This is a genomic window from Erwinia sp. 009765445 (assembly GCF_058137865.1).
Genome location: NZ_JBYUWC010000006.1, coordinates 112,620 through 169,398, shown reverse-complemented (window position 1 = coordinate 169,398; position 56,779 = coordinate 112,620). Strand labels below are relative to the sequence as shown.

At 54.4% G+C, this 56,779-nt stretch carries 55 protein-coding genes (2 of these 55 only partly in view); 17 read left to right on the top strand and 38 right to left on the bottom strand.

Going from position 1 to position 56,779, the window contains the following annotated elements; translation table 11 throughout:
• The 9 genes in view from sctS to sctW are tightly spaced (at most 12 nt apart) and all read right to left on the bottom strand, a layout consistent with a single transcriptional unit that may run on beyond the window.
• Positions 1-88 carry the beginning of a type III secretion system export apparatus subunit SctS gene (sctS, locus tag AC3Y5R_RS08250; RefSeq protein WP_489920933.1) on the bottom strand. 173 nt of this gene lie to the left of the window's left edge, so only the first 88 of its 261 coding nucleotides appear in the window; the start codon lies at positions 86-88; its stop codon lies beyond the left edge, outside the window.
• A 10-nt stretch (positions 89-98) separates the two neighbouring features.
• Complete coding sequence (sctR, locus tag AC3Y5R_RS08245) at positions 99-752, bottom strand: type III secretion system export apparatus subunit SctR (protein WP_158783750.1); 654 nt, start codon at positions 750-752, stop codon at positions 99-101.
• A 4-nt stretch (positions 753-756) separates the two neighbouring features.
• Positions 757-1,806: a FliM/FliN family flagellar motor switch protein gene (locus tag AC3Y5R_RS08240; RefSeq protein ID WP_489920932.1), complete on the bottom strand. Its 1,050-nt coding sequence runs from the start codon at positions 1,804-1,806 to the stop codon at positions 757-759.
• Entirely contained in the window at positions 1,803-2,468 is a 666-nt protein-coding gene (locus tag AC3Y5R_RS08235; protein WP_489920931.1) for a type III secretion system HrpP C-terminal domain-containing protein, read from the bottom strand. Before AC3Y5R_RS08235 ends, AC3Y5R_RS08240 begins: the two co-directional genes overlap by 4 nt.
• Positions 2,465-2,929: a hypothetical protein gene (locus AC3Y5R_RS08230; protein WP_489920930.1), complete on the bottom strand. Its 465-nt coding sequence runs from the start codon at positions 2,927-2,929 to the stop codon at positions 2,465-2,467. Before AC3Y5R_RS08230 ends, AC3Y5R_RS08235 begins: the two co-directional genes overlap by 4 nt.
• Positions 2,916-4,277 (bottom strand): type III secretion system ATPase SctN, encoded by a 1,362-nt coding sequence (gene sctN / locus AC3Y5R_RS08225; protein ID WP_489921015.1) that lies wholly within the window; start codon positions 4,275-4,277, stop codon positions 2,916-2,918. The genes AC3Y5R_RS08230 and sctN overlap by 14 nt, the downstream gene beginning before the upstream one ends.
• Positions 4,271-5,170: an FHA domain-containing protein gene (locus AC3Y5R_RS08220; protein WP_489920929.1), complete on the bottom strand. Its 900-nt coding sequence runs from the start codon at positions 5,168-5,170 to the stop codon at positions 4,271-4,273. The genes sctN and AC3Y5R_RS08220 overlap by 7 nt, the downstream gene beginning before the upstream one ends.
• 10 nt (positions 5,171-5,180) lie before the next feature.
• On the bottom strand, positions 5,181-7,289 hold the full coding sequence (gene sctV / locus AC3Y5R_RS08215; RefSeq protein ID WP_489920928.1) for a type III secretion system export apparatus subunit SctV: 2,109 nt from the start codon (positions 7,287-7,289) through the stop codon (positions 5,181-5,183).
• Positions 7,290-7,301: 12 nt separating this feature from the next.
• A complete protein-coding gene (sctW, locus tag AC3Y5R_RS08210) occupies positions 7,302-8,453 on the bottom strand; it encodes a type III secretion system gatekeeper subunit SctW (RefSeq protein WP_489920927.1) in 1,152 nt (383 codons plus the stop codon).
• 300 nt (positions 8,454-8,753) lie between these two features.
• On the opposite strand from sctW, the gene AC3Y5R_RS08205 reads away from it, so the two are divergent.
• The 3 genes from AC3Y5R_RS08205 (at position 8,754) to AC3Y5R_RS08195 (ending at position 11,650) form a co-directional block, all read left to right on the top strand.
• Complete coding sequence (locus AC3Y5R_RS08205; protein WP_489920926.1) at positions 8,754-9,296, top strand: RNA polymerase sigma factor; 543 nt, start codon at positions 8,754-8,756, stop codon at positions 9,294-9,296.
• A gap of 199 nt (positions 9,297-9,495) precedes the next feature.
• Positions 9,496-10,956, top strand: a complete 1,461-nt coding sequence (locus AC3Y5R_RS08200; protein ID WP_489920925.1) for a PAS domain-containing sensor histidine kinase — start codon at positions 9,496-9,498, stop codon at positions 10,954-10,956.
• A gap of 52 nt (positions 10,957-11,008) precedes the next feature.
• On the top strand, positions 11,009-11,650 hold the full coding sequence (locus tag AC3Y5R_RS08195) for a response regulator (protein ID WP_489920924.1): 642 nt from the start codon (positions 11,009-11,011) through the stop codon (positions 11,648-11,650).
• 9 nt (positions 11,651-11,659) lie between these two features.
• Here AC3Y5R_RS08195 and AC3Y5R_RS08190 read toward each other — a convergent pair whose 3' ends face one another.
• Positions 11,660-12,778, bottom strand: coding sequence for a hypothetical protein (locus tag AC3Y5R_RS08190; protein WP_489920923.1), 1,119 nt, complete (start codon positions 12,776-12,778; stop codon positions 11,660-11,662).
• Positions 12,779-13,066: 288 nt separating this feature from the next.
• Between AC3Y5R_RS08190 and AC3Y5R_RS08185 the strand changes: the two genes are divergently transcribed.
• The 4 genes from AC3Y5R_RS08185 to AC3Y5R_RS08170 all read left to right on the top strand — a co-directional run bounded on the left by AC3Y5R_RS08185 (position 13,067) and on the right by AC3Y5R_RS08170 (position 16,120).
• Complete coding sequence (locus AC3Y5R_RS08185; RefSeq protein ID WP_489920922.1) at positions 13,067-14,146, top strand: malate/lactate/ureidoglycolate dehydrogenase; 1,080 nt, start codon at positions 13,067-13,069, stop codon at positions 14,144-14,146.
• A 356-nt stretch (positions 14,147-14,502) separates the two neighbouring features.
• Entirely contained in the window at positions 14,503-15,495 is a 993-nt protein-coding gene (locus AC3Y5R_RS08180; protein ID WP_489920921.1) for a hypothetical protein, read from the top strand.
• Between the two features lie 30 nt (positions 15,496-15,525).
• Positions 15,526-15,825, top strand: coding sequence for a pyocin (locus AC3Y5R_RS08175; protein ID WP_489920920.1), 300 nt, complete (start codon positions 15,526-15,528; stop codon positions 15,823-15,825).
• Between the two features lie 10 nt (positions 15,826-15,835).
• Complete coding sequence (locus AC3Y5R_RS08170) at positions 15,836-16,120, top strand: hypothetical protein (protein WP_489920919.1); 285 nt, start codon at positions 15,836-15,838, stop codon at positions 16,118-16,120.
• A gap of 57 nt (positions 16,121-16,177) precedes the next feature.
• On the opposite strand, the gene AC3Y5R_RS08165 is transcribed toward AC3Y5R_RS08170, so the two are convergent.
• The 7 genes from AC3Y5R_RS08165 to AC3Y5R_RS08135 form a co-directional block, all read right to left on the bottom strand.
• Positions 16,178-16,738 carry an SIS domain-containing protein gene (locus AC3Y5R_RS08165; protein ID WP_489920918.1) on the bottom strand — a complete coding sequence of 187 codons (561 nt, stop codon included), beginning with the start codon at positions 16,736-16,738 and terminating at the stop codon, positions 16,178-16,180.
• The gene (gene rpe / locus AC3Y5R_RS08160) at positions 16,725-17,414 is read right to left on the bottom strand and encodes a ribulose-phosphate 3-epimerase (RefSeq protein ID WP_489920917.1); all 690 of its coding nucleotides are present in this window, start codon (positions 17,412-17,414) and stop codon (positions 16,725-16,727) included. Before rpe ends, AC3Y5R_RS08165 begins: the two co-directional genes overlap by 14 nt.
• Positions 17,380-18,834, bottom strand: coding sequence for a PTS transporter subunit IIC (locus AC3Y5R_RS08155; protein WP_489920916.1), 1,455 nt, complete (start codon positions 18,832-18,834; stop codon positions 17,380-17,382). The genes rpe and AC3Y5R_RS08155 overlap by 35 nt, the downstream gene beginning before the upstream one ends.
• 54 nt (positions 18,835-18,888) lie before the next feature.
• Positions 18,889-19,812: a ribokinase gene (locus AC3Y5R_RS08150; protein WP_489920915.1), complete on the bottom strand. Its 924-nt coding sequence runs from the start codon at positions 19,810-19,812 to the stop codon at positions 18,889-18,891.
• A gap of 2 nt (positions 19,813-19,814) precedes the next feature.
• On the bottom strand, positions 19,815-20,822 hold the full coding sequence (locus AC3Y5R_RS08145; RefSeq protein ID WP_489920914.1) for a LacI family DNA-binding transcriptional regulator: 1,008 nt from the start codon (positions 20,820-20,822) through the stop codon (positions 19,815-19,817).
• Between the two features lie 355 nt (positions 20,823-21,177).
• Entirely contained in the window at positions 21,178-22,494 is a 1,317-nt protein-coding gene (gntT, locus tag AC3Y5R_RS08140; RefSeq protein ID WP_489920913.1) for a gluconate transporter, read from the bottom strand.
• Between the two features lie 167 nt (positions 22,495-22,661).
• Positions 22,662-23,585, bottom strand: a complete 924-nt coding sequence (locus tag AC3Y5R_RS08135; RefSeq protein ID WP_489920912.1) for a DUF7164 domain-containing protein — start codon at positions 23,583-23,585, stop codon at positions 22,662-22,664.
• Between the two features lie 898 nt (positions 23,586-24,483).
• Between AC3Y5R_RS08135 and AC3Y5R_RS08130 the strand changes: the two genes are divergently transcribed.
• From AC3Y5R_RS08130 to AC3Y5R_RS08110, 5 genes are all read left to right on the top strand, one after another.
• Positions 24,484-25,908 (top strand): cytochrome ubiquinol oxidase subunit I, encoded by a 1,425-nt coding sequence (locus AC3Y5R_RS08130; protein WP_489920911.1) that lies wholly within the window; start codon positions 24,484-24,486, stop codon positions 25,906-25,908.
• Between the two features lies 1 nt (position 25,909).
• Entirely contained in the window at positions 25,910-26,917 is a 1,008-nt protein-coding gene (gene cydB, locus AC3Y5R_RS08125; RefSeq protein WP_489920910.1) for a cytochrome d ubiquinol oxidase subunit II, read from the top strand.
• A gap of 79 nt (positions 26,918-26,996) precedes the next feature.
• Entirely contained in the window at positions 26,997-27,158 is a 162-nt protein-coding gene (locus AC3Y5R_RS08120; protein ID WP_489920909.1) for a DUF2474 domain-containing protein, read from the top strand.
• Positions 27,159-27,319: 161 nt separating this feature from the next.
• Positions 27,320-27,574: a CsbD family protein gene (locus AC3Y5R_RS08115; RefSeq protein WP_158783769.1), complete on the top strand. Its 255-nt coding sequence runs from the start codon at positions 27,320-27,322 to the stop codon at positions 27,572-27,574.
• A 405-nt stretch (positions 27,575-27,979) separates the two neighbouring features.
• Positions 27,980-29,320 carry a carbohydrate porin gene (locus tag AC3Y5R_RS08110; RefSeq protein ID WP_489920908.1) on the top strand — a complete coding sequence of 447 codons (1,341 nt, stop codon included), beginning with the start codon at positions 27,980-27,982 and terminating at the stop codon, positions 29,318-29,320.
• Between the two features lie 50 nt (positions 29,321-29,370).
• Here the strand turns inward: AC3Y5R_RS08110 and fetB are convergent, their stop codons facing one another.
• The 13 genes from fetB to AC3Y5R_RS08045 all read right to left on the bottom strand — a co-directional run bounded on the left by fetB (position 29,371) and on the right by AC3Y5R_RS08045 (position 40,554).
• The gene (fetB, locus tag AC3Y5R_RS08105) at positions 29,371-30,138 is read right to left on the bottom strand and encodes an iron efflux ABC transporter permease subunit FetB (protein ID WP_489920907.1); all 768 of its coding nucleotides are present in this window, start codon (positions 30,136-30,138) and stop codon (positions 29,371-29,373) included.
• The gene (gene fetA, locus AC3Y5R_RS08100; protein ID WP_489920906.1) at positions 30,135-30,791 is read right to left on the bottom strand and encodes an iron efflux ABC transporter ATP-binding subunit FetA; all 657 of its coding nucleotides are present in this window, start codon (positions 30,789-30,791) and stop codon (positions 30,135-30,137) included. Before fetA ends, fetB begins: the two co-directional genes overlap by 4 nt.
• A 92-nt stretch (positions 30,792-30,883) precedes the next feature.
• Complete coding sequence (locus tag AC3Y5R_RS08095; RefSeq protein ID WP_489921014.1) at positions 30,884-31,990, bottom strand: ABC transporter substrate-binding protein; 1,107 nt, start codon at positions 31,988-31,990, stop codon at positions 30,884-30,886.
• A gap of 60 nt (positions 31,991-32,050) precedes the next feature.
• A complete protein-coding gene (locus tag AC3Y5R_RS08090) occupies positions 32,051-32,317 on the bottom strand; it encodes a sensor histidine kinase (protein ID WP_489920905.1) in 267 nt (88 codons plus the stop codon).
• Positions 32,318-32,476, bottom strand: coding sequence for a hypothetical protein (locus tag AC3Y5R_RS08085; protein WP_489920904.1), 159 nt, complete (start codon positions 32,474-32,476; stop codon positions 32,318-32,320).
• An 8-nt stretch (positions 32,477-32,484) separates the two neighbouring features.
• A complete protein-coding gene (gene arnF, locus AC3Y5R_RS08080; RefSeq protein ID WP_489920903.1) occupies positions 32,485-32,871 on the bottom strand; it encodes a 4-amino-4-deoxy-L-arabinose-phosphoundecaprenol flippase subunit ArnF in 387 nt (128 codons plus the stop codon).
• A complete protein-coding gene (gene arnE / locus AC3Y5R_RS08075) occupies positions 32,871-33,203 on the bottom strand; it encodes a 4-amino-4-deoxy-L-arabinose-phosphoundecaprenol flippase subunit ArnE (RefSeq protein ID WP_489920902.1) in 333 nt (110 codons plus the stop codon). Before arnE ends, arnF begins: the two co-directional genes overlap by 1 nt.
• Positions 33,200-34,861 carry a lipid IV(A) 4-amino-4-deoxy-L-arabinosyltransferase gene (gene arnT / locus AC3Y5R_RS08070; RefSeq protein ID WP_489920901.1) on the bottom strand — a complete coding sequence of 554 codons (1,662 nt, stop codon included), beginning with the start codon at positions 34,859-34,861 and terminating at the stop codon, positions 33,200-33,202. The genes arnE and arnT overlap by 4 nt, the downstream gene beginning before the upstream one ends.
• 6 nt (positions 34,862-34,867) lie before the next feature.
• Entirely contained in the window at positions 34,868-35,761 is an 894-nt protein-coding gene (arnD, locus tag AC3Y5R_RS08065) for a 4-deoxy-4-formamido-L-arabinose-phosphoundecaprenol deformylase (protein WP_489920900.1), read from the bottom strand.
• On the bottom strand, positions 35,758-37,740 hold the full coding sequence (arnA, locus tag AC3Y5R_RS08060) for a bifunctional UDP-4-amino-4-deoxy-L-arabinose formyltransferase/UDP-glucuronic acid oxidase ArnA (protein WP_489920899.1): 1,983 nt from the start codon (positions 37,738-37,740) through the stop codon (positions 35,758-35,760). The genes arnD and arnA overlap by 4 nt, the downstream gene beginning before the upstream one ends.
• Complete coding sequence (gene arnC / locus AC3Y5R_RS08055) at positions 37,740-38,720, bottom strand: undecaprenyl-phosphate 4-deoxy-4-formamido-L-arabinose transferase (RefSeq protein WP_489920898.1); 981 nt, start codon at positions 38,718-38,720, stop codon at positions 37,740-37,742. The genes arnA and arnC overlap by 1 nt, the downstream gene beginning before the upstream one ends.
• 1 nt (position 38,721) lies before the next feature.
• Positions 38,722-39,861 (bottom strand): UDP-4-amino-4-deoxy-L-arabinose aminotransferase, encoded by a 1,140-nt coding sequence (gene arnB / locus AC3Y5R_RS08050; RefSeq protein ID WP_489921013.1) that lies wholly within the window; start codon positions 39,859-39,861, stop codon positions 38,722-38,724.
• Between the two features lie 585 nt (positions 39,862-40,446).
• Positions 40,447-40,554: a helix-turn-helix domain-containing protein gene (locus AC3Y5R_RS08045; RefSeq protein ID WP_489920897.1), complete on the bottom strand. Its 108-nt coding sequence runs from the start codon at positions 40,552-40,554 to the stop codon at positions 40,447-40,449.
• On the opposite strand from AC3Y5R_RS08045, the gene AC3Y5R_RS08040 reads away from it, so the two are divergent.
• Positions 40,549-40,671: a hypothetical protein gene (locus AC3Y5R_RS08040; RefSeq protein ID WP_489920896.1), complete on the top strand. Its 123-nt coding sequence runs from the start codon at positions 40,549-40,551 to the stop codon at positions 40,669-40,671. The genes AC3Y5R_RS08045 and AC3Y5R_RS08040 overlap by 6 nt on opposite strands.
• A gap of 68 nt (positions 40,672-40,739) precedes the next feature.
• On the opposite strand, the gene AC3Y5R_RS08035 is transcribed toward AC3Y5R_RS08040, so the two are convergent.
• The 3 genes from AC3Y5R_RS08035 to pqqU form a co-directional block, all read right to left on the bottom strand.
• Positions 40,740-40,961 (bottom strand): YdgH/BhsA/McbA-like domain containing protein, encoded by a 222-nt coding sequence (locus tag AC3Y5R_RS08035; protein WP_158783780.1) that lies wholly within the window; start codon positions 40,959-40,961, stop codon positions 40,740-40,742.
• Positions 40,962-41,153: 192 nt separating this feature from the next.
• A complete protein-coding gene (locus tag AC3Y5R_RS08030) occupies positions 41,154-43,544 on the bottom strand; it encodes a glucose/quinate/shikimate family membrane-bound PQQ-dependent dehydrogenase (RefSeq protein WP_489920895.1) in 2,391 nt (796 codons plus the stop codon).
• A 148-nt stretch (positions 43,545-43,692) separates the two neighbouring features.
• Positions 43,693-45,855 (bottom strand): TonB-dependent receptor PqqU, encoded by a 2,163-nt coding sequence (pqqU, locus tag AC3Y5R_RS08025; RefSeq protein WP_489920894.1) that lies wholly within the window; start codon positions 45,853-45,855, stop codon positions 43,693-43,695.
• A 452-nt stretch (positions 45,856-46,307) separates the two neighbouring features.
• On the opposite strand from pqqU, the gene AC3Y5R_RS08020 reads away from it, so the two are divergent.
• The 4 genes from AC3Y5R_RS08020 (at position 46,308) to AC3Y5R_RS08005 (ending at position 49,388) form a co-directional block, all read left to right on the top strand.
• Entirely contained in the window at positions 46,308-46,679 is a 372-nt protein-coding gene (locus tag AC3Y5R_RS08020; protein ID WP_489920893.1) for a hypothetical protein, read from the top strand.
• 92 nt (positions 46,680-46,771) lie between these two features.
• Entirely contained in the window at positions 46,772-47,911 is a 1,140-nt protein-coding gene (locus AC3Y5R_RS08015) for an iron-containing alcohol dehydrogenase (protein ID WP_489920892.1), read from the top strand.
• Positions 47,912-47,964: 53 nt separating this feature from the next.
• On the top strand, positions 47,965-48,741 hold the full coding sequence (locus tag AC3Y5R_RS08010; RefSeq protein WP_489920891.1) for an SDR family NAD(P)-dependent oxidoreductase: 777 nt from the start codon (positions 47,965-47,967) through the stop codon (positions 48,739-48,741).
• A 233-nt stretch (positions 48,742-48,974) separates the two neighbouring features.
• Positions 48,975-49,388, top strand: a complete 414-nt coding sequence (locus tag AC3Y5R_RS08005) for an RcnB family protein (RefSeq protein ID WP_489920890.1) — start codon at positions 48,975-48,977, stop codon at positions 49,386-49,388.
• 113 nt (positions 49,389-49,501) lie between these two features.
• Here AC3Y5R_RS08005 and AC3Y5R_RS08000 read toward each other — a convergent pair whose 3' ends face one another.
• The 5 genes from AC3Y5R_RS08000 to AC3Y5R_RS07980 form a co-directional block, all read right to left on the bottom strand.
• Positions 49,502-49,711 (bottom strand): hemolysin XhlA, encoded by a 210-nt coding sequence (locus AC3Y5R_RS08000; protein WP_489920889.1) that lies wholly within the window; start codon positions 49,709-49,711, stop codon positions 49,502-49,504.
• A 252-nt stretch (positions 49,712-49,963) separates the two neighbouring features.
• The gene (locus AC3Y5R_RS07995) at positions 49,964-50,425 is read right to left on the bottom strand and encodes an RcnB family protein (protein WP_489920888.1); all 462 of its coding nucleotides are present in this window, start codon (positions 50,423-50,425) and stop codon (positions 49,964-49,966) included.
• Between the two features lie 202 nt (positions 50,426-50,627).
• Positions 50,628-51,038 (bottom strand): type III secretion system chaperone, encoded by a 411-nt coding sequence (locus AC3Y5R_RS07990; protein WP_489920887.1) that lies wholly within the window; start codon positions 51,036-51,038, stop codon positions 50,628-50,630.
• A gap of 10 nt (positions 51,039-51,048) precedes the next feature.
• Positions 51,049-56,283: an AvrE-family type 3 secretion system effector gene (locus AC3Y5R_RS07985; RefSeq protein WP_489920886.1), complete on the bottom strand. Its 5,235-nt coding sequence runs from the start codon at positions 56,281-56,283 to the stop codon at positions 51,049-51,051.
• Between the two features lie 172 nt (positions 56,284-56,455).
• Positions 56,456-56,779, bottom strand: partial view of a c-type cytochrome gene (locus AC3Y5R_RS07980; RefSeq protein WP_489920885.1) — the final stretch only. Its footprint extends 936 nt past the window's final position; 324 of the gene's 1,260 nt are visible here — the last part of the coding sequence; its start codon lies beyond the right edge, outside the window; it ends in the stop codon at positions 56,456-56,458.

Sequence of the window (56,779 nt, the reverse complement as noted above, 5' to 3'; positions counted from 1 at the left end):
CGCCGACGATCACCGCCACGATTAAGGGCGGTGCAGAAAGGATCACCACCAGCAGCATTGCCTGACGAAACAGGGTCAGAATATCCATCGACGGCCCCTCACAGGTAGCTGTAGAACAGGCCATCGAGCAGCCGTGTCCAGCCGCTGACCAGCACAAACAGCAGGATTTTCAGCGGCAGCGAGATAGTCATTGGCGACACCATCTGCATCCCCAGCGCCAGCAGCACGTTAGAGACAATCAGATCCACCACGATAAACGGAATGAAAATCAGGAAGCCAATTTTGAAGCCGTTCTGCAGCTCTGACAGCACAAATGAAGGGATCAGCAGCAGCGGGCTGTCGTGCTGGATGGTGTCGGCCATCTCTTTTGGCCACATGCGCTGGGCATTTTCCTGCAGATGGGTGAGGATGTCCGGGTCGGTGTTTTTCACCATAAAGCGCTTTAGCGGCTCAACGCCATTGCTGACCGTGTACTCCAGCCGCTCAGCAGACTGGCTGTCAATCGGCACCGTTTTTACCCGCTGGCTCATCTCATTAAACACCGGAGCCATCACAAACAGTGAAGCCGCCAGCGCAATGCCATAAATCGCCATATTGGGCGGGACTTGCTGAACCCCCATGGCGTTGCGGGTCAGCATCAATACCATGGAAATCTTCAGGAAGCAGGTGCAGACAATCATCAGAATCGGCACCAGCGATAAGGCCCCCAGAAACAGGGCCAGGGTCATCGGGTTTAGCGACAGGGAATCCATACGGCTACCAGGTGCCCCCGTTCAGCGGGTTCTTGCTGCCCGGCAGCACGTGAGTAATTTGCAGGCCCAGCTTCCCTTCCACATCCACCAGTTCCCCTTTGGCCAGCGGATAATCACCGTGGCAGAGGATCGCTTCCCCCGGGGTGACGTTCTCGATCATCACCATTGCGCCAGGGCTGAGCGTCGTAAGCTCGCCCAGGGTAAGTTTGAGCTGGCCACAACGAACCGACAGGGACAGCGGCAGCGGGGCAAAATCAGTCGCCTCAGTGACCGGCTCAGCGTCCCAGTGGGACTCGGGGTGGTTCTGGTGTTCGTGCTCAAACTCATCAGGGGTCAGGGTCACGTTACGTTTCTCCATCTCGGTAAGATAAAAATGGGCCATCGTGCCAGGCTGCATCTGCAATTCCCCCTGTAACAGACGGGTGCCGCAGCGAACCACACCGCGCCCTTCAGGGGTAAAATACAGCTGCGGAGGCAGCAGGAGATCCCCGCGTCGCAGGGACTGCAACTCCGCTGGCGACAGCACTAAGTCGCCGATAATCATCGGCAAAGTAAGCGTCATGCTTTCCGGTAACGGCAGTACGTCCTGTTGCCATCCGGATTTATTCAGGAGCGATGACAAACACCGGGCGGAGAGAACCAACAGGCTCTGCGCGCGCTGCATGCCCCACTCCACATTCAGCCTGAGCAGGAACTCGCCTGTCTCAACGTTCTCCTGCTCAGGGCTTAAGTGGCCGAACAGCGTAAGAAGTTCGGCAGAAAGTTGCTGATGCCACCACGGCCAGTACCAGTCCTGTTCAGGAGCCTGCTTCGCATGGGCAAAAGTCGGGCAATCGGACATCAGTGACAGCACCGGCTGCGCGTCCGAAAACTGCAGCACTCCCGCATCGCAGCGCCAGTGGCTCATCTCCGCAACCTGGCAATCATCGGCCAGCGTCAGCCGCAAAACGCCCGGTTCGCCCGCCAGCGTAAAGGGATAGAGAAGCCCTGCGCCGATGCGCTGACGCAGTTGAGCCTCCCGCTGGCTGACCGGCCGGAAATTTAAGGCGTTCATGAGTCCGGCTCCTGACGTTCACCCTGTTCACGGCGTTCAAAACGCAGGCGCACCCGGCAGGCCATTCTCTGCCTCAGCGAGAAGCGGCAGCGTTCCTGATGGGGCAGCAGCGCCTGCCAGGCAGCTGGCTGCAGATGCAGGGCAATATCCCAGCCGCCAGCAGGCAGGGCGGACATCCACGCATCAACATGGCCCAACTTCGGCAGGATTAGCGTCAGCTGCATTTCCCCCGGTGGCTGAGAACTCAGCGCGTCTGCTAACGCCGGTTCAATCTCCTGCCACATCGCCATCGCCGGAGGGGCACTACCGGCACTATCCTCCAGTTGAGAGAAACCCTGCTGTTGATCGGAGCCTGCATCGTTGAAAGCCAGCAGCGGACTCATCACGTCGTCGCTGTCCAGCAGCGAACTGAACAGGTCATCTTCCTCGCGCGTTGGGCGGCGGGGTTCAAAACGGGGAGAAGTGTTAGTGGTTGCCTCAGCAGGCTGGGTACGATCGGGCTGCGGAGGCAACGCTCCACGGTTATCACGGTTTTGCGCATCACGCGCCTGCAAAAACTGGCTGCGGGCATGCCGCTGGGTATCGCGTTTTTGCTGCGTCTGCCGCTCGGTAGCCTGCTGGAGCTGATGCTGCAGCGCCGCCTGAGAGAGATTACGGATCATCCGGCAATCTCCTGTTGCTGCAGCAGATAGTTAAGCTTCTCCATTTCACGCAGGCGCAGGCGCGTTTCCTGCTGCGCCTGTTCTACCCGCTGCAACTGCTCGCTGCGGGCCTGGGCCAGCTGATGCAGGCTGAGGCGTTCGTCATCCACCTGCTGCTGTGCGTGCTGCTCCTGCTCCAGCGCGCGCTCAAGACGGTATTTCGCCTGCTGCACACCACAGTTTTTCTGCACAAACGCCTGACGCAGCTGCTGGTATTCCCCCTGGCGTTCCTCCAGCCTTTGCTCTGTCTCTGTGGTTTTTTCAATAACCTTCCGCAGAGCCTGCTCCTGCTCTCTCTGCTGCCGCTCACTGCGGCTGAGGCGCTGGCGGCGGATTGGTAACAGCAGGTTCAGCGTCCGCTGCAGTTCAGCCGCGGTGGCATCTGTTTCGGTTTCAGATTCAGGATTACTATGACGGCGCATAACGGCTCACCTCTGACAGTTGAAAACAGGTCTGGTCAAAACCGGACGGGTCGCGCATTGCCTGCTGCAGATAGCCATTGATCGCCCCCTGGGCCTGCACGGCCGCATCGGTCAGGCTGTCGTTGCCCGGCTGGTATTCTCCCAGGCGGATCAGCATTTCCACCTGCTGCCAGGCCGACATCAGCCTGCGGATTGCGGTCGCCTCGCTCACCTGCTGCCGCGCCACCACGCTGCTCATGGTACGGCTGAGGCTGGCGAGAATATCAATGGCCGGATAATGGCCCCGCTCCGCCAGTTTGCGGGTCAGCACAATGTGGCCGTCGATCAGCGATCGCACCTCATCGGCGACCGGATCGTTCATGGAATCCTGCTCAATCAGCACCGAATAGAGCGCGGTGATGGCCCCGGTGGAAGTCTGCCCGGCCCGCTCCAGCAGCGTGGGAAGCAAGGTATAGACTGAGGGAGGCAGACCGCCACGGCCCGGAGGTTCACCCAGAGCCAGGCCAATCTCACGCTGGGCACGGGCAAAACGGGTCAGGGAATCGAGGATCAGCAGCACGCTTTTCCCCTGGTCCCGGAAGGCTTCCGCAATTGCCGTGGCGGTGAAGGCGGCGCGGGCACGCTCCATACTGCTGCGGTCTGACGTGGCGCAGAGCAACACGCTACGGCTGCGCAGTTCGCTATCCAGCTCATGGTCAAGGAATTCACGCAGCTCGCGGCCACGTTCGCCAATCAGCCCGAAAACAATCACATCGCAGGGCGTATTACGCGCCAGTTCTGCCAGCAGGGTAGTTTTGCCGCAGCCTGCCCCGGCGAAAATCCCCACACGCTGCCCCACGCCCAGGGTAAGCAGACCATCAATCGCTCGCATTCCGGTTGGCAGCGGCGTGTCGATCCTCGGTCGCTCGGTTGGCGGCGGCGCATCTCCCAGCACCGGTTTAGCGCCAGTTTCGCCAGGCTGAGCAAACGCACTGACGCTGCCCTCTTCAATCGGCCGGCCAAAACCATCCAGCACACTGCCCAGCAGTTGGTCAGACACGCGAATACTGTGAGGAAGATAGAGTGGCGTGACTCGTGCACCCTGGGCGATACCGTCCAACTGCCCCAGAGCAGAAAGCAAAGTGTGCTGAGGATTAAACCCCACCACTTCCGCCAGCACGCGGGTATTGTTTTTTCCTTCGATACGGCACAGATCGCCGATGCGCGCGCGCGGCAGGCTGCTTTCCAGCAAAATGCCGCTGATGCCGGTAATGCGGCCATAAATCTCCACCGGCGCAAAGCGGGCCAGGCGCTGCTGATGCTGAGCAAACCAGTCGTCAAGCTGAGCGGTCAGGGCCTGCATCACCAGTTCACCTTAATGTGTTCACGTCCGGCAAACTCCACCTCGCTGGAGGTGATGGCAACCAGCCGCAGTTCATCAACCTGATCGCCGATAAACAAGCGCTCACCGGCATCGGTCACCACATTGGCCCGCTTGCCGGTGGTAATTTGTACGATACGGAACGGCAGTTTGGCATTGCGCGCACGGGTGTTGTTCACCAGCTTCGGCATTACGCTGTACTGCGTCTGGAAGCGCACCAGCATTCGTTCAAGAATTTGCAACTGGTCTTTATTCAGCTCGCCATTCAGGATCATCCGTCCTTTATCCATGTCGATTTTCACGCCCGGTGTCAGCCCACGGTCGCGCAGCATCGCCACCAGCGGCGGGCGTACTTCCTGCAATGTCTCCAGCACTTTGCGGTTCGAACCAGTTGTAGAGGTCTGGGCCACGGTGGGTTGCAGGATCCAGCTGATAATGGTGAAGCTCAGCAACAGGATCAGGCTGACGGACAACACCTGAACGCCACGTGAGAAAGTACGCGAAGGGGCTGGTGTGGCTGTGATGGCTGGAGCGGCCTGAACCGGAGCGGGTTTGGGCGGTTCGGGAGCCGCCTGCATCTCTTCCCACGGCAGCTCAGCAGGGACCAGACTCAGCCAGATATCGCCCAGTGCAAAAGGCCGATCCGGCTCCAGCGGGTCCAACAGTTCCTGCTCTTCTCCGGCCGCAGTCAGGAGCTTGCCCTCCATCGCATGGAGCTGCCAGCGCTGCTCTGCAAACAGCAGCGTGGCGTGATGTGCAGCCACTCCCGCATCGGTCAGCAGCAGATCCGCATCGTCAGCCTGGCCCAGCGTCCACTGGCCGCCGCTGACGGGTAAGGCCGCTCCCTGATGGCGGCCGCTCAGCACTCGTAGCTCAAACATAACCCACTCCTTAAGCATCAAAGGACTCGACGGACTCGTCCAGATCCAGACGACCGACAACGTTGATCGACAAGTTGGACTGCAGCTCTGCGAATGACAGCACCGGCACCTGGTGAAGTTCGTCCTGAATCAAACCGCGCAGTGGACTGCGAAGGTCCTGGGCCACCAGCAGCACCGCGATGCCCGGATTCTCAGGCCGGAAGGCATCGCGAAGCTGCCCGAGGATCGCCATGTTTTGTTCCTGGGTCAGGGCAAAGAAGACTTCACTCTGCGTCTGGCGCAGCGCATCGCGCAGCTGCTCTTCCATCTCCGGGGTCAGCAGCCAGACGTGCAGGCCGTCATCCTGAGTGTACTGATAGCAGATGTGTTCCTTCAGCGAGATGCGCACCAGGTCGGTCAGCAGGCTGATAACGCGTTCGTGCTGACCATGCTCGATTAACGCCTCGGCAATCGCCCGCACCGAGCGTAGCGGAATGCGTTCCGCCACCAGGTTCTGCAGCACGCTGGAGAAACGGGCAATCGGCATCACGCGCTGCAACTCCTGAGCCAGCTCCGGCTGTTCTGTCTCCAGCCAGCCCATCAGCGCGCGGGTTTCCTGCAGGCCGATAAAATGCGGGGCGCTGGCGTGGATGGCGTTCTCCATGCGCTTCATCAGCAGGTCATGGAAATTCCAGCGCGGCACGTCTTCGTTTTGCAACAGAGGATGGCCGGCTGGCAGCCACAATAGCTCGCTCTCGCGGCGGGTATCCATTCCGGCAACCACGCCCTCTTCTTCCGCCAGCTGAGGATGATCTTTGCTGCTGACAGCGAGCAGATCAACGTTGAACGTGCCGATCACTCGTGGGATTTCGTAGACCGAATAGCGAAATTCATCTGCGGGCAGCGCGTCCTGAAACTCGATATCAAAAGCGGGCAAAGTAAAGCCGTAGTTATAAACGATGCTGTTGCGCATCCGGCGGATTGCCTGCACCAGCTCCAGCGTCTCTGCCATGCCGCGTGCGCTGCTGGGAAACTGCAGCAGATAGGGCCGCGTCGGGTTGAACTGGCGTAAATCTTCGGTGCCGTTAAGCTCTGGTGGGATCACCTCATTTTCCATTTGCGGCAGGTTCGACACCAGCACCCTTTTCGCCCGCCAGACCTGAAAACTGCCGGTCGCCAGCGTCAGAACCGCCAGCATGATAAACACGCCGGTCGGCATCCCTGGCAGCAGCGCAAAACCAAACATGCCCATCGAGGAGAGGATCCAGGCTTTCGGCTGGCTGGTCAGCTGCTCGGCGATCTCCCGGCCAATGTTGTTATCCTCGCTGGTGTCGCTGTCGGAAGATACGCGGGTGATGATCATCCCGGCCGTCAGGGAGATCAGCAGTGCCGGGATCTGGGCAATCAGACCGTCACCAATGGTCAGCACCGAGTAGCTATGCATCGCATCACCAGCAGGCATGCCCAGCTGCATCACACCGATGCTGAAGCCGCCGATCAGGTTGATAAACAGGATCACCAGCCCGGCTATCGCATCGCCCTTCACAAATTTCATTGCGCCGTCCATTGCCCCGAACAGCTGGCTCTCTTTCGCCAGGTCGACACGGCGACGTTTGGCGGTATTGACATCAATCAGGCCGGCGCGCAAATCACTGTCGATCGACATCTGCTTGCCCGGCATCGCATCCAGCGTAAAGCGGGCAGCCACTTCCGCTACCCTTTCCGACCCTTTGGTGATCACCAGGAAGTTAACCACCGTCAGGATCAGAAACATCACCATCCCAACCGCGAGGTTGCCGCCCACCACAAAGGTACCGAACGCCGCCACGATATGCCCGGCATCGTGCTGTACCAGAATCTGACGGGTGGTGGAAATAGAGAGCGCCAGGCGGAACATGGTGGTCAGTAACAGCACCGCCGGGAAGCTGGAGAATGCCAGCGGCTTCGGCAGGTACATCGCCAGCACCACCAGCAGCGAGGAGAGACAGATATTCACGGCAATCAGGGTATCAATCAGCCCCAGCGGCAGGGGGATAATCAGCATAAAAACAATGGCCATCGCGAACATCGCCCCGATAATTTCGGAGCGCTGCATGGCGCCCAGTGCGATGCGATTCAGAACCAGAAACATGCTGTTCATACCCTTCTCCCGCTAGCCTTTCGCCGCTGCTTTGTTCTCGTTATTGACCAGCATTGTGATCACCCCACGCAGCAGATTCGACGCTTCAGTCCGGTTTTTGCGGTCGCGCCATAGCATCAGCGGCATATCGTTCATCAGCGGCAGCAGACCGTTGAGGAAGCGCATCTGCGCCGCTGGTTTTTCTCCGGCGTACTCTTTGCCGATTGAGGTGATGTCCCGGGGTTGCAACCCGGTTTCTGCCACGTTAAGCAACCGGCGGGTCATATCCAGCCCTCCCAGTGCGGAAGGCGGAATTTTGCCACCCGCGCGCAGCCGATCCAGCAGCTTGTCACTGTCGGCAATCAGCTGAGTCAGTTGCCCGGCCTCGCTCAGACCAAGGTGGATTTTGTGTAGCGATCGGGAAGAGAGTGAGGGAGTCAGCGAGGCGATATCTTCTGCCAGCGCGCGCTGCAGAGTGCGCAGGCCCGGCATAAATTGCTCACGACCAAAGCGCTCCAGCAGGCTATCGAGGATCACCGAAGCGGACTGGTGCTTGACGATCCCGTGGTAGTAAAGGTTGCGCATCGACTGCTTTTCGGTCGGGTCGGTGGTGAAGCTGGCAATCGCCGTGGCGGTATTCAGCCCCGCCCGCACTTTATCGCCATAATGTTCATGCAGTGCGTCCAGCCCGTGACTGGCCGCAGCGGCGGTTTGCGTGTCACCACTACGGTCAGCCTCGCGCAGGGTCATCCGCAACAGCAAATCGCAGCGTGCAGGGTCGTTATCAGCAGCCTCGACCAGCGCGTCGGCCTCCGGTTCCGGCCCTTTATTCAGCACGCCCTTAAGCGCACTGAGCCGCGTTTCCAGCCGATCCTGCTGCTGTCCGTCCAGCAGTTGATAAAGTTCAGCCAGTCGTTCGATACGCTCCACCGCACCACAATTGCTGCGCAGATGCTGGGTATTAATCTGCCGCCGGTTCAGCCCTTTGGTTTTCTTCTCTACCTTTTCGCTGAACATCATGCCGATCTCTTCCAGCGAATCCGTCAGCGAGTCTGCGGCCGACTGAGTATTCACCGGTCGCGCACGCACGTCTGCGCCCGCCGTTCGCGAAGACGGGACATCCTGCTTAAGCAGCGTTTTTGCCATCGCCTGCTGATACTGAAGTGAGGACTGAACTTTTATCATTGCGCACTCGTGGTTGATTTCGCGATTCTCTTACGTGGCGGCAAAGGACAATAAGTTCCCGAATAAAAAAATGGATAACTGGTATTTAAAATGTGTGATTTTACTGAAACTTTAAACCTCCGTTATTAGTGTTAAAAGTTGCACAGCTATTTCCCGATTACGGCCATGTTTTGTCTCAGATAATTCTTAAGTAAAATAAAAAATACTGGAATAACCCCGCCTCACGCCATTTTTTTCGCCTGGCACATTCCTTGCTATATGACGCTCTGCAGGCTGTTAATTAATTTCAGGAGCGAGTCAATGTTAACTTCTTCAACCGCAGAATTGTCATTTTCACCTGAAGCAGCGGTCGTTATTTTATGGCAGGAGATCCTCTGTCAGCAGAATCGCAAGTTGCATAATTTTATTCGTAAGCGCGTCTCCAACCGGGAAGACGTGGAAGATATTGCGCAAATGACCTGCGTGGAAGTGCTGCGCAACAGTCATAAGTTTTTAGGAGCTTCCCGCCCGGAAACCTGGCTGTTTGGCATCGCCGCCAATTTGATCCGCAACTATTACAAAACCCATCAGAACCGTTTTTTGTTCGACAGCCTTAACGAAGATAACGTGCTGGAACTCATTCATGATTGCGATCCCAGCGACATCATCGCCAATGATGAACTGCTCAGCGTAATGGCCCATTCCATTGATAAACTGCCGGAAGACACCCGCCAGATGCTCTCCATCCTGGTGGAACGCAATGGCAGCTACCAGGACGTGGCAACCTCGCTGGACATTCCACTGGGTACGGTAAAATCCCGCCTCTCCCGCGTCAGGGAGGCACTGAAAAGCACAATAAGCTGAACAAAGCTAATTTTTCAGATTGAAGCGCGATCAATTTATTTATCTGCGTGGTAGCTCAATTTTCAGATGAATATGGATAGTCACCAGAGGAAATATTTGCTGTAATTGTTCCTTGATGGGGAAAATTCCAGGTGCCGCCGGGTAAGCGGTAATAATATATGCTTATCACACATCCATTTATGCACAATCAGAGAGAGAAATGCTTTCTTCTGAAATATTCAGCTTTAATGTGACTAAAATCCCTCACGACGGGCGGGCTATTTTGCCTGACTTTGCCCTTGACAAAGTCAATGACGCCATCTATTTAGTCGCGCCGGATGCCAGTCTGGCTTATCTCAATAATAAAGCCTGCGAAATGCTGGGTTATAAATATCGCGAGTTGATACGATTAAGCTACGCCGATATTGAGGGAGAATTGCAGGATCCGGATGTCGCCGCGCTGTGGTGGAAACTGAGCCTGCGACCGGAAGGGATCCGCTTCACTTCGCAACACCGGATGCGCAGCGGCGAAATTATTCCGGTGGAGGTCAGTTCCAGCGCTTATGAACACCAGGGGCAGACTCTGGTGCTCTGCGTGGTGCGCGATGTCCGTGAGCTGAAGCAGCGTACCGAGCGCTATCTGCAACAGGAGCAGCAGTTCCGCACGCTGGTGGAGAACTCCCCCGATCTGATGGCCCGCTTCGATACCGATATGCGCTGCCTGTACGCCAACCCGCTGGTGCTGGAGCTGATTGGCTGCAGCGAAGAGCAGGCACGCGGCTGGCGCTTAACGGACACCATCCCCTTTGATGAGGTGGGTATGCGGCTGTTCCGGCTGGTTTCCAACACCCTGGCGCGGGGTGAAAAAAGCGAGGCGGAGCTGGAGGCCCGTTTTGGCGATCGCTCAATGGTGCTGCATGTTCGCTGCGTGCCGGAGTACGATCTGAAAGGCGAAGTGGTCACCATTCTGGCGGTGGGCCGTGATATCAGCCGCCTGCGGGAAGTGGAAAATGAAGTGCGCGCCGCCCATCACCAGCTACGCCTGCTGGCAAGCAATCAGCAGGAGCAAACCGAGCAGGAACGCAAACATATGGCGCGTGAAATCCATGATGAGCTGGGCCAGCACCTTACCAGCTTACGCGCCGGGTTGTCGGTGATTGGTATGCAGGCTGGCAGCCCGGAGCAGGTCACGCAGCAGGTGAATTATCTGATGACGCTGATCGACAGCACCATTCAGGTGGTCAGGGATGTCTCCACGCGCCTGCGGCCAAATATGTTGAATATGGGGCTGGTGCCCGCTCTGGAGTGGCTGCGCGATGAATTTGTCAAAAACGGCGGCTGCAGCTGCATGCTGATCGTGCCGGAAGATAAACCGGTAGCGCTCAGCGATCAGGCCGTGACGGCGGTGTTCCGCGTGGTACAGGAGTCGCTGACCAATATTTCCCGCCATGCGCAGGCCAGCAAGGTTTCCATTATCGTGCAGACCAGCCGCGAGTCAGTGGTGGTACAGGTACGCGATAACGGCAAAGGGTTTAAAACTCAGAACGTGCGCCACGATGCGTTCGGGCTGATGGGGATTAAAGAGCGGGTGGATATGCTGAATGGCCTGGTGACCATCACCAGCCACCCCGGGGAAGGGACACAGCTGGAGCTGACGCTGCCACTGACAGCCAGACAGTAACAGTTAGCCACTATGCTTGTACGTTTACCAGGGCTCCGACCAGGGAAACAGGATGAATGAAGTTATTAAGTTAGTGATTGCCGATGACCACGCACTAATGCGTGAGGGACTGAAGCAGATTTTTGCTCTGGATGAAAATATTGAAGTGGTGGGTGAAGCCGGTGATGGCAGCCAGGTGCTCGAACGGCTGCGGCTGGGCGGGCTGGATTTGCTTCTGCTGGATATCTCCATGCCCGGGATCAGCGGGGATGATTTGATTAATCGCATCCATTCACAGTACAAAAGCCTGCCGATTCTGGTGCTCAGCATGTTCAACGAGCCGCAGATTGCCCGGCGGGTGCTGAACTGTGGTGCGCTGGGTTATATCACCAAAGATAAAAATCCGGATGCGCTGTTAACGGCAATACGCAGCGTGGCAAAGGGATCGCGATATATCGACCACGATCTGGCGCAGGAAATTGTGTTTGCCGAATACCAGAACGGCAACCGCGCCCTGCATGAAACGCTGACCACCCGCGAGCGCCAGATCCTGCTGATGCTGGCACACGGCGAAACAATCAACGCCATTGCCGATGCGCTGTCGATCAGCAATAAAACCGTCAGTACCTATAAATCGCGGATGATGGATAAGATGCAGTTTTCCAGCAATGCCGATATCGTTAAGTACGCCATCAGCCATCATCTGGTGCAGTAGCGCCTGCCGTCAGGTTTCTGGCGGTGGCTCTTTAATGGTCGTTGCTTGCTCAACGGGCAGCGGTTCTTCCGGTACTTCCGGTACTTCCGGCTGCCATTGACGATGATGGCGCTTACTGACCAGGAAGACCGGCGTCGCCAGGAACAGCAGCAGACTGCCCGCCATCCCACAGACCAGCAGGCTGATGCAGCCCGCCCACCCTTCTCCGGCGGTTAATCCCGCCACCACCAGCGACAGAATAAAGAAGAAGGAGAGCGTCAGGCTGACCGGCCAGATATTGGTGATGTCCATCTCGCTGAGCGCCATTTTCACCGGCTTGACGGCGCGCCTTTCGGCCTCCTGCTCTGCCCGGATTTTTGCTTTTACCGCTTCAAGATCGACACAGGGTACAACAAAATCTTCCGCAGGCTGTGGATGGTACAACTCTTCAAAAATACGGCTGATAGGCGGAAAAGTCAGCGGCCAGGTGGCGCTGTGTACGCCATAAGTTGTCAGCGCCGGAAGCGTGATACGCGGCCACTGCACCGGTTGCAGATAGCGATTGTTCAGCACCACCCAGCTCTGGCGCGAGATGCCTTTATTAACATGATAAAGGCGGAAGCGGTCGGCCGGGGGATAGTTCAGATTGCTGACCCGCGCGGTAATGGCGGGGATATGCCGCTGGCGGCAGTAGTTGACGCGACTTTGTCCCTGCCCCGCCAGCAGCACGCCGAGCGCAGGAAGAAAGTACCAGGATGTGCTTTCGGCAGCGAACGGGCTGGCAAGATGTTCCCTCAGCCGCTCTTCGCTGCTGCCGCTGAGGTGTTCCGGCCACCAGCGCCAGCTGCGGGCAATGACCCGCTCAGTGGGCACCTGAAATACGCCCAGCGGTTCGGTTTGTGCAGGCAGCATCGCAAAGGGGAAAATTTTACTGAAGAAGGTCAGCGCATCATCCGGGCCATCCCATTCACCGCTGGCTTCCAGACCATGCAGGTTACCGGTCAGCTCTCCCCAACCGGTTTTGCCGAGCATATCAATCTGGTATTTGGTATCCGCCAGGCGTTTGCCCAGCCGCAGGATCTCCGAGGGGATCCCCTTTAGCGACAGTTCGGGGACCGTCGGGATGGCTTCATTGTGTTCACTTTCCATACTGCGTCAATCCCCAAAGGATAAGCAAAGTACCGGCTGACCTGCGCCTGAAATGTGGCAAATTTGCCTTAACAAGGAGGGTGTTTTTTATCGCCGTCATAAATTTGGCTTTAGTCAAAAAATCAAAGTATTTCAAGATGATAGTATACTTATTTTGGGGAATTATTAGCAACTCCGTTAATGGAACCCCAGCCCTTCAGCCCACGTTTTTTTCAACGATTGCCACGACAGTGAGCAATTATTCGTTTAAAAATAAACAGTAAACATGGAGTGAATGGAGAAAAAAACATGCGACAAAACGAGGGTGAAATAAGAATCGACAGCGACAGGCTTACCCGGCTGGTACAGACGCTGTGGCGTGCCGCAGGCAGCAGCGAGAAGGAAGCCCGCCTGGTGGCTGACCATCTGGTGCAGGCTAATCTGGCCGGACACGACTCGCACGGTGTCGGGATGATCCCCAGCTATATGATTTCACGCCAGCAGGGCCATCTGCAGCAGAACCAGCATGTGCAGGTGGTAAAAGATGCGGGTGCGGTACTGACGGTGGACGGCAATAACGGGTTTGGTCAGGTGGCAGCCTGTGAAGCGATGTCGCTGGGTATTGAACGTGCGCAACAGCTGGGAATGTGCGCGATTGCCCTGCGCAACACTCACCATATAGGCCGTGTTGGCCACTGGGCCGAGCAGTGTGCCCGTGCAGGGCTGATCTCCTTCCATTTTGTTAACGTGGTGGGCGATCCGATGGTCGCTCCGTTCCATGGCAGTGACCGCCGCTTCGGGACCAACCCTTTTTGCGCCATCTTCCCCCGTAAAGAGCAGCCTCCCCTGCTGCTGGATTTCGCCACCAGCGGCATAGCCTATGGAAAAACCCGCGTTGCCTGGAATAAAGGTGTGCAGGTAGCACCGGGCAATCTGATTGACCATAAGGGAACACCAACTGTCGAACCCTCGGTGATGCACGAAACACCCTACGGCTCGCTGCTGGCGTTTGGGCTACATAAAGGTTACGGGCTGGCGGTAATGTGTGAAATTCTCGGCGGGGCATTATCCGGCGGCCAGACCACGCACCAAAGCTCGTTGCAGACCAGCATGGAAGCCATCTTTAACAGCATGACCACCATCATTCTTGATCCAAAAGCCTTTGATGCCCCTCAAATGCAGCAAGAAGCTGAAGCCTTTATCGACTGGGTGAAAGCCTCACCGCAGGCAGATGACCAGCCGATTCAGGTTCCGGGTGAATTTGAAGAGGCACAGCGGGCAGAACGGCTGCGGGATGGCATACCGGTTGATGCCAATACCTGGCAACAAATTCTGGCTGTCGCCCGTGAAGCTGGCATGTCGGAGAGTGAACTGGCGGAATTTATTTAATATTGAAAACCCGGTTTCAGGCCGGGTTTGTTAAAAAAATGAGAATTTTGCATTGAAAACAGCTCAAAAAATATTTTTCACCTCATCGCTGAAATACCTTCCGTAAAATTTAAACTACCGAGCACTCCATAAACGTCAAAATAAAAACCAATCAGCTAACGACAATTACTTAACTAACAACAAGCCACAAACATCTTATTCACAGGCAGTTTAAATAACACCATGCCCGTTCAATTAATTAAATCGCTACAATTCTAAAAAAACCTTTATTCTACATGGGTCACAAAACCAAATTAGACATTGTGCGATATGAAGGTCGTTAAGATGGAGTAATTTAAAAATAAAAGGAGAGTGACATGAGTGACGAAGGGACTATGAATGTAACCGCCGATGGAGGAAGCAGCTCTAAGCCTGGCGGAGACGGCCCGCAGGAACATGCAGGTGACCGCGACAGTTCTTCAACTTCAGGTAATGGCAATACAAAGGGAAATAACGGATTAAAGAACGTTCCGCGTGACAGAGCAGATGCAATTTCCCGTACGGCTGGTATCGATCCAGGTATTTTCAACTATTACTATATCAATGAAGATGGCGATCTTATTGGCGTATCATCTTTATTATCCGTGGGATTTGAAGAATTAAATGACTTCGAACCAGGAGGAATTAACTTAGGTCCGGCACCAGCAGATCTGCTGCACGACTATGGTAATAGTGGTAAGGGGTCGAGTAGCAGTAACAGCACCGCGGGCAGCAGTGCTTCCTATAAGGAGGATATTTCCGATACACGTATCGCAGCACTGAATAAAACCATTGCTGACAATGCAAAATTAGCGAACAGCACTCAGTCTGGTCAACGAATTAGGAAAGCAAAACAGGCGACAAAAGAGGCGCAGGCAGAGGCCAAAGCAAAAGCTGAAGCAGAGGCCAGAGCAAAAGCCGAAACAGAGGCCAGAGCAATAGCTGAAGCCAAAGCAAAAGCTGAGGCAGAGACATATGCAAGAATGAAGGCTGAGGCAGAAGCGATGATCGCTAAAGCTGAGGCGATTTCCGCATATTACGATGCATTAGCTAAAGCCAGTGAAGAAAATAGAGTCAGAAATGAAGCATTAGCCTCTGTTGGGCTGGAGCCTCAAGATTATGTTCGTGGCTATGTAAGTACACCAGGTACTGAAGAAGACCTGCGGGATTTTATTTACTGGCAACTTGACGACAGCGAGACGGGCGTGGAGCCGGTCTATGTGATGTTGAATGAGCCATATGGAAAAACCAATGCGAAAGGCGAATACAGCGGCCGGGATTACAACACTGACAATGCAGGCGGTCCGATTCAAAATCTGGACTGGAGATGAGCCGAAATTGACCGTGAAGGTGTGGATAAGGTGAAAGTTCATACAGGACGATTTGGCGATTCACCTGAAAACAAGGTTATGTTAGAACGGCTGGAAAAAATTCTTAAAGGCGATCTGGATACTTCCGATACCGATAAGCGATTTTACACACATGAAATCAGAGAGTTAGAACGATACAGAAACTTAGGAATTAAAGATGGTGAGATACCTAAAAATAAAGATGAAGTTTGGAATAACACCCATACAGCCACTTTAGAAGACTATAAGTTGAGTTCAGACCACACGCTTATGTACACTCCAGATGCACTGGAATCAACACAAAAATTTTGAGGTAAAATAAATGTTTGATTTTGATGAAATTGTAATAAAAGAAGATATGCAAGACGTCATCCTATTTCTTTTAGGGTATAAAGAAAAAGGAATGTCTTTTCCGTCAATGGATCTCTTCTTTAATATGCATAAAGCCCAAGAGAAATATGAGTCTTACAACATTTTATTAATTAATGTAACAAAACAGCTTGAGGATGAAGGAAAAATAACCTCAGACGGTAAATATGGTTACATAGCTGGACCTAACTGGATAGCACCTGATTTTATGGAGAATAATAAATATCTTATAAAATAATTTATTATTCCTTATAAGCGAATAGTAAAACCCGGCCTCAGGCCGGGTTTTCCGTTACTACTCCAGGTTAGCGTGCTGACCGGAAACCTGCTCCACCGACAGCCCCTTACGACACATCAGCTGCAGGCAAATCATATCGCCAAACAGCAAAAGCGACTGTTCAAACAGCGTGGTCATTGGCTGGATAGAGTGAATGCCGCTGCAGCTTTTGGATCCGCAGTGAAAATCCACCACCACATCCGACATTTCCGCAATACTGCTGTGCGGTGAAGAGGTCAGATGGGCCAGCGTGGCACCATATTTCTTCGCGCAAATCGCAATGTTTTTCGGGAAGATCGATTCACCCGATCCCGAGCCGATGAGCAACAGATCGCGGTCGGTAATCGGCGGCTCGTTTACATCGCCAACCAGCCACGCCGGAATGCCAAGGTGGTTAAGCCGCTTCACAAAAGCTGACAGGGCAATGCGTACGCGCCCTACTCCCACCACCAGCACTTTATCCGCTGCGAGCATTGCGCTGATAAAGTCCTCAACGCTGTCTGCATCGAGCTGGTTAAAGACGGTGGAAAGCTCCTCCACCACATGCTTTGAGCTGGAGAAAAAATCACGATCCGGCATGCGCATTTTCCTCGCGGTGCGAAATCTGGCGACGGGTTTCATGCAGATTCCCGACAATCGTGCCCTCTTTCTTAAACAGCGCACTGGTGCCCAGCACGTACATATCCGCTCCGGCCTGCTCACACAGCAGCATAGGCTTGCCGCCAATATTGCCATCCACTTCCAGCAGTGCCTTGCTGTTTTTACTCTCCAGCCAGCGCTTCGCGAAGGCCACTTTATCCACCATCGGATCGATAAACTTCTGCCCGGCAAACCCTGGATTTACCGTCATGATCAGCAGTACATCAATCAGATCGGCGACATACTCCAGCGACTGCACCGGCGTGGCAGGATTCAGCGCCACACCAACCTTCACATTATGCTGACGGATCTTAGAGAGCACGCCCTGCAAATGCGTGGTCGCTTCGGCGTGGACAGTGATGATGTCCGCGCCCGCGCTGACCACCGCATCAATATAGCGCTCAGGTTTTTCCACCATCAGATGAACATCGATTGGACGTTGGGTCAGCGGCCGGATCACCCTGATAAAATCGATGCTCAGTGCGAAGTTGTCGACGAATTGTCCGTCCATGATATCAATGTGGTAAAAGTCGATATTTCCTTTTTCCAGCTCGCCAATCTGCGAACCCAGATGAAGAAAATCAGCGACCATCAGTGACGCTCCGAGTAATTTCATTACGAACCTCCTTATAATTCTCGCCGGACACTGCGGCGAAACGGGCAAGATTGATTTTTTTCATCCGGCCGAAGTACCAAATGAACATGGCGAGATAAGCCACAACAGCCACGGCTGACATGGCAAGCAGCGGAATATCCATGGACGCGGTTGCCCGTCCGATCAGCACGGAGAGCATTTTTTCCAGCGGGTCTGAATCCACCGAGGAGAACAACTGGTCATGGGAGAGCCCCTTCGGAAAGCTGTTCATCGCAATGGAGGTTTTGGTGACGAACTCAGCGATCAGCGTGGCGCCCCAGAGAAAGAGCGGGATCAACACGGTGCCAATCAGCGTCATGCGGATCACTTTGCCCTGAGTAATCACCAGCAGCGCTGGTGCCAGCACGGTCAGTAAAATGCCGCCGACGGGCAGGACCGCATTACCCGGTAAAACAATGGCGATAATCAGCAGGATCGGGGCGAGGATATTGGCTACGGCCCACAGCTCAGCCCTTGAAGCCAGTATTGGCCAGTCGATGGCGACAAAAATCTGTCGGCCACGAAAACGCTTTTCCATAATGGAGGAAATGCCTTCCGACAACGGAGCGATCGCCGGGCCAAACCAGCTGCCAACAAGGCTGAAAAGCTCCAGCGACACACCGGCAGTAAAGGCCAGCGTAAACAGTTCGCTGGCGGGTAACTTGCCCAGCAGGCCGACAAACAGCCCCAGATAAACTCCGATGGCGAATTTACTGCCCCAGAAGCCTATTTTCTGATTCAGCTTTTCCGCGTCGAAATCATATTTATCAATGAAGGGGATACACTTGCTGATGATTTCATTAACGATCAGCACCGGAGGAGAGATCAGCAATGATGGATGAGCGGTAGTGGTAATGCTTTTCTCATCGTAATTCAGCAGCTTTTTGATCTGCGGCTGCATCACATCAGAATTGATCAGCATCAGCGTATATAACACCGCGACCACTGCCGTGGTCAGGAACATATTATTATCGGAGCAGTACAGCGTCAGCAGGCCAATAACTGAAAGATTCCAGATATTAAAGAGATCGACATTCAGTGTCTTGACCAGGTTAAAAGACAGCAGCACGACGTTAATGATGATACAAACCAACGCAAAGTAGAGCGTATAGATTGAACCCCATGTAATCACTGCCAGAGGTGCCCAGCCTAAATCGGTCACAGAAAGTGATACCCCTGTTGATTCAACAAACTTATTCAGCGCAGGGGCAAATGCTCCCGTTAATAAAGTAATAACAGCACCCATTCCCGTCAGGGCAACACCCATTTGAATGCCACCTTCCAGAGCACGGGATAACTTAACTCTGAATAATAGAGATAATAATGTAATGATGATAAACATCATTACCGGTGCGCCCAATAATATAAAGGCGCCAAACCAGCTATTTAGCTGAGAAAACATATAAGCCATCCTTCCCCGATGGAGAATTTATTGAGATATTGGCGATAAATTAATTCAGAAAGTCGTTTCTTCGAATACTGCTTTTACTTCTTCAAGGGCCGGGATAGCATCATGGCCACCGAAGCGGGAAACTTTAATCCCGGCAACCACATGAGCAAAACGGACTGCACCTTCAAGGTCACCAGAGTGATCAATCAGATAATTTGCCAGTGCACCGGCAAAACAATCGCCTGCGCCAACGGTATCCACGGCCTTAACGCTTAATGAGGGGATAAAGAGGGAATGGTGATTCTGATACAGCAGGCATCCATTGCCACCCATTTTCACCACAACGTTTTTTACGCCCATGGAGTGAATGATTTTCGCCGCTTCAAGGGCGCTGGTTTCATCATGCACGCTGACCCCGGTAATGTGCTGCGTCTCGTTGCTGTTCGGTAATATCAGATCGGCCCAGGGGAAGGCTTCCGGATTAATACCCTCCACCGGAGCCGGGTCAAGAATAACAAACATCCCTTTCTCTCTGGCGATACGCATTGCCGCCAGTACCGACTCATTGCTGGTTTCCATCTGTACCAGCAGGATTTTAGCCTGTACCTGCTCCAGCACCTGACCCACTTCCTGTGCGCCAAATGAGAAGTTCGCGCCATTATTGCCGATCAGCGTGTTGTCGCCAGACGGTTCAATAATGGCCACGCAGGAGCCAGTGCCCTGATCTTCGGAGACGATAACAAATCGGTCATCAACGCTGTGTTTACGCAGGTTCTCGCGCAGCTGGCGACCCGGGTCGTCATTGCCCACACAGCCGATGAAACACACCTTTTTGCCGTAACAGGCAGCACTCACAGCCTGATTGTTCCCCTTTCCCCCGGCGGCCATTCTGATTGACTTACAGAATGAGTTGTCTCCACTTTTGGGAAAGCCGTTACACTCAACAATGACATCCATATTAATACTGCCCATCACGACGATATCGTACATATTCACTCCTGGAGTTTGCTACCCCTTAGGGTTGATTCCCGTTTCACCAGCTGCGGTAAAACGGTGAGATGCACGGGCTCTGATTCAGTCTGAATCAAATCAATAATGGTTTTAACGGATAAAACACCGACTTCTTTTAACCGCTGATCGATCGAACTGATAGCGGGAAGGTAGTATTCACAGAGTGATGAATTATCGTAACCGATAAAAATAACGTCCTCTGTAATATTTAATCCGTAATCTGCACAGGCACGAATTGCGCCAAAAGCTATCGCATCATTGGCACAAAAAACACCGTCGCACTTCCCGGAAGTTTTAAGGAAACCCAGCATAGCTGAATATCCTCCCGGAGAAGTTAAATCACCATGAATGATTTGCGGACTGTCACAGCCCAGCCTGTCTTTATTTTCCTGTATAAAGCCCAGCGAACGAAGCTGGGCAATTTTGTCATCGGGCTGACCAGAGACCATCAGAAGCTTTCTGCAACCTGATTCAATAAGATGGCGGGTAGCGATTTGCCCCCCCAACTGATGTTCCACTTTAATCGATGAAAATGCATGAGCATCCGGAGTACGGTCAACGGTCACCGTGCGGATACCGCTTTTTTCCAGCGCATCAATATCTTTTTTGGTGATCACCAATGAGTTAATAATGGCACCGCAGACAAAATTACTTTTCATCGAATTCAGATAAAAATCGACTTTTTCCCGACTGTCACTGCTGTTAAACAGCATAATATTATAACCATTTTTATTGGCTTCGACTTCTATTTCAGTCAGCAGATCAGAGAAGAAAGGCGTGTTCAGTGTTGGCAGCATAACGGCAATCATATTTGATCGTCCATGCGACAAGTTTTTAGCCATTGCGTTAGGGACATAGCCCACATCATCCATTATTTTCATTATGTACTTCCGCATTGTCTCGCTGACATCACTTTTATTGTTAATAACCCGTGAAACGGTTGCTACTGATACCCCAGCCTTTTTCGCGATATCTTTAATATTTGCCATTCTTTCTCCGTAACCGGTTACGTAAAACTTATTACAACCCAATAAACGCTGTCAATCGTGATCGGGGTCACGAAGCAACATAACCCTTTGAATTATAAGTGATTGAAAAGACATGAATAATTCAGTTTCAGTTGATCTTTGGACGCCCATCACAATTCTAGCGGAATAGTGAGCAGGCTGGCAGAGTGAATTACGTTGTTTATTAACGTCATCAGGCTAAAAAAACAGCAGTGAACAAAGAAGGATTAAGCAGCGAAGGAGTCAGAGGGATAACGTCATTGAAGTGGCAGAATAGACCTGAGGGAAATCTGCAGACGACGGGCAAGATTTCCCGTCGTCTGCAGGCCATTCAGTGTCAGAGCATTGCCTGCAGTGCCAGACAGCCAATCAGGCCGCACACGGCGATGATGGTTTCCAGTACCGACCAGGAACGCAGGGTTTCACCAATGGTCAGGTTGAAATACTCCTTAAACAGCCAGAAGCCCGGATCGTTAACGTGCGAGAAAATCACGCTGCCCGACCCCACCGCAATCACCATCAGTTCAGGGCTGACCCCGGTAGTGGCAATGATTGGCGCGACAATTCCGCCTGCGGTAATTGCCGCAACGGTCGCCGAGCCAAGCGCGATACGCAGGGCCGCCGCAATGGACCACGCCATCAGGATTGGCGAGACTGAACTGCCCTCCATCATCCCTGCAATGTATTTGTCCACGCCGCCATCCACCAGCACCTGCTTGAACGCCCCACCGCCGCCGATAATCAACAGCATCATCGCAATAATTTTGATGGAGTCGGTCAGGGTGCCCATCACTTCATCCATAGTGCGGCCGCGATTCAGACCGAAGGTAAACAGCGCGATCAGCACGGCAATCAGCGTTGCCATTATCGGGTCACCGAAGAATTCGGCATACGGCAACAGCGCATGTCCCTTTGGCAGCGCCATTTCAGCAACCGCCCGCAACGCCATCAGCACGACCGGTACCAGCGAAGTCCAGACGCTGACCGCAAAGCCAGGCATCTCTGCTTCACTGAAGGTTTTCGGGTTGTACAACCCTTCCGGGATTGGCTTATCAATGCCTTTCAGGAAGCGGGCAAAAACCGGTCCGGCAAGGATTACCGTCGGGATCCCCAGAAGCGTGCCGAACAGCAGAGTTTTCCCCATATCGGCATGGAACAGGGTGGCAATTGCCGTCGGGCCTGGATGAGGAGGCAGGAAGCCGTGAGTCACTGACAGCGCTGCCGCCATCGGCACACCGACAAACAGCAACGGGACGCGGGCAGCCGCCGCAATGGTCAGCACCAGTGGTAGCATCAGCACAAAGCCCACTTCGTAGAACAGTGCAAAGCCCACGGTAAAACCGGTCAGAACCACCGCCCACTGAATATATTTCTTACCAAACTTACTGATTAACGTTGTGGCAATTCGCTGTGCACCACCGCAGTCAGCCAGTAATTTGCCGAGCATGGCACCAAAGCCCATGATCAGCGCCAGACTGCCGAGCGTACCGCCCACACCGGCTTTGATGGAACCGATCACTTTATTGACAGGCATTCCCTGCATCACACCGACCGCCAGCGCGACGAGGATTAGGGCAATAAAGCCATTTAGCTTAAAGCGGATCATTAGCAGCAGTAACAGCACTACGCCAATCGCAACGATGACTAATGGCATACATTTTTCTCCGGTAGGGATGAATTATTGTTTTTATGTTACCGGGAACATGTTAGCGGTAACATTCCACACCGGGAATACCCTGTTAACGGGGAATTTACATTTTGAGATGAAGATCAAATTTTTGACACAGATGGCCGTTTCCGGCCACCGGCGCACGTTTCCTGCTACCAGGGATAGCGCACTTCCTGCTTAACCTGCTCAACCGTTGCCAGCGCCAGCCACTGACAATATTGTGGAATACGGCTGCGATCGAGCGCGTCAGGATCAACCGACTGATACTGCCCTTCGCGCAACTTATATTTAGAAAAGCACCTGTCAGTGGTCACCGCATGGATATGGAGTGTCATAGAATCAATGAGTTCATCAAGATCGCTCTCGACATCGAGGATGCGCTCCCGCCCGCGATACAGCATCTCCCAGTAGGCTTCATTCGCGGCAATTTCTGCTGCGTACATCGTCGTCACCCCACGGAACCAGCCCGGCCATTTCCCCCAGTTCTTTTCATCTTTACCAAACTCTTCCAGCAGTACCTGGCACCAGTGGATTTGTCGGCGCAGAAAAGGGAGCATCAGGTCAGAAGAAGCCAGTAGAGAGCTTCCACAACCGAAAGAGGAGTAATGCTTAACGCCATGTCGCTGGCAGAAGTTCAGCATATTGTTTTTAAAATCGTCGCTGGAGTGATAAAGCCCGCGTCCGTGAACCGGAAAGCTGGGGCGAAAATCAGCAAGATGGCGGGTAAGAAAAACATCGGCATCCGTTCTCAACAGGTATTCATACTGAGCCGCAGTGGCATCAATATGCTCCCCGGAAAGACAACCAATTGAATTATAGAAGTGATAATCATCAAAAGGTGTGCCTGCCACCGCTTTTGGCAGACAGGGGATAAGGATAATTCCCGGCTCATTGGGGAGATCTTTTTCCACTTCAGGATGGTGTACCACGAGCAAATCAGACGTGTGGTAGCAGCCGCTGTAAATCCAGCTTTTATGCAACCAGCTGAATTCTTCCAACATTTTGGGGGAATTATCGACATAGACCATAATGCCGAGGGATTTGACGTCGTCTGTTAAAAAATTTCTAATTTCCATATTATGCTCCTGAAACGCCATGTTTTTTCAGGAACATTTATTGGAATAAGCTGGCAGATAGAAAATGTTCCTGACTCCTGCCTGCCAGTTTACCATTCCCGCTATTTTGCCCCAATACTCATTGCGCGACATTATGTCTGCACATACGCCAGATAAAACTGCACTTATGTTAAAAAGAGTGCCCTCTCTTCCTCTCCCGCAATGCGGTTCATGCACCACACATCTCCGAACCATACTTTGACATCAAACAAGGAAATCCAGCTTAAACTCCGCATAAATGTAACAAAATGATTCACAGTGAATCAAAATGCGTTTTTCTGGTTTAACAATTATAGTAATTTGCTCAGGGAATGATTGCCTGGCGCAACCATTGGCCGATGATAACAATCAATATTGCAATATTTAAACCCACATTTTCCATGCTGCAACATTAAAATAACATCACCACAGAACGAAGGGGTATTCTGGCGATTAATTTCCATTTTGTGCGTTTATTCGCGCGAGCATTAAGCCAAAAAGTTATAGCTGGTAAAGAATACATCACCGGTCCGGATACGACTCTCATTCAGGATCACAGCTGTTTAACGTTCTGTAAAATCCTGTCAGAGGATAAAAACCGTTAAAATACCAATTATTTTACACACTGGCATCAAATTACAATCTCAATTTAACACTTGCGATAAATAGTTTAACGAGACGGTGAAACAATTCATCGCAAAGATTTGTGCTGTTATAGCCCGGAACACCATTACTGTGACTACTCCTTCTCCTGAATTGGTCTCAGGATCAATCCTTCGATGAAATTCCGGCATAGCTCAGGCTGTTCTCACCGAATATGTAGCTTGATTGTTAATTGCTGGTAAAAATAAAGGCAGTTTATGTTAGATCGAGGTAAGCAATGTTTGGATTAGATGCGTTCCACCTGGCAAGGATACAGTTCGCGTTTACCGTGTCCTTCCATATTATCTTCCCGGCTATTACCATCGGGCTCGCCAGCTTCCTAGCGGTACTGGAAGGGTTATGGCTGAAAACCAGAAACGAGGACTATCGCGACCTCTACCATTTCTGGTCTAAAATCTTTGCCGTTAACTTCGGCATGGGCGTGGTATCCGGTCTGGTGATGGCCTATCAGTTCGGGACCAACTGGAGCGGCTTCTCCCAGTTTGCCGGGAGCGTAACCGGCCCGCTGCTGACCTATGAAGTGCTGACTGCCTTCTTCCTGGAAGCGGGTTTCCTCGGTGTAATGCTGTTCGGTTGGAACCGTGTCGGCCCTGGTCTGCACTTCTTCGCCACCTGCATGGTCGCCCTGGGAACCATCATTTCCACATTCTGGATCCTCGCGTCTAACAGCTGGATGCAAACGCCGCAGGGCTATGCCATTCAGAACGGCATCGTGATCCCGGTTGACTGGTTCAAGATCGTCTTTAACCCGTCCTTCCCGTTCCGGTTGCTGCATATGTCGACCGCTGCTTTCCTGGCCAGCGCCTTCTTCGTTGGGGCTTCTGCAGCCTGGCATCTGCTGCGCAAAAATGACACGCCCGCCATCCGTAAGATGATGTCCATGGCGCTGTGGATGGCTCTGATTGTCTCCCCGATTCAGGCGGTGCTGGGTGATGCACACGGCCTAAACACGCTGGAACATCAACCAGCCAAAATCGCCGCGATTGAAGGCCACTGGGAGAACCCGCCGGGTGAACCTACTCCACTGATCCTGTTCGGTATTCCGGACATGGAGCAGGAAAAAACCAAATATGCGCTGGAAATCCCTTACCTGGGCAGCCTGATCCTGACGCACAGCCTGCATAAGCAGGTTCCGGCGCTGAAGACCTTCCCGAAAGAAGATCGTCCGGACTCCACGGTGATTTTCTGGTCCTTCCGCGTGATGGCCGGCCTGGGCATGCTGATGGTACTGCTGGGTGTGGTCAGTTTGTGGCTACGCTTCCGGGACCGGATGTACACCTCACGTCCTTTCCTGTGGTTCACCCTGCTGATGGGCCCTTCAGGCCTGATCGCGATCCTGGCAGGCTGGTTTACCACTGAAATTGGTCGGCAGCCGTGGGTGGTTTATGGCCTGCTGCGCACTAAAGACGCGGTGTCGGCCCATGGCGATTTGCACATGAGCCTGAGCCTGCTCGCCTTTATCGTGGTGTATATGTCGGTGTTCGGCGTGGGGTATACCTACCTGTTCAACCTGATCAAGAAAGGCCCGGTGCAGGGCGAAGGTGACCATACCCCGGAAGGCGGTCCTGGCACTTCGCACACCCCTTCACGTCCGCTGTCTGCCGTGCAGGAAAAGTTAAATTCGCCGGAAGAGGGTAAATAACGTGGGTATCGATCTCTCAATTATATGGTTCACCATCATCGTCTTCTCGACCCTGATGTATATCGTGATGGACGGCTTCGATCTGGGTATCGGCATTCTGTTCCCGTTCAATAAAGATGCGACCGAGCGCGACATGATGGTTAACACCGTCGCGCCAGTGTGGGACGGTAACGAAACCTGGCTGGTACTGGGCGGTGCGGCGCTATATGGCGCCTTTCCGCTGGCCTATGCGGTGATCATCGATGCGCTGTCAGTGCCGCTGACCATCATGCTGATTGGCCTGATTTTCCGTGGCGTGGCGTTTGAGTTCCGCTTTAAGGCGACTGAAGAACACCGCCCATTCTGGGACAAGTCCTTTATTGTGGGTTCCTATATGGCCACCTTCAGTCAGGGTGTGGCGCTGGGTGCCATCATCAATGGCTTTGAAGTGACCAACCGCGCCTACAGCGGCCCGGAGCTGGGCTGGCTCACACCGTTCTCTCTGTTCTGTGGCCTGGGTCTGGTGACGGCGTACGCCCTGCTGGGTAGTACCTGGCTGATCATGAAAACCGAGAACGGCCTGCACCGTAAAATGACGGCGCTGACCAAACCTCTGCTGCTGGCTCTGCTGGCGGTGGTTGCCGTGGTGAGTATCTGGACGCCGTTGCAACACGCCAACATCATGCACCGCTGGTTTACCCTGCCTAACCTGTTCTGGTTCCTGCCAGTGCCGGTGCTGGTTCTGCTGGCCTCATGGGGACTGTGGCGCGCGCTGAAACGTCATGCGCACTACTCGCCGTTCCTGTTAACGCTGGCTCTGGTGTTCCTGGGCTTTACCGGCCTTGGGATCAGCATCTGGCCCAATATTATTCCACCGAATATCACCATCTGGGATGCTGCCTCACCGCCGCAGAGCCAGGGCTTTATGCTGGTCGGCGGCCTGCTGATTATTCCGGTTATCCTGGTTTACACCTTCTGGAGCTACTACGTGTTCCGCGGGAAAATCAAACCGGACGAAGGCTATCACTGATTATTCGGGCTTATCCCCATCAATATCACCCTGCGGCTGAGTCAGTGGCAGGGTGAAGCAGAGAGTTATTCTGGAGGAAATGATGATGGTACAAAACCAGACTCAACAGATCACTAAATCCCCGGCGTGGAAGCGCATTCTGTGGATGGTGGCTATATATGTCGGCAGCGTGATGGCGCTTGGTATCGTTGCCACCGTGTTCCGCTTTATGATGACAGCTGCGGGTATGAAGTCACACTGACAGCTTGACGGTCTGCTGAACAACACTCAAAGGGGCCGTCAGTCGGCCCCTTTCCTTTACATCAGTCATAATTTTACACATAACCGCAGCGGTAACCCTTCTGTAATAGTCTAAGCTTTAGGTTCATTCATGAGGAAATCATGCCATCAGAAGGAGTCAGTATGAGTCTGTTAGATAAAGCCAACGATAAAGCCGATGAAGCGCTGGGTAAAGGCCAGGAACAGTTTGGTAAAGCTGTCGATTCTCCAGAGCATGAGTTCAAAGGGCGCGTGCGTCAGGGAGCGGCCAAAGCATCCTATGCAGTGGATGACGCGCTGGACTGTGTGAAGAGTAAAACCCAGGACTCCCCGTTTGTGTCGCTGGCTATTGCCGCCGGTGTCGGCTTCCTGGCAGCGAAGATTTTCGGCCGCCGCTGAATGAAATCGGGTTAATGCTGGCCCGGAGAAATCTCCCTTCAGCATGACAGTCAACAGGCCGGTTTACCGGCCTTTTTTTCGCCAGTTGCCAGCTTTTGCTGACATAATCGGCGATTTTCACCTCCCCCTGCCCTTCAACCCTCCAGCCAAACTGTGATCCCGCCTGAACATTTAATCTTTTCCGGTAACAGCAGAATCATTTCAGCACTATTTATAACGATCATATTTCTGTTTGGTGCTTTGATTCATTCTGTTCTGGCCGTCAATTCCACCTTACGTCAGTTTTTACGCCCTCTGTACATCTTATGTGCAGGAGAAAATGCTGAGCGGTGGCTGATGGCTGCGATCTGGCCTGCCCGACATCCAGAAGGACAGCGTTATCTCAATAAAAATAAGGTTTCCATCATGAAAAGCACCCTCCCAAAAACCACGTTAAAAAGATCGGTGGCGTTCTGTGGTTTAGGTTTACTGCTGGCATCCGGCCAGGCGCTGGCAGATTATGCCCCGCTGAGCATGGATTCTCCCTACGCCTTTGGCGACTGGGACGGTACCCGTAGCCAGCTGAAACAGGATGGCGTTGATTTCCAGGTGAACTACACCATGGAATCCGCCAGCAACTTCTCCGGTGGTTATAACCAGTCAACTTCAGCGCGCTATACCGACCAGTGGGCTTTCGGCACCACGCTGGACCTGGAAAAACTGCTGAACTGGAACGACACCCAGTTTCAGGCAACCATCACCAGCCGTAACGGTCAGGATTTAACCCAGTATATTAATGACCCGCGTTCGGGTGGCCTCTCTTCAGTACAGGAAGTCTGGGGGCGTGGGCAAACCTGGCGTCTGACCCAGTTCTGGTTGAATAAAGGCTTCTTTGACCACGCGCTGGAAGTGAAGGCCGGTCGCGTGACTGTCGGCGAGGATTTTGACTCCTTCCAGAGTAACTTCCAGAACCTGGCCTTCGGCAGTGGCCAGGCCGGTAACTGGCGCGGCGACCGCTGGTACAACTGGCCAGTTTCCCAGTGGGGCGGCAGGGTTAAACTGAACATCACCCCGGAAGTGTTCTTCCAGGTTGGTTTCTATAATCAGACCCCGTCCAACTACGATACCGGCAATGGTTTCCGCCTTGATACCAGCCCGACGCTGGGCAACATGGTGCCGGTGGAACTGGGCTGGCAGCCTGCGTTCGGTGCCGATAAGCTGCCTGGTAACTACCGTATCGGGATGTACTACTCCTCGGTTAACGGGGATAACTACAGCTCTTATAACGACGGCGAGTACGGTCAGAAGAACCACTCCTACGGCGGCTACCTGCTGTTACAACAACAGTTAACCGCAATGGATGGTGACAACCAGCGCGGACTGGGCATCACTGTTCAGGCGGTAATGAACGATCAGAAAACCTCGAAAACCGACAACTATCAATCGGTCTCGCTTGTGTGGAAAGGGCCGTTTGATGCCCGTCCGAAGGATGAAATTGGTGTCGGCGCAGCCCGTATTCATGTCAACGATGACTACACCAAAATGCTGCGCCAGACCAATCAGGAAAACGGCGTGGACGATTACAACAGCCCGACCTACCTGCCGATCCAGAGCGGTTCCGAGTATAACTACGAGGTTTACTACAACGCGCACGTCACCAACTGGCTGAACCTGCGTCCAAACCTGCAGTACGTTGCCTCTCCGGGTGCAGTCAGCGAAGTCAAAGACGCCTTTATCGGCGGTATCAGCGCCAACATCAACTTCTGATTATTGCCCTCTGCTGGCGGATCTTCGGGTCCGCCTTATTCATCCACAACTCATACTGCCTGCTTCAGCTGCGCCCGGGTGTTATAGAAGCGCCGGTAGGCAAGATAACCCGCGATAATGGTCGAGAAGCTGGCTGTGCCGAGCAGCATAAAGGTAACCATAATCTGGTATTTAATCGCTTTCACCGGGTCGATACCGGCAAAGATCAGCCCGGACATCATCCCCGGCAGGCTCACCAGCCCGACGGTTTTTGCGGCGTCCACGGTGGGGATCATTGCGCTGCGAATGCTGTCGCGGATGATCGAACCAGAGGCTACCTTAACTGAAGCGCCCAGGCTCAGCATCTCCTGGATCTTCTGGCGGTTATCGCTGAAGCGCTGGTTCAGGTTGCTGTAGCACAGTCCGACCGCCACCATCGCATTCCCGGCAATCATCCCGGAGATCGGGATAACCTGCATCGGCATAAATTCAATCGATCCACTCAGCACCAGGATCACCAGCGTCAGCGTGGTACTCATGGTGATAGCGACAAACGACAGGGTAAACGCATGGTCGATATTACGGCTGCGCTTGCGGGCATTCAGCGCCGCATTCACGCAGATAAACAGCACCATCAAAACCGTTAACCATGCATTATTCAGGTCGAAAATGTACTTCAGCACGTAGCCGACGATGATCAGCTGAACGATAGCGCGCGACACGCTCCAGACAATGTCTTTCTCCAGCCCGAGCTTCTCTTTGCGGCTGACGATCAGCGCAATCAGCACCAGAACCAGCGCCAGTCCCAGAGATTCATTGGTAATATTATGCTGGTTCATGCGTCACCTTCCTGGCTTGCGGCTAGCGTCACGACCCGCTGTGCCTGGCTGATTTCTGCGGTATCGTGGCTGATCCAAATCACCGCCACGCCCTTCTCTTTGACCAGCCCGGCGATCAGCTGGTTGATCATCTGTTTGTTTTCTTCATCCAGCGCACTGGTGATCTCATCCAGCAGCAGCACCTCCGGCAGGAATTGCAGATTGCGCAAAAGCGCCACCCGCTGCTTTTCCCCGCCTGAAAGCTGCTCCGTTTTCTTCGCCAGCATCTCTTCCGGCAGGTTGACCTGCTTAAGCCAGTGCTTCAGCACTGCCACATCGACCTTTTTCTGCCGGATCTGCCATGGCAGCGCCAGGTTGTCAAAAACCGATTCGCCAAACAACACGGGAGTCTGAAAACAGTAGGAGACCTGCTGACGGTAGCTTTCGGGTTTGATCCCGCTCACCGGCTGGCCTTTAAAGAAGAGTTCACCGCCAGAGGGTTGAAGCAGCGTGGAGATGATTTTCAGCAGCGTACTTTTGCCACTGCCGGAAGGCCCGGTCAGTAAAATAAACTCACCGGCATTAAGCTGGAGCGAAACAGGTGCCAGCAGCGTGGTGCCATCCTGCGCAAAGGAAACAGCCTGCACGTCGAGCAGGGGTGAAGAGTGCGACATAAAATTTTAACCAGCCTGAGGGAATATTATCAGGCGGATCATAGCGCGATAAGGCGACAAATTGTCGCCTTTTCATCATTAAAAAGTAACGCTTATTGTTGCTGCGGAGAATAGCTCAGCATCACCGGATCGTCAGGAAGTTTGGTGAACTTCGAAATAATCTGGTGGAAATCTGCGGTCGGATCGAGATCGCTGAACTGGGCCGGGTAGAGATCCTTAGCCAGAATTTCCATACCGATAATATTATAAGGGTGGTTGTAGAAGTGGTGATAAACGCCATACACCTTGCCCTCTTTCACCGGGGTAATCTGCTGCAGACCGGTACGGCTGGTGAGCTTATTAAAGGTGGCGGTAATCTCTTCACGCGGAATATTATAACCGAACGGCAGAACGTTCTTATTTGGCCGTTTGGAGCCGGACATAATATAAACATCCGGTTTCATGGCGATGATTTTCTCCAGCGCCACAAACCCTGATGCGCCTGGCAGCAGGCTGGAGCCGATGTTTTTCCCGCCAACCGCTTCCACCAGTCCACCCCAGCCGTTATGGCCATGGGTAAAGCAGCAGTTATCAGCGTTACCAGCGATAGGCTCGATAAAGACCTTGGGCTTATCCTTGATCTGCGCGATCTTCTGCTGCATCGCATCCCAGTGCTGATGATAGAAGTCAGTGTACTCTTTCGCTCTGGCTTCCTGGTTCAGCACGGTCCCCAGCAGGGTGATGCTGTTGGCGGTGTTCTGCGCCGGATGCAGCTCATAGTCAACAAAGACCACCGGAATATTCAGTTTTGCCAGCGTATCCAGCACGCCGGTCTGCTTCAGTGCAGGTTTGGCGCGCAGCTGGGCAATCATCAAATCCGGCTTCTCGGCAATCACGCTCTCCAGATTCACCTGCCCCTGGTCGTTGAAGCCCATGTCGATGATTTTAGTGGCTTCCGGCCAGGTTTTCTTCAGCAGGTCCCAGGTTTGTGTGTCCTGCTTTTTCGGCAAGTTATTCCAGGCAACCACTCGTTTAAAAGGATCTTCGCGGTCCAGCAGCGCCAGCGACAGGATATCGCGGCCGTCCTGCAGAATGACGTGCTGTGGCTCTTCCTTCAGGGTGATTTTCTGATTATCCATATCGGTAATCTGCACCGGATACGTCGTGGCGGCACAGCCCGCCGACGCCGCAAGGGTGCCTAACAACAGCCAGGAACGAATAGTCACTTAATGTCTCCATGAGAATATAAATAAGAGTGATAATCATTTGCAAATATACCGTCAAGCCTGTCCCATTTCATTCTTTTTAATCTTGACTCCTGAGTGTAATACGCTCAGATAAAGAATGACTTTGACATTAAGCCCGGTCGGCGAGCGCTCCGCCGGGCCTGACAAAATTTCGCCCTGTAATCTGTCGAGCAGCGTACGGACAATCGATAATCCCAGTCCGGCCCCCGTATCTTCGCTGCCTTCAATCCGGTAAAAAGCATCAAAAACACGCTGGCGTTTTTCTGGCGGAATGCCAGGGCCTGGTATCTTCGATCTCAATCACCCCCGCCCCTGATTCGTCAGGATGTAGGCAACCCAGAAACAGGCGATGGCGTTGGAGTGACAGATACACCAGCCAAAAGCCACCAGGACAATGCCGCCCGCAAACACCAGCGCCGAAAGCAGATAGCGCCAGTTTGCCAGGGGAAACTTAATCACACATCAGGTCAGCGTTTTACTTTAGCGGCTGGCCAGCAAACCAACAACAGACCGCAGAAAATCAGCGCCACACCGGCCAGCTTGCCCCACTGAAACGTCTCATTCAGGGCGGGAAGATAAAGTGCTGCGCCCCACACCAGCACGTAGCTGAGGCTGAGCAGCGGATAGGCCTTGCTCAGCGCCACCCGCTGCAGCGCCAGGAACCAGCACAGCATCGACAATGCGTAAGCCGCCAGGCCGCCAAATAACCCCAGCGCGGCAGGAGACAGCCCGAGCAAAGCGGTCAGAAGTGCCACAGGATCGCTGGTTGCAGGCAGGTTCACCATCGACCAGCGCATCAGTAACTGCGCACCGCTGACCAGCAGCACGCTGCATAACGCCAGAATAATCCCCATCAGGCGTAGACTCCCATCACCGCCACACCGGCCACGATCAGGCCGATCCCCATCCAGTGGCGCGGCGAAACAGGTTCCTTCCACAGCCATCGGGCGGCCAGCACGATAAAGATAAAGTTAAGGCTGAGCATCGGATAAGCCACACCTACCGGCACCTGTTGCAGCACCATCAACCAGATCAACATCGCGCAGCCCAGCAGCAGTACGCTAAGCCCCAGCCAGAACAGCAGGTGCCACTTGCCTTTCAGCAGGCCGTGGTGCGCGGCCTGCTTCTGGCACAGCTGGCCTGCGCAGCTCAGCAGGCTGGCAAAGGCGATCATTAGCGCATTCATGGTGTCTGCTTGTACTGGTACATCACCAGCCGTCCCTGACGATAGCTGAAGTCCGCTTTTGGCACGTCGGCATCCGGATTGTCTTCCGTGCGGGACAGCAGCATCACCAGCGTGACGCTGCCTTCACGACGATGCTGTTCCAGCCACTCAGCGAAGTCAGACCCTTCGATTAACTTGCCCTGCGCATCCGGATAACTCAGGCCGTACTGCACCTCTCCCGGCTGATCGTAAAGCAGAATGTCGCTACGTTGCAGCTCCCATGCCAGCCCGGAAGCAATCCCCGGATTATTAGCCAGCACGAAGCGGCTCGGTGCAATTTCGTTTTGCATACCATGAATAAACTGCTGAGGCTGCTTGGAGTCCATCACGTAGTCAGGGATTGCCTGCCCCACCACCAGCGCCAGCGCCAGCGGGCACAAAGCCGCCCAGCTCCAGCGCTGTGTCGGGGATTTCAGGGTGATCAAACCACAAATTCCCCACAGCAGGAAGGCACCGCTCGCCAGCGCAACTTTAAGCACTTCGTGATGGCCGTAGACAGAATGTTTCGCCACTCCCCACGGAGCAAGGAAACCCACCACCACAATGGTACAGATCAGCCCGAAGACCAGATTAATCCAGCCATTTACCTTCAGCGCCCGGCCATTAACCGCCATCAGCTGCATCGCCTGTCTGGCCAGCAGCGCGGCAAGCGGCGCGAAGCACGGCAGGATGTAGGTTGGCAGCTTGCCTTTGGCGATACTGAAAAATAGCAGTGGCATCACCACCCAACACAGCAGATAGAAGCTGCCGCTGCTTTCCCGCCGGTCACGCCAGCCGTTGCGCAAAGCACCCGGCAGCAGTGCCAGCCAGGGTAGACAACCAAGGATTAGCACCGGCAGGTAGTACCAGAACGGTGCCTTGTGCTGCGCGTTGGCTTCGGCAAAACGCTGGATATGCTCCACCCAGAAGAAATAGTGCCAGAAGTCAGGCGCTTGCCGGGCGATAGCAATAGCCCAGGGCGCACTGATCGCCGCCGCGCCAATCACCGCCAGCGGGCCGAACGTCAGCAGCTCTTTAAACCGCTTCTGCTGAATAGCCCACGGAAGGATAGCGACCACCGGCACGGCCAGCGCCAGGAAGCCTTTGGTCATAAAGCCCATGCCGCAGGCAAAGCCCATCAGCAGCCAGGCCAGCACTTTTTTACCGGTTGTCGGGGCTTCCACCGCCAGCCAGTAACTGCACATTGCCGCCACCAGCCACAGGGTGATCATCGGGTCCAGCACCGCATAAGTGCCGATGCCGTAGACCAGCAGGCTGGTCAGGAAGATCACGCCCGCCATCAGCGCCGTGGTGCGATCCCGCCAGACGCGCAGAGTCAGCCAGTACACCAGCAGGGCTGTCAGCGTGATGGAGAAGACCGAGCCAAAGCGCACAGCAAAATTGTTATGGCCGAAGATCAGCTGACTGAGATTGTTGATCCAGTAGCCCGCAATCGGCTTTTCAAAATAACGCAGGTCGAAAAAATGAGGGACCACCCAGTTACCGTTGACCAGCATTTCCCGGCTGATTTCGGCATATCGTGTTTCATCAGGCTGCCACAGGTGGCGAAATTCCAGAGGAATCAGGTAATACAGGGCAAATAACACCAAAAGGAGAAGGCCATTTCTCATGATTTTCATACAAAGTCACTCAGCTAATTGCTGCCATCCCAGCCATCCCTCACGACCGGGGAGGCTACCCCGAACAATTTTTCCTGTCGGCAGGCTACTCAGATCTTCGGGCAACAGCTCGCTCAGCGGGCAGAACTGGATACCGGCCTGTTCCGCCAGCGTCAGTAGTTCGCTGAACATGTCGCTCATCACGATCCCTTCCACTTCAGCATGAATGGTGTACACCGGCGTGCCGCGATCCGCTTTGATACGGTCAATAATGAAGGCGTTGAAATCTTCCTTATTTACCGTGGAGCCGACCACTTCATCCCAGGTGGGAAGCGTTACCGGGATTTGCACCGTGCCGGTACTGCCATCGCTCAACAACGGCAGGAACGGCGCAGTGCCACGACAGTCGCTGTTGTAGTGGAAATGAAAACCTTCCTTCACATCGACCGTACGCTGATCCGCCCGCCAGCCAGCTACCGCGGAACAGGTGACCGGCTGTTCGGAGATCACGCTCAGCGCGTCCCTGCCCAGCCGGATCTGCCGCGTCAGCTGTTCCGGCTGCCAGACGCCAGCCCAGGTTTGCCAGGCGAAGTGATCCCAGGCATGCAGGCCGACCTCATGGTGATCCACCGTGGCGTTAATGATCTCCGCCAGTCCTTTGCCGATGTTGCGCCCCGGCCACGCCGTACCGGCCAGCAGGATATCCCAGCCGTACAGCGAGGCTGCGTTGGAGCGCAGCATCTTCCACAGGAACTTCGGTTTCAGCAGGCGCCATAAATGACGCCCCATGTTATCCGGCCCGACGCTGAAGAAAAAAGTGGCCTGAGTGCGATGCAAACTGAGTATTTCCAGCAGCTTAGGCACGCCATCACGAGTGCCACGCCACGTATCAACATCAATACGGAGGCCGACTTTTCTCATTTCTTCTCTTCCACTCCTTCAACGGTACGCAGGAAGAAGTCCAGCGTGGCGTCGATGGTTTTGTCCATAGCAACTTCAGGTTTCCAGTTCAGCAGGCGGCGGGCGTTGCGGATTGCCGGTTTGCGGTGCTCCACATCCTGATAGCCTTTGCCGTAGTAGCTGCTGCTTTCCACGTCCCGGAATCCGGCAAACGGTGGGAACTGGTCACGCAGCGGATGGCGATCGAAGCTGGCCAGCAGCTGTTCTGCCAGCTCTTTGATGCTCGCTTCGTTCTCCGGGTTACCGATGTTGATGATCTGCCCGTCGCAGTTATTGTTTTTGTTTTCAATAATGCGGAACAGCGCCTCAACACCGTCGCTGATGTCGGTAAAGCAACGCTTCTGTTTGCCACCGTCGATCAGTTTGATCGGCGAGCCTTCCACCAGGTTAAGGATCAGCTGGGTGATGGCGCGTGAACTGCCGATACGGGCAGCATTCAGGTTATCCAGACGCGGCCCCATCCAGTTGAACGGACGGAACAGCGTAAAGCGCAGTCCTTCTTTATCACCGTAAGCCCAGATTACGCGGTCCAGCAACTGCTTGGAAACGGAGTAGATCCAGCGCTGTTTGTTGATCGGTCCCACTACCAGGTTGGAGTGATCTTCGTCGAAGTTCGGGTCGGTACACATACCGTAAACTTCAGAAGTGGACGGGAAGATGATGCGTTTTTTGTACTTCACGCAGTCACGGATGATCTTCAGGTTCTCTTCAAAATCCAGCTCAAAGACGCGAAGCGGGTTGCGCGTGTATTCAATCGGCGTGGCGATCGCGACCAGCGGCAGGATCACATCACATTTCTTGATGTGGTATTCGATCCACTCGCTGTGAATACTGATATCCCCTTCCACGAACTGGAAGCGCGGATGGCCCACAAAGCGGCTGATGGCATCTGAGCCAATATCCAGACCATAAATATCGAAGTTGTCGTCTTTCAGCAGGCGCTCAGTCAGGTGGTTACCGATAAAGCCGTTGACGCCGAGGATCAGCACGCGGGTGCGACGTTTGGCCGCAGTCACCGGCTGGTTGCTCAGCAGCGCGCCGCTGACCAGACCCAGGGTCTGCGCCAGCTGTGACCCCTGCATGTAAACGCCGTTCTCACTCTGACCGGTCATCACTTCCAGCGCACCCTGGCCACAGGCGATAATCAGCGGGCTGACCGACAGCACAGTACCGGCTTTCGCCGCAGGCTGGTCCTGACGGACCTTGCCTTTCCAGATGATAAATTTCGCGGAACCCACATAGCCAAACGCGCCCGGCCACGGATCGGTCACCGCACGCACCAGGTTGTTGACGGTTGCGGCAGGCTGTGACCAGTCAATACGACCATCTTCCGGCTTGCGGCGGCCAACGTAAGTCGCCTGGCTGTCATCCTGCGCACGCCCGGTGGCTGTACCGGCTTTGAGTGAAGGCAGACAGTCATTCAGCAGGTGCTCAGCCGTGGCGTTCAATTTACGGTGCAGCGTCAGGGCATTGTCTTCTGGCGCAATGGCTACTTTCTCCTGCGCCATGATTTCCCCGGCATCAGCACGGGCAGTCATGCGGTGCAGCGTCACGCCAGTTTCGGTTTCACCGTTGACCAGCACCCAGTTCAGCGGCGCACGGCCACGGTATTTTGGCAGCAGCGAACCGTGCAGGTTAAAAGCACCGCTCTTCGCACTGCTGAGGATCTCTTCGCCCAGCAGGTTGCGGTAGTAGAAAGAGAAAATAACATCCGGAGCCATCGCTTTAATGCGATCGACCCACAGTGGATGGTTAATGTCTTCCGGGGCAAAAACCGGGATGCCCTGCTCGGCAGCCGTTCGGGCTACCGAGCCAAAGAAGTGGTTCTCAGTCGCTGAATCAGCGTGAGTGAAGATTGCTTCGATCTCGTAACCGGCCTGAACCAGTGCATTGATACCAATGCAACCCATATCATGGTAGGCAAAAACAACAGCTTTCATTATTTATCGTCCTCAGTAGAGACGGGATGGGAAGAGTTGACCACACGCTGGATAAAATAACGGGGACGGGCACGAACATCGTTATAGATACGTCCGATGTATTCACCCAACAGCCCCATTCCTACAAATTGCGCGCCGATAAAGATAAACAGCACCGCAAACAGCATGAACACGCCGTCTGCAGCCCAGTGAGGACCAAAGAACAGGCGTAAAAGGATCAGTAACAAAGAAAAAGCAAAACCGGCGAGCGCGATAAAGGTTCCCACCACGCTGAGCATACGCAGCGGAGTGGTCGTCAGGCAGGTCACCAGGTCATACATCAGGTTGATCAGACGCATCAGGCTATATTTGGAGTCACCAAACTCACGCTCCGCATGGTGCACCGGGATCTCAATCGCCCGACGGGCGAAGGTGTTAGCCAGAATCGGGATAAAGGTACTGCGTTCATGACAGTGCAGCATCGCGTCAATAATGTGGCGACGATAGGCGCGCAGCATGCAGCCATAGTCGCCCATCGCTTTGCCGGTGGTGCGCTGGATCAGATGGTTAATCAGGCGCGAAGCCTTCTTACGGAACCAGCTGTCCTGGCGGTTCTGACGCACGGTCCCCACCACATCATAGCCTTCCTGCGCGGTAGCCACCAGGCGAGGGATCTCTTCCGGTGGGTTCTGTAAATCTGCATCCAGGGTGATGATAAGATCGCCGCTGACGTGGCTGAATCCGGCCATGATTGCTGAATGCTGGCCGTAGTTACGGTTCAGCAACACGGCAACAATGTGGCTGCCCGGTTCTTCTGCCGCCACGGTGAGCATTTCGGCAGAATTATCGCTGCTGCCGTCATCAACCAGCAGGATTTCATAGTCCATCGGCAGCGTGGCGCAGGCCTCGCTGGTACGACGGATCAGTTCAGACAAACTTTCCTGTTCGTTATAAACAGGAATTACCACGGAAACTTTATTAATTGGCTGTTCAGCAATCATGTTATTTCTCAGCAATCTCACGCAGCGCGGTAATCACGCGGCTGACATCATCATCGGTCATCGTTGGAAACAGAGGGATGGAGCAGATACGGTCCGAGTTCCATTCGGTTTCAGGTAAGGAGAGCTGGGGAAAGCGCTCACGGTAATATTTTTGAGTATGTGCGGCGCGGAAGTGCAAACCGGTGCCGATGTTGCGCTCTTTCAGCGCCTGCATCAGCTCATCGCGGGTCAGCCCGCAGCGGGCCTGATCGACCCGGATAATAAACAGGTGCCAGGCGTGCTGGTGTGGCCACTCCGGTTGCGCCAGTGGCAGGAACGGCGTATCCGCCAGTTCACGCAGATAACGCTGGGCAATATCTTTACGTCTGACATTAAGCTGGGGCAGCTTACCCAGCTGAACCAGCGCAATGGCAGCGTTGATATCGGCCAGATTGTATTTATACCCGGGGCTAATCACTTCCGCCTGCGGCGCACGGCCGTGGGTCTGGCGATCAAAGGCATCCACACCTAATCCGTGGAACTTCAGGCTGCGGATACGATTTGCCAGCGATTCGTCATCGGTCACCACCAGGCCGCCTTCCGCACAGGTCATGTTTTTAATCGCGTGGAAGGAAAAAATGGCCGTGCCGGTGGCGCCAACATGGCGATCTTTGTAATAAGTGCCCGCCGCATGGGCCGCGTCATCAATTACCGCAATACCGTGACGCTTACCGATAGCATGAATGGCATCAATATCAGCCGGAGCGCCAGCATAGTGGACAGGAATAATGGCTTTAGTGCGGGGGGTGATAGCCGCTTCAATCTGCTCAGGGATAATCATCAGTGTATCGCGATCGACATCGATCATCACCGGCTCAGCGCCCAGCAGGGCGATCATATTCAGCGTGGAGACCCAGGTCAGCGAGGGCGAGATCACTTCATCGCCTGCACCAATGCCCAGCGCCATCAGCGTCACATGCATGCCCGCCGTGGCGGAACTCACGGCAATGGCGTGCTGGTTGCCGGTCAGTTCACAAAATGCTTTTTCCAGCTGCTGATTTTTAGGGCCGGTGGTAATCCAGCCGGAATTCAGTACCTCACCGACGGCGGTCAGCTCGGCTTCGCCCATCGCCGGGCGGGAAAAGGGGAGAAAATCGGACATCATTAAACTTCCTTTAATAAGGACCTGAATTTACATTAGCAGAATGTGCGATTTTCAACGTTCAAACCATCGATAAATCGTTGAATTTTCGCCAGCATTCTTACCATAACGTGATTACAATCTTGCGGTCGCTTTACCCGCGTTTTTCGCCACCTCTTCCCTCATCAAGAAGGAAACCATTGTGGCACGTTGTAAATCACACTGATTCAACGTTTCCTGAACGATAAAGTAGATTCCTTAGTTGAAAATTAAGAGAGCGCAAGGAAAGGGAAATTGGCGGAAATTAAACTTCCGTGATTGAGGGGCTGTTTACTTTGCAGCGGAAAGTTGGCATGAATTTTCAAAAATTCTTTCGGTTAGACTTAAAAAAACCTTAATATTTTCCTCATCTGTTTGTCACACGCACAATCCGGTTATTTTTAAGCCCCCTTCAATGAGCATATTAGTCTCAATCCAGCGCAACATCTTTGATCTGCTGGCTGATGGATTTAACTGAACGATTGATAATGCCATTATTCGTAGCAATATCACTGGCAATCGACCTCATGCGCTTAACGTAAGCACAGAGCGCATGTCCTTCGATGGTCAGTTCCCCCTTACCTGGCGAATAAATAACGCAATCTCGAGGCTGGTTTCCAGCTCGCGGATACGGTAAGAGATGGTGGGTTGGCTCACCGCATTATCTTTATGCATAACGGGGTCATTGTCGAAGAGGGCGCGGCCAGAACTTTCTTCGATAATCCCGGAACAGCAAAGCTTAAAGCCTATGTCGGCTCGGATATTGAAATGTCTGACCGGTTGTCGGCCTGATAAAATCAGGCCACAAAAAAGGCCGCCCGTGGGCAGCCTCTTCTGGTACTTCCTTGTACAACCATCCGTTATTTGTAGATTTCAGCAGTCATATAAACGCCGTTATCGGTACGGGCACTGGTGATTTTGTAAGAGTCAGCGCCTGCTGCTTTCGCTTTGGCAGCGATGTGTGACTGTGCACTGTCCAGGGTGCTGCCGTGAGCGGAGATGCTTTCAGCGGCGAAGCTACCGAAAGAGATCATTGAAAGAGCGGCTACAGCGGCGATTGACAGAGTTTTAATGTTTTTCATGGTTAAATTCCTTCTTTGATTTCGGAAGAAGACTGTGTGCCTTCGATGGGTGTAATAATAACTACAGAAACTATTAGCAGATTAACCATAAGTGCGATCTTTATCACATTTCTTTGGCAATGAAAAAAGGGCAACCGGATTGGTTGCCCTCTCTGTCTTACCGCAGCGGCTCAGCGCCGCCGGTAAAGATGACTACTTCGCGTCGTCCGGCAGTGCGTAAGCGACAATGTAATCGCCCAGCCTGGTACCGAAGGAGCCATGGCCGCCTGCAGCGATCAGCACGTACTGCTTGCCGTTCACTTCATAGGTCATTGGCGTAGCCTGGCCGCCAGCGGGCAGACGCGCTTCCCACAGTGATTTACCGTTAGTCACGTTGAACGCACGCAGATAATTATCTGCCGTTGCGCCAATAAACATCACGTTACCTGCTGTAGAGATTGGTGCGCCCAGCATCGGCATACCCATTTTGAACGGCAGTGGGATGGGTGAGCTGTCACGTACGGTACCGATGCGTTTTTTCCACACGATATCGTTAGTTTTCAGGTCAACCGCAGAGATGTAGCCCCATGCCGGTTGCTTACAAGGGAAGCCCAGTGGTGACAGGAATGGGTTCAGGGTCACGCCATACGGCACGCCGTACTGCGGCTGAACGCCAGTTTCCGTCCCGCTACCGCCTTTGTCGTTCTCGTTTGGCCACAGTGGGTTGTTTGGACCACGTGGGATCAAACGGGAAACGAACGGCAGTGCCATTGGGTTAGTCAGGGCAACCTGACGATCGGTGTCGACGGAAATACCGCCCCACTCGAACATACCGAGGTTACCCGGGAAAACCAGGGTGCCCTGCTCGGAAGGAGGCGTGAACGGGCCTTCATAACGCAGACTGTGGAACATCACACGACAGATCAGCTGATCGTAAATCGTTGCGCCCCACATATCCGCACCGGTCAGGTTCTTTTTCGGGCGGAATGTCAGGTCAGAGTACGGCTGAGTCGGAGACAGGTGATCACCTTTTGCCGGGCCTTGAGGAACCGGAGTTTCAGGCGCAGGCACAACGGTTTTACCGGTACGACGATCCAGCACGAAGATGTTACCGGTTTTCGCCGGAACGTAGATTACCGGAACATTATTGCCGCTCTTGTCGGTAATGTCAGCCAGCGTAGGCTGTGCCGGTACATCCATATCCCACAGATCGTGGTGCACGGTCTGGTAGAACCAGGCCAGCTTACCGGTGGTGGCGTTCAGTGCCAGCATGCCGCTCGCGAAACGCTCGCTTTCCGGAGTACGGTTGCCGCCCCAGATGTCTGGAGTCTGCACGCCGATTGGCAGGTAAACCAGATCCAGCTTCGAATCATAAGCCGCAGGTGCCCATGAGTTTGGCGAGTTAGGCGTATACAGCTGCTCGCCTTCTGGCAGGATGTTAGGATCTTTTGCGCCCGGATCGAATGCCCACAGGAGTTTGCCCGTGTTGACATCGAAACCACGGATCACACCGGACGGCTCTTTGGTCGAGTAGTTATCGGTTACCGCACCGGCCACAACGATCACTTTGTCAGTGATAATTGGCGGTGAGGTTGGCTCGTAAGCACCGGCACGGGCGTTAGGCATGTTCTGCTGCAGGTTCAGCTTGCCGCTGTCACCAAAGCTCGGGCACAGAGCACCGGTTTCCGCGTCCAGCGCGTAAAGATGACCATCGTTAACCGGCAGGATCACGCGACGTGAACACAGCGCAGGTTTGCCACCAGCAGGAATGGACGCTGCATCCGGCGTTTCATGATAAGAAACACCACGGCAGGTGACGTGCTGGAAGGATGGGTCGGTTTTCAGCTGTGGATCAAATTTCCACTTCTCTTTACCGGTCGCCGCGTCCAGCGCGAACAGGATCTGGTGTGGCGTACACAGATAGAGTGAATCGCCGATTTTAATCGGGGTCACTTCATCGGTCAGCTCACCCGGATCGGTTGGGCGCTTCATATCACCGGTACGGAAGGTCCATGCTTCTTTCAGCTGACCAACATTTTTGTCGTTGATCTGCGTCAGCGGCGAATAACGGGTGCCAGCCTGAGTGCGGCCATAGGCTGGCCAGTCACCGGCAGCAATGCCATCAGCGGATTTGTTGATGTTCGCCGCCTGCTCAGGTGTCAGGGAACCGTTGATTTCCTGCGGATCGTTGAACACGGAGTACGCCAGGGCGATCACCGTGACAACCAGAACCAGGCTCAGCGCACCGCGCGCGAATTTGCCCTGCGACAGCCCGCGGTAAACGAACGGCAGAACCAGCCACAGACCGAGGAAGAAGGTGACGTCTAAACGCGGCGTCAGTGCCCAGAAATCGGACCCCACTTCCCATAGCGACCAGATCAGGGTCGCCAGCAGGAATACCGCGTACAACAGCAGCGCTGAAGAGCGGCGACGGAACAGCAGCCAGGCAACAATCAGTTCAATCACACCAGCGATGATGTAATAGAAAGAGCCGCCCAGTTTAGCCAGCCAGATACCACCGACCAGCAGGTATAACCCGCTGAGCAGGGCAAACAGAGCCGTAAGGATCACGAGGATACGTGATACCGGTGCTTTACTTTGCATAGTATGGACCTTACCAAAATTTAACATCTTCGATTCAGGATCAACGCTGAATCGCAAAAAACACCCGGTTTATACTGATTATCCATCCCGGTGTTTTGAACCCGCCCTCAGGTTTACGCCCTCAGGCAGGCACTTCTGGATCCTTTGATTACTGGAATGTGTAAGTCAGCGTGGCACCCACGCCGTAGTTACGACCCGGTGCTGGCTCGTAATAACGTCCATTGCCTTCGTTAACTATCACCGAACCGACGTACTCTTTGTCGAACAGGTTGTCGACGCGGGCAAAGGTATCGAGTGACCACTTATCCCAGTTAAAACGATAGCCGCTATTCAGGCTTGTGACCGTATAGGCCGGTGCTTTTGCATCGTTTTCGTCATCGGCCTGAATGCTGCTCATATAGCGAATTTCCGCACCGGCGTGCCAGCCTGCTTCCGGCGCGTAAGCCAGTGAGGCATACCCCATGTTGCGCGCCACGCCTGGCAGACGGTTGCCCGCCGGGGTACAGCTGCCGTCGTCGTCACAGGTTTCATTACGGTAGGTGGCATCCAGCAGCGTCCAGGCCATCTTCATCTGCCAGTTTTCGGCAAACTGCTGATCGAACGACATTTCCAGACCGCGACGGCGGGTTTTGCCGGCATTTTTATACACGGAACGGCCGTTGCTGCTGTCCGCCACCACCAGTTCATTGTCGGTGTTGGTCTGGAACAGCGCAGCAGTGAACAGGCCATAACCCACCCGGGTTTTGCTGCCCAGCTCGAAGGTGTCGCTGGTTGACGGCTTCAGCCCAAGGTTCAGGCCAGTTTCGTTTCCGCTGATTGAGCGGTATGAAAGTTCGTTGATGGTTGGCGTTTCAAAACCGCGCCCTGCCGAGAAGTAAACGTTCCAGGCATCGGTCAGCGCATAGTTCAGCGAGCCCATTGGCAGCAATTTGTGATAGCGCTTGCTGCCGCTGTCATCGCCGTTGCCGGGGGTGACATAGTAGTCAGTGGAGTCGAAACTGACGGTGCTGTAGCGCATTCCGGCATCCAGCGTCCATTTCGGCGTCAGGTTCCAGGTGGTCTGCAGGTAAGGATCGAGGTTCCACATCACGTTCTTCTCGTTCCGGCGCAGATCGCCCTTCTCACCCAGTTCGGTAGTGCCGTTATCAATCACGTAGTTCTGGAAGCCCTGGCGGCGCTCGGTCATGGTTTCATAATCCAGCCCGCCGGTGAGGCTGAACGGCACGGAGCCAATCTGATCGTCATGCTTCCAGTGGGTATCAACGCCGGAGTATTTGCGCTCCAGAACAATCACGCCGCCGGGATAAGCCGGGTTCTGCTGCACGCTGACCGGGATGGACTGATACTGTGTGGTGTGACGCTCGCCGTGCCAGGTGGTCAGCGTCAGCTGGTCTTTCTCGCTCATGTCGCGCTGATAACGCAGGCCGACCTGAGTCTGATCCAGACTCTTACGGGTGTTATACATATCACCACGCGGCGACTGCCGGGGATTGCTTTCCCATTCGGATTTGGTCAGCCCCCCCGGATCGTTGGCATCCACGGAAACGCTGTTAAACATCAGCGTCAGGGTGCTGACATCATCAATGCGCACGCCCAGCTTGCCGTTACCGAGATTTTTCTGCGTGCCGCTCTGGTCACGGAAGCCCCGGGTGGTAAAGCGCGATCCGGAAATAGTGTAGTTTACATCACCGGCATGGGTGCCGTTGCCGGTGGCGCCGCTGGCTTTGACGCTGTTGCGCCAGCTGCGGTAGCTGCCGTAATAGGTCCCTGCGGTCAGGGTGGTCGGCTGGCTGCCGGTTTCGGTATCAATATTGACCACGCCGCCTGATGCATTGCCGTACAGCGCAGAATAAGGCCCGCGCAGCACTTCGACTTTATCAATCGAGTTGATGTCGATATTGGAGGTCTGTCCCTGCCCGTCTGGCATGGTGGCCGGAATACCATCCACATAAACGCGCACGCCCCGCACCCCGTACATCGAGCGGCTACCGAAACCGCGCACTGACAGTTGTAAATCCTGCGCATAGTTCTGGCGGTTCTGGATCTGCAGGCCTGGCACACTGCCCAACGACTCTGACAGGTTAACCTGCGCGGTGTTACTGCGCAGATCCTGGCCACTGACCACGCTGACGGCGGCCGGAGTATCCAGCTCGGAAACACCGCTGCGCTTCTTGATAACGATTAGCGAACCGTCCTGCGACGAAGAGGAAGCCGCAGCGGTGCCCGGCGTGGTAGCTGACTGTGCGTAGCTGAACACTGGCTGCAGGAAAAACAGCGGCGTTAAAAAGAATACAGAGATTTTGTTGTTCACAGGATCGGTTCGATTGATAAAATTTGTCGTCAGGAGCTTCTCAGCCTGACGCCCGGTAAATAGTGAGTTATCCAGCCTGGACGTTGCCTTGGGAAGCGCGAGTGCATCAATGCAGCAAAAGTATATAAGCAGTTACAAAACTTGCCCGCTTATCTCCACTATAAAAACAGGGCTATTTCGCTTTCGGTCGAAGAAAACGGCTACCAGAGCAGCGAGAATCAGGGGAAAGTAGCAAAAGCGGTGGGGATTGTAGCATCCAATAATTTATTTGCGAACTGTTGTTACGCAATTTGCTGAATTGATTCAGTTGAAAGCCACAAAATGATAATACCTCTGTTACATGGCCAGCCAGCGTGGGTTTGATCCCTGTTTATGTCAGGGTCTTACCGTTCTGCAAAGTTTGCTCAACTCCCGTCTATACTTAGATTTTCTCTTTAAGATAAGGAAGTCTCATGTCCTGGCAGGATGGCAAAAGCTCCGTTCTCTTCTTCCCGGCATTCATGGCGATAACCCTGTTGCTGAGTGCCTGTTCTTCTGGTGAAAAAGGCATGACCTGCGAGGGGAAAATACAGACCCTTACCGGCCAGCCACTGGGAAATATCGAGGGCACGATAGTAGATCGTTTCACCTCTTTCAGCGTGGCCAGTTCTGACCTCAAACTCGAAAGTGGTCCTCTGCAATCCTCAGACCGGAAGCAATATATTCCCTCGGCGGTGAGCAGAGAGGGCTGGCTGGCGCAGCGTCTTTCCGATACCCGCTTCAGTATTATCAATGCGCCGCAGGACAAAATGATCACCTTCAGCTGCCCGTCGCGATCCCTGTAATCTTACTGATTGAATTGCGATGATATTTTCACCTACAGTAAGTTCCTCAACTTTGCGCGAAGACGCAGCCCACTGACCTGCAAGGACAAAACATGCCTACCTGCCATATGATTGCCAACCGACAGACTTTTTTTGGCCGCGGAAGCCTTCGCCAGCTGCTGCCGCTGCTCAGCAACGATCCGCAGCCGACCCTGCTTTTCTGCGGCCGCTCGTTTTTGAACGGCGCGGCCTGGGATGTGCTGAAGGCCGAACTGGAGCCGCAATTTATCGGCCATGAGATCGTCAGCCATGAAGCCTCCCCTGCTGAAATTGATGCCTGGGTGGCGAGGTGGCGCGGCCAGGTCAAACGAGTGGTCGCTATCGGCGGTGGTAGCGTACTTGATGCTGCCAAAGCATTTGCCGCGCTGAGCCAGCATCCGCTTAACACGCTGCGTTATCTGGAAAAAGTCGGCGACACGGCGGTGAGCGGTGAAACTTTGCCGCTGATCGCCGTCCCCACCACTGCCGGAACAGGCAGTGAAGTCACTCAGAATGCGGTGGTCACTGACAAAGCTGAGATCAAGGTTAAAGCCTCGCTGCGACACGCTAATTTTGTGCCGCAGGTGGCAATCCTCGATCCGGATTTGCTGCGTGGCGCACCGGCTCATGTGCTGGCCTGCTGTGCGATTGACGCTTTCACTCACCTGTTTGAGGCGTATCTTTCCAGCAAGGGCAACCTGTTTTCCCGCCAGACCGCGCTGAGCGGGATGCGGGCATTTATCAGCGCATGGCCGTATCTGGATCGCCAGGATGAGCAGGGCAACCTGGCCCGTGAGCAGATGATGCTGGCTTCCTGGAAGGGTGGCCTGAGCCTGAGTATGGCCGGTCTGGGCGTGATCCACGGCATTGCCGGAGAACTGGGCGCGATCAAGGACTATCACCACGGAGAAGTGTGTGGCCGCTTACTGTTCCCGTTCCTGCAATTGCTGAACGAGACGGAGAACCTGCAGCAGCAGACGCTGATGGCCGAACTGGCTGCCGCCCTGTTCCCCGGCTTTACCCTGCCTCCGGCCAGGATGCTGGCAGAGTGGCTAAAGGATAAGGCGATCACCCCCTTCTGGCACGATGCGCAGCCGCTGAGCGAAGAGGAGGCCAGTTGGATCCTCGCACGTTCCAACAGTAAAAATTCGCTGGTCACTTACAGCACAGAACAGCAGCGCTTTATGCTGGAACAGGCCTGTCACATCCAGTAGAACTGATCCCCTGGTCTAAGCTTACCTTCTTTGTGTCACTAAAGGAGATCGTAATGAAGATTGAACTGACCGGAAAAACCGCCATTGTCACCGGCTCAACCAAAGGCATCGGAAAAGGGATTGCCGAAGGGCTGGCCGCCGCCGGAGCCACGGTTGTGGTCACCGGGCGCACGGAAGAACAGGTCCATTCTCTGGTGAAATCGCTGGGTAGTAAAGCGCGTGGTCACGTGGTCGATTTAGGCACTGCGGAAGGCTGTGAGGCGTTGCTGAAGGCTGAACCCTCATGCGATATCCTGGTCAATAACGTCGGTATTTTTCCCGGCGGCGACTTCTTTGAAACTGAAGATAAGGTCTGGCAAAACATCTGGGATGTCAACGTCATGTCCGCCGTGCGCCTCAGCCGGGCTTATATGCCGCAGATGATCAAATCTCACTGGGGCCGCGTGGTGTTTCTCTCTTCTGAATCTGCGGTCAATATCCCGGCAGATATGATCCACTATGGCGTCAGCAAAACTGCCCTGCTTGCCCTGTCGCGCGGGCTGGCGAAAGCAGCAGCAGGCACGGGAGTAACGGTGAATGCCGTTCTGCCAGGCCCGACGCTTTCTGATGGTTTTGCCGGCTTCTTTAAAGAGGAGCTGGCTCAGGGCGCAGACCTGCAGGAACTGGGCGTGGATTTTGTGAAGGCAAATCGTCCGACCTCAATTATTCAGCGGGCCGCCAGCGTGGAAGAAGTGAGCAATATGGTGGTTTACGTCTGTTCTCCGCTCTCCTCAGCCACTACCGGTGCCGCTTTGCGGGTTGACGGCGGTGTGGTCGAAACCCCCTTCTGACCAAACGGGACGCCGCACAGACATTGGCGTCCCTTTCTCTATCCTGCGCAGGCCTTTTCAGCCTCAAATATCGGGGAGAAACCGTGGAGGAGCGCTCAGTTTTTTGCAAGCCAAGCGTAAATTTATCGTTAAGACAGGCGTTCTTAGGATTATTGAACTTGTCCTTCTCTTCCCTGCCCCCCAGATTGAGTGCATCAACAAGAACAACTGGTCCATATCGTAGGGAAAAAAAGATGAAAAAATCAGGAATTATTGCCCTCTCCGCACTGCTGTTTGCTACCACCAGCCTCAGTGCTTTTGCAGAAGGTCCGCAGCCAGGCCCCGACGATCACCAGCAGCAGGTCAAACGTCCGCCGCAGAATGAACAGCATGGCGATCAGCCTCAGGGCCATAACCAGCCACAACACGCTCAGCCTCAGCATGCTTCAGAGCATCGCCAGCCGCAGCATCACGAACAGCACCCTGAATTCCGTAAAGGCCGTTCACTGCCATCAAAATACCGTGGTGAAGGCTACCAGGTTAAAGACTGGCACCAGCGTGGCCTGAAGCAACCTCCTGCCGGTCACCGCTGGCAGAACATTGACGGTAACTATGTGCTGATCGCCATAGCAACCGGAGTGATCACTTCTGTCATCGCTCACCAGTAATCGTCAGTCAAACAATAAGGGCTGGCCCATGATGGGTCAGCCCTTTTTTTGATCTGAATTTTCGCCACATCCACGGCCCCATGGAGGAACAGGTGCTTTCCAGTAGAGCCGTGTTAAAAAAGCCATTTTGCCAGGGTCAGCCCGGCAGCCAGAACCATAAACAGCGCAGCCACCAGCCATTTGGTCTGACTTGCTATTGAAGAGTGCAACTCTTTGCGCACGCTCTCTACATCCTGTCGCGTGGCATAATTCGCTTTGATAACCGCCGCATCAATCAACAGCGCTTCCACCTTTCCTTCTACCGGCCGGATTCTTTCCAACATTCCCTTGTCCTCAATGGCCAATCAGTGTTTCAGAACCACAAGTTTATGCCTGACAGTAAAAAACCAGCGTTTTAACGCCTGATAATTCAGAGCAATCTCCAGAAAAAAGATGAAAATCAATGTAATTCAGAGAAGGGAACAACCAGAAAAGGAGTATTCAAGGCAGGCTCAGGGTAAACCGGATAAAAGATAATACAAGGGATGCAGAGCACAAAAAGAAGCAGGCTGACACCGGAGTATCAGCCTGGAGAATCAGTGGAAGGCGTTGTTCAGCAGGATGGAGGTGATAACCCCAGTGGCGGCGGCAATCAACACATAGTTACCGTCGATGTACGCCCAGTGCTCACCGCGAGGTGGCTCACGCAGGCCACGTTCGTGCCAGTCATTAATGCGGTAATCATCGCCGCGGAAGTGAGGCGGCAGTGGGTAACCGCGGCGGAAATCGTGTCCCTGCCAGGCGAAGCGGTCACGCTCCTGATAATGGCGGTCAGGACCGCGGTTATCATGACCATGATAATCACCCCGACCATCATGTCCGTGGTCTGGACCCGGACCACGACCTGGGCCACCGTGTCCGTCAGGGCCACCATGTCCGTCGTGACCGCCCTGCTGGTGCCATGGCTGTCCCGGAGGGCCATCAGCCCTGGTGACGGTGGAGAACAAAGTGCTGGCTGTGAAGACGGTCATTAAAAGTGCCAGAGTCGTTTTTTTCATGGTTATATCCTCAATTTGCTAACGGCTTCTGTTGCGCCGTTGAGGGATACTATCCGCGACTCCCGACAACAAGAACATCTCTAAATGTCTTAAAACTGCTGGTATTACGGTACTTTACCACTACTTAGCACTTTCTTAACACTATGAGTGAATTAAGGACCTTACAGATGCGAATGATTTGTGTTATGGAGCAAAAGAAGCCTTATGACGCACTTTTCAATTCGCGAATAAACTCACTGACCTGCTGCGCCTGCAGGATAAAACCATCCAGACACTGCGCGAAATGGCTGGCTTCCAGCCCCGCGACGGATTGCTGGCTGCACAGCCTGAGGTTGTCGTCGCCATCAAGCGCCAGCCAACAGCCGCGCATGGCACTCATTTCAAAATTCAGGGCCAGCAAAGTGCGGAGATAGCGCTCCGAAGTTGCCCCTTTCAGCTCTTCTGTTTTGCAGTGGAACAGCACGCAGTCGCTCTCCAGCGGTAGCTCCACCACCGCCACTTCCTGCTGCTTATTATCCACCAGCGCACAGACCCCATCCCGCAGCCCCAGTGAGATCCCCTGCCTGCGCCCATAAAGCGCCAGGCAGTGATTGAGTTGTTCAGTTGCTGACATACTTTCTCCGTTATCCTTTCAAAACGTAGCCGCTGTCCTGCCCTTTACGAAGTGCGGAAGCAAGGTCGGTGGTGGCTTTAGCAATACGTCCCTCCAGCGAATACTGTGTGGGGGTATCCTGATTTTCACCGTAGCTGAAGTTGATTTTTCCCAGATTGCGCTTCATCGAGACAGAAGCGTTGTTCGAGCCGCCAAGCAGGAAGGCCGGGGTGGCAAACCCGTCGGTTTTCACCTGTGACTTGGTGAACGCGATGGATTTCAGCCGCAGATTATCGCGGTTGGTCAGCTCAGCCGTCATCTCTTCCGGACTGTTGCCCTGTTCCAGCCAGCGCTTCTCCAGCCTTTCGCGTACTTCGTCTTTCAGCTCCAGCGTCACCGTGGCATCGGTACTGACGTTATCCTGGAGGTTGGCAATCAGCGTCTGTAACTGATGATCGCTGCCCATCAGTTCGCGCATTTTATTGGCGTTGCTGGCGTTCAGGCTGCCATCCAGCAGGTTAGACAGCTGGTGCCATAAGCCGTTGTTGTCCACCTTGCTCAGGTTGGCGTAAGTGGTCTGATACTCGCCATTTTGCAGCAGCTTATGCCCACGCTCGGCGGCTGTTTGCTGACGCAGGTGCTTGTCCAGGTCGCGCAGAGCAGCCTGCTGGCCATTGTTCATTCTTTCGCTGTTACGTGGCGTAAAATGCGCATCCAGCTTGTCCAGTTTCTGCCGTGGGGTCAGCATCACCGCCTCTTCGTCATCCTTTTTGTCTTTTAAAGACTCCATCAGTGCCGCCGTTGCCGGAGCGGAGAAATTTTTGCCCAGCGACTCCATCAGTTTGTCAATATGCACCGGCTCCAGAGGCTGGGCGTTTTTCGTCTCCACCGACAGGCTCTGTCTGGTCCGGTTATCAATTGACAGCTGTACGCTGGCCGCCGGACCGGCAAACAGCGGAAGGCGGCCCTCATCACTTCGGATCAGCACGCCGGTGGGCAGCGCGAAGTTCGCCCCGACGCTGGCTTTATTCAGCCCGCGAAGGCGGTTGTTACTGCGGCTGGCGGTGGCGCTGTCTTCCTTAGTGGTTTCGCCCCGTTCGCGAGTACCGGAAAGGATATTCACCCCGGCGTAAGCACCGCCACCGACACGGAAGCTGGCTGGCGTATCTTTCTCATGATTGTTGGTGAGCGGTATGCCTGCTGAAGCCAGTGCCGCGGCGTTGGCATCAAGGCTGACATTCATCACGTCGCCATGCTTAACGCTGTGATTGATCCCCCGGTTGAGCAGGGCCAGCGGATCGAGCGTGCCTTCCGTCAATCCCTCAATGAACTCAGGCAGCTCAGCCTCGGTGATATCAAAGCTGACGCTGTTTTGCTTTTTTAAATCCAGCGGCGTGGCCGAAAATACGCCACCCAGACGCAGTGCTGGCGAGAGATCCCGTTCATGATCGATCGGCACATCATGAGCGGAATCTTTCATATAATCAGTCAGCAGGTTGTAACCCACGCCGGTAAAAGCGGTCAGCGCTCCGCCACCATCACGGCCAAAGCTGACGTTTATTCCCCCCTCTCCGCGCGTCATGCTCAGATTATAACCGCGATCCAGATTTCCCCTGCCGCCAACACCGGCTATCACCTGAGTACCGGGAATGCCAGTGATGGTGGTTGCTGCCCCGTAAGCCCGGCTGAAGGAGATGCTCTCGCCCTTCTCCATGGATAACACCGTGCCCTGCAATCTGCGGGCCAGCGTCTGCTGATCGTCCGCCTGCATTACCGTCCGGGTGGTGACGTTCATCCCGTGATTCTGCTTGGTGAAGGCCTTGGTCATCGATTTGATGGCATCGTAGTTCGACTCCAGCCGGTCATTGCCGGTGAAGCCCTGGCTGGTCACCTGTTTGATCGGATTTTTTTCCCAGCGGTCATCCCGCAGCGTGCGGAACTCTGCGCCAAGATCTTTCAGTGCCTGCTCGCGCGTGCCGTCCTGCAAATCTAACGCTGCTGATAAGCGCCCGGTCAGGTCGTGCAATTTTGCGTTCGTCAGGCCATCGAGGATCAGGCGGGTTTTCACCAGCCCCATCGAATCATGTTTATCGCGATGCAGCGCGGCTGGAATATCTCCGCCAGGTTTCTGATGAGAGAGCACAACACCTTTTTTCTGCAAAGAAGCCAGCGTCACCTGAGCGGTATTCCCTTTACCGCTCGGCTGCTGCGAGAACAGCCGGTTGAGCTTATTCACCAGGTCGTCGTTGCGCGAGCTGGCCGGATTCAGGCTGCTGGTCAGATTGCCGAGCTGCTGTTTAAAAGCCCCCGACTCTTTGCCGTAGAACTGCTGCAACAAACCGGCCTGATGCGCTGCGCTGTCCGCGAGCGTGGTATTGAACTGCTGCATTTCGCCAAACCAGCCGGGCAGGTCTGCTTTACCGGACAGCGTTTTCAGTTTCAGGCTGAGCGGTTCTTCCGGCGCGCGATTTGCCTGCTGCTGCAGGTGCTGGTTCAGCTCCGCCAGTTGCTGAGTCTGCTGCTGGTAGATGCCAGTCAGCCCTTTTCGCCCGCTGTGGGCATGCTGGATCAGATTACCCATGTTCTTCAGCGGACGCGGCGTTTCCAGCGTAGGGCGGAAAACAAAGGTGCTGAGACGTGTGCGGAAAGGCGTATGCACCTTATGTCCGTCATGGCCGGACTGGCCGAAAGTATTCACCTCACGCTTAAAGGTAAGGCCGGTTTTCCCCAGTCTGGAGTCGCGGGTGGCGGCACTGAGACGATCGTAATGTTGATCGGCCAGATTCTCCTGGTGGTGGCCACCCGGTGACAGATGGGAAGAAACAGTCTGCCACTGCTCTTTGCCCCGCACCATCATCCGGCCGTTATCCAGCTCCAGTAACAAACCGTCCTTCTGATTGCCATGCAGTTTTGACGGCTTCGCTTCTGCTTCCTCTTCGTCTACCTCGATCCCCTCCCGGACACTGGCCGCCGCTTTGGGGAGCTTTTCTTCCCGCATGCCAGCCAGCCGCCCTTGCTGCCAGCTCTGTGCCGGAAGGCTGAAGAGCTTGCCCTTGTCGCTAAGGATAAACATCCGGTGATCCGGCCCGATCGCCATGTCGGTGGCTTTGTGTTCCTCCGGTCCGGCCGGGATCCTTGCCAGCGCGTTGACGGCGTCATTCATCGCCTGGCTCAGTGCCTGCTTATCCAGCGTACGCGCCAGTTGTTTATCGCGGCGGGTGTCAGTATTCACGTGGTGCGAATGAATATCGCCATTGTCCTGCAGCGTGACGAAGCGCCCGTTATCCAGCACGCTGGCCGAAACGGTGACCTGATTTTTATCCAGTCCCGGCATCGCCAGGTCTTCACTGACGCTTTTCTTCACCTGATGCAGCGAGAAGGCATTCTGATCGAAGTTGATTTTATTGCTGGAGAGGTTGACCTTCAGGCGCTTCAGCTCGTTATCTTTCAGTACCCAGGCCTGACCATCCTGTCCGGCCCGCAGCTGGTCGGCCTTTACCTCTGACGCTTCCCAGCCGCTGGTGGTTTCATTGAAGAAGTGCACTTTGCCATCGTGCAGCGCCAGTTTGCCATTGTTGCCAATATTGACGATATCACCGCGCTCCGGCGTGACTTCAGGCAGGCCTTTCTGGAAGTCTATTACCATACTGTCGCTCAGGTTCCAGCTGGAAGCCGCGTGGGGACGTGCCGGATCGAGGCTCAGCGCCACGGCGTGCTGGCGATCCATACCATCCTTCACCAGCGCATGCAGCTGATTGCTGCCATCGTGAATAAAGTCCTGCACATGGAAACGCTCGCCCACGGCATCCTTAATCTGCTGTTGCAGACGGTCACGCACGGTCTGATTAAGCCCGGTGCCAAAATTCAGCTCGTCGCTCTGCTCACCCGGACGCAGCGCTACCTGTAACCGCCCATGATGATCGGCCGCAATCACCAGCGCGTCAGTCTGGGCAAAAGCGGCCAGCGTGGTTCCCTGAGGCGAGACATTCAGCGTGCGATGGGCCTCTTCCGGGCTGTCGATGCGGGGAAGTATTTTCAGGCTCTGCTGTTTACTGTCGTCATTGGTCAACATCAGCAGTGCCTGACCGTCCGGGGCAACGGAGGCTTTGCTGATTTTGTCCTCAAAGTGAGCACTCTGCGTCTGGCTACTGAGGTTATGTAAATGGTGATCATCATGAACCAGATAGAGAGCGTTATCGGCGTGCCGCGCCAGCTTCGATTGATCCTTATCCTGAGCAAGCAGCGGATAATCGGCCTGCTGCCAGCCCTCTTCCTGCGAGGTCAGACGGTAGAGTTTGTCGTTGTGCAGGCGGAATGCCTCTGAACCTGCGAGCGAGGCCTGATGATGGATGCCGGAGAGCTGGCTGAGGATGGCATTGTCCGGGAGTTTCACTTCAGCCAGTGGACGGCCTGCAGGCGCATTATTCCGCCCGATCCGCACCGTACTGCCGTCATCGCTGAGCGAAAGCGCGTGATCGGTGACGACGGCTGGTCGCCGCTTTGGAAATGAGGAGCCTGGTGTCTCTTCGCGCTGCCACTGCTGATTTGCCTTGCTGTGGGCTACGCCAATTAAGCTGCCCGGTGTGGAATGCAAAGCCAGCAGCCTTCCGCTGTCATCCAGCAGAGTGTGCTGCTGGTGATCCTTGCTGGCCGCCACGCTTTGATACTGCATTTTGGGGTGACCTAAAGTCTGCCTGATTAACGCCCGCTGCACATCCTTTCCTTCCGGCGCGGCCACCCTGACGTTGCGCTTGTCGTTCAGAGTAATGCCCAGCAAAGACTTATCTTCTGCCTGATATGGCCGGGCGGCTATTTCCTGAGGCGTGGGAACATGAGGGGGCAGTGGCGGCGGAGGTGGTGCGGCACGGGCGGCAATCTCTGCCTGAATTTCCTGCTCCAGGCCGCCCTCCTGCAGGGTGGGAATAGCAAAATTCATCAGGTCCAGCGGCTGCATCTCGTGTTCTTCCGCCGCCTGCCCTGCGTTTCGTGCCGGTGCAGCCTGTGAATTTCTGCGGAATAACGCTAAATGACCGAATGAGGTGAATCGCCCCCGCCCCGTGCTGCGCGAAGCCGCCTGCTGCTGAACTCCTGCCCCCTGAGGCGCGCCCTGCTCGTTAGCCGTTGTTCGCAGCGTCCCGCCTCCGTTCAACCGCGGTTGCGCCTGCTGCTGGCGCAAAGCAGCCTGCCCCTGCTGCCCGACAGCGCCCGCACGCTGAGTCTGACTTGCCCCCGATGGCTTGATAAGTGTTCTTAATCCCGTTAACACAATGTCTCTCCCCGGCCAGTGATAGCGTCCTGAAACTTCAGCTATGTGGCGGAAAAGACGGCCCGGTTCCCGACAAATAAGTTTTTTTATATTTACTGATGAGCGTAAAGCATAAATAAAGAGAGAGGCTTGCACCTCTCTCTTCTCTGTAACATCAGACAGCTATGGCTGGTTATTTCAGGGTTTTTCTGACCTTCGCCACCTGATCCGCCGTGACCGCTGAAGCCTTGTTGCTCCAGCCCTGGCGGATAAAGGTGGCCAGCTGTGCCACTTCATCATCGCTCAGGCGAGACCTGAAGCCAGGCATCACCAGAGTGGAAGGCGCTTTGGCGGTGGAAGGCTGCTGCGCCCCGGCCAGGATAGTGTGGATCAGCCCGGTCGGATCGCCTGCATTGACAATGGTCGCCTGATCCAGCTGCGGGAAGACGCCAGGTGCGCCTTTACCGGTCACAAAGTGACAGGCACCACAGTTATCCAGATACAGACGCTCGCCGGT

Bases quoted from the DNA above. Each gene is read 5' to 3' on its own strand.
- fetB (WP_489920907.1), bottom strand. From the start codon at position 30,138: ATGAACCAGCATAATATTACCAATGAATCTCTGGGACTGGCGCTGGTT.
- sctV (WP_489920928.1), bottom strand. From the start codon at position 7,289: ATGAACAGCATGTTTCTGGTTCTGAATCGCATCGCACTGGGCGCCATG.
- AC3Y5R_RS08170 (WP_489920919.1), top strand. From the start codon at position 15,836: ATGTTTGATTTTGATGAAATTGTAATAAAAGAAGATATGCAAGACGTC.
- arnF (WP_489920903.1), bottom strand. From the start codon at position 32,871: ATGGGGATTATTCTGGCGTTATGCAGCGTGCTGCTGGTCAGCGGTGCG.
- AC3Y5R_RS08120 (WP_489920909.1), top strand. From the start codon at position 26,997: ATGATGATGGTACAAAACCAGACTCAACAGATCACTAAATCCCCGGCG.
- arnT (WP_489920901.1), bottom strand. From the start codon at position 34,861: ATGAAAATCATGAGAAATGGCCTTCTCCTTTTGGTGTTATTTGCCCTG.
- AC3Y5R_RS08110 (WP_489920908.1), top strand. From the start codon at position 27,980: ATGAAAAGCACCCTCCCAAAAACCACGTTAAAAAGATCGGTGGCGTTC.
- arnA (WP_489920899.1), bottom strand. From the start codon at position 37,740: ATGAAAGCTGTTGTTTTTGCCTACCATGATATGGGTTGCATTGGTATC.
- AC3Y5R_RS08130 (WP_489920911.1), top strand. From the start codon at position 24,484: ATGTTTGGATTAGATGCGTTCCACCTGGCAAGGATACAGTTCGCGTTT.
- AC3Y5R_RS07990 (WP_489920887.1), bottom strand. From the start codon at position 51,038: ATGTCAGCAACTGAACAACTCAATCACTGCCTGGCGCTTTATGGGCGC.
- AC3Y5R_RS08155 (WP_489920916.1), bottom strand. From the start codon at position 18,834: ATGTTTTCTCAGCTAAATAGCTGGTTTGGCGCCTTTATATTATTGGGC.
- AC3Y5R_RS08115 (WP_158783769.1), top strand. From the start codon at position 27,320: ATGAGTCTGTTAGATAAAGCCAACGATAAAGCCGATGAAGCGCTGGGT.
- AC3Y5R_RS08040 (WP_489920896.1), top strand. From the start codon at position 40,549: ATGCATAACGGGGTCATTGTCGAAGAGGGCGCGGCCAGAACTTTCTTC.
- AC3Y5R_RS08205 (WP_489920926.1), top strand. From the start codon at position 8,754: ATGTTAACTTCTTCAACCGCAGAATTGTCATTTTCACCTGAAGCAGCG.
- AC3Y5R_RS08230 (WP_489920930.1), bottom strand. From the start codon at position 2,929: ATGCGCCGTCATAGTAATCCTGAATCTGAAACCGAAACAGATGCCACC.
- AC3Y5R_RS07995 (WP_489920888.1), bottom strand. From the start codon at position 50,425: ATGAAAAAAACGACTCTGGCACTTTTAATGACCGTCTTCACAGCCAGC.
- AC3Y5R_RS08180 (WP_489920921.1), top strand. From the start codon at position 14,503: ATGAGTGACGAAGGGACTATGAATGTAACCGCCGATGGAGGAAGCAGC.
- fetA (WP_489920906.1), bottom strand. From the start codon at position 30,791: ATGTCGCACTCTTCACCCCTGCTCGACGTGCAGGCTGTTTCCTTTGCG.
- arnC (WP_489920898.1), bottom strand. From the start codon at position 38,720: ATGATTGCTGAACAGCCAATTAATAAAGTTTCCGTGGTAATTCCTGTT.
- AC3Y5R_RS08000 (WP_489920889.1), bottom strand. From the start codon at position 49,711: ATGTTGGAAAGAATCCGGCCGGTAGAAGGAAAGGTGGAAGCGCTGTTG.
- AC3Y5R_RS08135 (WP_489920912.1), bottom strand. From the start codon at position 23,585: ATGGAAATTAGAAATTTTTTAACAGACGACGTCAAATCCCTCGGCATT.
- AC3Y5R_RS08005 (WP_489920890.1), top strand. From the start codon at position 48,975: ATGAAAAAATCAGGAATTATTGCCCTCTCCGCACTGCTGTTTGCTACC.
- sctR (WP_158783750.1), bottom strand. From the start codon at position 752: ATGGATTCCCTGTCGCTAAACCCGATGACCCTGGCCCTGTTTCTGGGG.
- AC3Y5R_RS08240 (WP_489920932.1), bottom strand. From the start codon at position 1,806: ATGAACGCCTTAAATTTCCGGCCGGTCAGCCAGCGGGAGGCTCAACTG.
- arnD (WP_489920900.1), bottom strand. From the start codon at position 35,761: ATGAGAAAAGTCGGCCTCCGTATTGATGTTGATACGTGGCGTGGCACT.
- AC3Y5R_RS08165 (WP_489920918.1), bottom strand. From the start codon at position 16,738: ATGCCGGATCGTGATTTTTTCTCCAGCTCAAAGCATGTGGTGGAGGAG.
- AC3Y5R_RS08195 (WP_489920924.1), top strand. From the start codon at position 11,009: ATGAATGAAGTTATTAAGTTAGTGATTGCCGATGACCACGCACTAATG.
- AC3Y5R_RS08150 (WP_489920915.1), bottom strand. From the start codon at position 19,812: ATGTACGATATCGTCGTGATGGGCAGTATTAATATGGATGTCATTGTT.
- sctW (WP_489920927.1), bottom strand. From the start codon at position 8,453: ATGATAAAAGTTCAGTCCTCACTTCAGTATCAGCAGGCGATGGCAAAA.
- AC3Y5R_RS08200 (WP_489920925.1), top strand. From the start codon at position 9,496: ATGCTTTCTTCTGAAATATTCAGCTTTAATGTGACTAAAATCCCTCAC.
- AC3Y5R_RS08010 (WP_489920891.1), top strand. From the start codon at position 47,965: ATGAAGATTGAACTGACCGGAAAAACCGCCATTGTCACCGGCTCAACC.
- gntT (WP_489920913.1), bottom strand. From the start codon at position 22,494: ATGCCATTAGTCATCGTTGCGATTGGCGTAGTGCTGTTACTGCTGCTA.
- AC3Y5R_RS08145 (WP_489920914.1), bottom strand. From the start codon at position 20,822: ATGGCAAATATTAAAGATATCGCGAAAAAGGCTGGGGTATCAGTAGCA.
- AC3Y5R_RS08035 (WP_158783780.1), bottom strand. From the start codon at position 40,961: ATGAAAAACATTAAAACTCTGTCAATCGCCGCTGTAGCCGCTCTTTCA.
- AC3Y5R_RS08235 (WP_489920931.1), bottom strand. From the start codon at position 2,468: ATGATCCGTAATCTCTCTCAGGCGGCGCTGCAGCATCAGCTCCAGCAG.
- AC3Y5R_RS08020 (WP_489920893.1), top strand. From the start codon at position 46,308: ATGTCCTGGCAGGATGGCAAAAGCTCCGTTCTCTTCTTCCCGGCATTC.
- AC3Y5R_RS08045 (WP_489920897.1), bottom strand. From the start codon at position 40,554: ATGCATAAAGATAATGCGGTGAGCCAACCCACCATCTCTTACCGTATC.
- AC3Y5R_RS08190 (WP_489920923.1), bottom strand. From the start codon at position 12,778: ATGGAAAGTGAACACAATGAAGCCATCCCGACGGTCCCCGAACTGTCG.
- AC3Y5R_RS08030 (WP_489920895.1), bottom strand. From the start codon at position 43,544: ATGCAAAGTAAAGCACCGGTATCACGTATCCTCGTGATCCTTACGGCT.
- arnE (WP_489920902.1), bottom strand. From the start codon at position 33,203: ATGAATGCGCTAATGATCGCCTTTGCCAGCCTGCTGAGCTGCGCAGGC.
- arnB (WP_489921013.1), bottom strand. From the start codon at position 39,861: ATGTCCGATTTTCTCCCCTTTTCCCGCCCGGCGATGGGCGAAGCCGAG.
- rpe (WP_489920917.1), bottom strand. From the start codon at position 17,414: ATGAAATTACTCGGAGCGTCACTGATGGTCGCTGATTTTCTTCATCTG.
- AC3Y5R_RS08185 (WP_489920922.1), top strand. From the start codon at position 13,067: ATGCGACAAAACGAGGGTGAAATAAGAATCGACAGCGACAGGCTTACC.
- AC3Y5R_RS08220 (WP_489920929.1), bottom strand. From the start codon at position 5,170: ATGTTTGAGCTACGAGTGCTGAGCGGCCGCCATCAGGGAGCGGCCTTA.
- AC3Y5R_RS08015 (WP_489920892.1), top strand. From the start codon at position 46,772: ATGCCTACCTGCCATATGATTGCCAACCGACAGACTTTTTTTGGCCGC.